A 57,671-nucleotide genomic window follows, 5' to 3' on the forward strand; every position below is an offset into this window, starting at 1 on the left:
GCCGCTGTAATCAGCGGCTTATTCGTAATAGGTGGCGGAGGGACAGGGATTCGAACCCTGGGTAGGTTATTCACCTACGCCGGTTTTCAAGACCGGTGCATTCAACCGCTCTGCCATCCCTCCGGCTTATGGGTGCGTATATTAACAGTATTCCCTTGGAAGTCAACACCTTCTAGCGAAATCAATACAATCGAAGGCCCACACGGGTAATCGTACCCTTCTCCATATCGCTGACGACCCAGTGAATGCCGTGCCAGTCGACATCATCACCGATGACCGGGTGCCCGCCTACGCGCAGGGCCACGAATTCGGCCAAGGTCATGTCATGCTCGCCGGGGCTTAACGTTAAGCCATAGGCTTGAGCGACATCCAGCATCTGTGCGCTACCTTCGAGCGTAAACGTGCCGAAGAAGGCGCGCTCCTGCTTGAGCTTGGCATCACCATTAAACAAGCGGTTTAGCGCGTGAAGATCTTCCGTGCGCCCAATGACACAAATGACATCTCCCATTTTTAACCGGGTGCTGCCTTTGGGGTGGAGCATGGCGTGATTACGAAACAGCGCTGAAATCAGCGCGCCCGAAGGAAAGCGCAGCAGTCGGATGGGGACATCTTCAAGATCCCGATTCTCGACCATATAGACAAACATTTCAAAATCGTTATCTGGCAAGATACCCAATGGCCCTCGGCGGTTGGGAGTCGTGCCCGCCGGCACTTCCACTTTTAGCCAGCGCGCCATAAGCGTCAGCGAGCCGCCCTGTATCAATAGCGACATCAACACAACGGCAAAGGCGACATTAAAATAAAGCGAGGCATTCTCAACCCCACCGATAACCGGGAAGATGGCCAAGACAATCGGCACTGCGCCCCTTAATCCCACCCAGGCAATAAAGAAGGTTTCCCGCCAGCGGAACTTGAAGAACGGCTTGATCGCGATAAGTACCGCCACTGGACGCGCGATAAAAATAAGCGCCAGCGCCACTAAGCCAGCGGGCAACGCCACATCCCACAGCTGGCTAGGCGTCACTAAAAGTCCTAACACAAGGAACAGACCGATTTGGCTTAACCAGGCCAAGCCATCGTGCACGGGAAGAATAAAGTTAAGGTGGCGGCCAGGCTGATTACCAATCATGAGGCCTGCTAGGTAGATCGCTAAAAACCCGCTGCCGCCCAGCACGCTGGTTAACCCAAAAACGCTAAAGCCCAAGGCCAGGGCCAGCATGGCATAAAGGCCCGGCGCCAAATCCAGCCAGCGCAGCAGTTTTGCGCTTAACCAGCCACCACCTAAGCCGACAATCAAACCGATACCAAACTGAGAAATAAAGAAAATGAGGGTTTCAACAGGCCCACCCATGTCGCCGACTAATAGTTCAACCAGCATCAAGGTAAGGAAGATGGCCATCGGGTCGTTGGTGCCGGACTCGATCTCAAGCGTGGCGCCTACCCGCTCGTTGAGATTCACCCCACGTCCACTCAACATTGAGAAAACGGCGGCGGCATCGGTTGAGCCCACAATCGCGCCTACCAATAGCCCTTGCACCAGGCTTAAATCGAACACCCACATCGCGATCAAGCCCACGATCGCACTGGTTATGAATACCCCGAAGGTGGCAAGCGACAGCGCTGGTTTAAAGCCTACCCGGAATGTTTTAAGCCGCGTGCGTAAGCCACCATCAAGCAGGATCATGGCCAGCGCCAAGTGTCCGATAGTGAAGGCCATCGCGTAATCATCGAAGACGACCCCCAGCACCCCCTCTTCGCCCGCCAGCATGCCCAGGCCCAGGAAGATAAGCAGCAACGGTACGCCTACCATTGATGATAGGCGGCTCGCTAATATGCTGAGCGCCATTAAAGAACCGCCGACTAAAAAGAACGTATAGATCGCGTCCATGTCTCTCCATCTCTACATCAATGCCACGCTATTATTACACGCCACTATTAAATTTACTGCGTCAACTCAGTAAGCTAAAGCGACAAGGGGCTGGTCATCCAAGGATTGACAGGGCTAAACTCCGCCGTCTAGATATCAGGAGTGACCGATTATGTTGTACTGCCTTTCACGTTATGGGCATTCACGTTTATTGATGGTGATGTTTTGTTTATTGTTTCTATTTTCATCAGCTTACGCAGAGGAAGCGGATATCCAAGAGGAGCAGCCAGCGCTTTCCTTGGAAAGTGATATCCTGTTCCTTGACACACTTTCGCCGCCTACTGACAGCGAAGTAGTCAATGAAGTGCCCGCCGCGGCTCTCTCGCTACCCCCCCCCCTTGAGCCACCACCGCTGAAAAGCGTCTCAGTGATGCTCGACTGGTACTTAAGCCCCCAGCATGTCGCTTTGGTGGCCGCTCAAGAGCGTGGCTTATTTACCGCACAGGGCATGGATGTGGAGTTACAGACCCCTGCAGACCCCACCATTGCTATCAAACTGCTGGCAGCGGGAGAAGTTGATTTAGCCCTCACGCGCCAGCCAATTCTGCATTTGCTGGTCCATGAGAATATGCCCATCACGCGCATTGCCACGCTGATTGAGACCCCGCTGAATGCCGTTATTGTAAAAGGTGAGACTCAGCCTGAAAATGCCACCCAGCTTTCAGGGCTTCATTATGGATACTCCACCCGAGAAGGTGCCGATATCCTAGTTCCCGAGCTGATTCCGCGTTCTGTTCGCCAGACGGATGCTTTCTTATCTCCACAGAGCGTGCATTTTAATCCAGTCAGCGCATTTGATGAGGGCAATATTGATGCGATTGCTGATGGCTTTTTTCATTTTTTACCTCAACAGCTAGCTGCCAATGGTATCACCACACATACCGTCCGTTATCGAGATTTAGGTATCCCGCGTCATGATGGTTTGATTGTCATCGCCAATAGTGACTCTTTGGCTAGACAAGCCAATACGTGGTCACGTTTTTTAATTGCCCTGGATGAGGCGAGCGATTGGATCGTGGAAAACCCAACCCAGGCATGGCAGCTATTAACAGATGCTCACCCAATACTTGATAACCCCATCAATGCCGACGCATGGCAGGATATTTTACGCAGAATCGCGTTAAGTCCTGCGGCACTGGATACCCGTCGCTATGCAGCGTTTGAAACTTATCTTCTAAAAGAAGGCCTAATCGACGCTGAACTGCCCATATCTCGTTTAGCCGTTGACCCTCATACCCTTTAATACAGGAGCGCTATGGCCAGTGCGCTGACAGAAACACCGCTAGTCTTTATTGACCTGGAAACCACCGGAACTAGCGCAACGCGGGACCGGATTACTGAAATTGCCGCTCTTAAAATCATTAACGGGCACCAGGTAGATAGCTGGTCTAGCTTGATCAATCCTGGTATTAGAGTGCCGCCAAATATCAGTCAGCTAACCGGCATCGACGATGACATGCTCGTCGATGCCCCCTGCTTTGAAGACATTGCCGAGTCGCTGCGCGTTTGGCTGGGTGAAGACCACCGCTTGGTTGCCCACAATGCACGCTTTGACTATAGCTTTCTGCGTAACGCCTTTAAGCGCGTAGGCATCGAATATCGAACGCCGATTATCTGCACGCTGCGCCTATCTCGCCGACTGGCTCCGCTGGAGCAACAGCATAATTTAAAAGCCTTGCTTGAACGCTATGGCATTATTAACTTGCGCGCGCATCGGGCAAGTAGTGATGTGAACGCGCTGTGGTCACTTTGGCAGGCTTGGCAAACGCACTATGCAGACGACACATGGCAAAGCGTACTGACTGAGGAGCAACGACACCGCACGTTGCCTGCCCATTTGGATAGCCGTCAGTTGGAAGGGTTGCCCGAATCGCCTGGGGTGTATTTCTTTTATGGACATAATCGACTCCCTCTGTACGTGGGCAAAAGTGTCAATTTGCGCCGCCGGGTATTGAGTCATTTTCAGCGTGACCATCAAGACAACAAAGCCATGCGCCTCGCGCAGCAAATTCATCACATTGAGTGGGAAGAAACTGCGGGCGATCTGGGCGCGCAACTGCGTGAAGCCCAGCTGGTAAAGTCGATGATGCCGATTATGAATCGCCAGTTACGCAAACAACGCAAGCTAACCACCTGGCACTGGCCGTCAGGGGAAAACTACCCCACTCTGGTTAACGGCGACGCACTGAGCCAACCCACCGACGGGGCGCTCTTCGGGCTTTTTCGCAGTGCCAGAGACGCCAAGGATACGCTACGTGCAACGGCCGAAGAACATAAGCTTTGCCTTCAGGTGCTGGGCATTACCAAAGGCAAAGGCCGCTGTTTTGCCCGCCAGTTAGGTAAATGTAATGGCGCCTGTGAAGGTGTGGAGACGTTGCAGGCGCATACCCAGCGAGCCCAGTACGCGTTGGCACAGCTGCAGATTAAGGCGTGGCCCTGGGAAGGACGAATTATTATTCAAGAAAAACCCGTGACGGGTGGGAAAAGCGCCTGGCATGCTATCGATCACTGGTGCTACCTGGGCAGTGCCGATACGTTTAAAAAAGCTCAACGTCTATCCGGCGCCATCCCGGCTTTTGATATCGACAGTTATCGTATTTTGAACCGTTTTTTACGTGCCCCGGAACAGCATGGGCTGACCGTTAAAACCTGTGACTAGCTGCCATGGTTAAGAGCGTTTAACGACAATCCCACTGGGCTTCAGTGTTCGTGATGTTCAATAAAAGCTTCAACCGCCTGCTGGAACGCTTCTGGCTGTTCTGCATGCAGCCAATGGCCAGCATTTTTTAGCGTTACAACCCGCGCCCCCGGCAGCACTTCACGCAAAGCAGGCAGCAAATCGTCGGTAACGTAGTGTGATTCAGCGCCACGCAGTACAAGCGTGGGTCCCTCAAAGGGGCCGTCGCCCGCAGGTAGGCCAATAATATCACCATAGCCGCGCTGGATTTCATCAAGCCCGATACGCAGCCCTAAAATGTCTTCCTCGTTCCGGGCTAAATTAGTAGCTAAAAAAAGCCGTGTGGAGCGCGAGTCCACATGTTCAGCCAACAGGTCATCCGCTTCACGGCGATTTTTAGGCTGCCCTTCTCTAACGCGTTTAAGCGCTGCAAAAACATCATCATGGCCATGCTGATAGACCACCGGTGCAATATCGCCGACCGTCAGCGTTACCACGCGCTCAGGTGCCAGTCTGGCCAAACTAATAGCAACTTTCCCGCCCATTGAATGGCCCAGCACATGTGCCTGAGTAATGGAAAGCTTGTCGAACAGAGCCAGCACGTCCTGGCTCATCGTGGCATAGCGCATATCGTCGCTATGCGGTGATCGGCCGTGATTACGTAAATCTACCGCAATGACACGCCGCGAACGCTGCCAGGCTTTCAAGTGGGAACGCCAGTTATCGGCGCTCCCCATTAAGCCATGAATCACCACCAGGGGCGTGGAATCGGGAGCGCCCTCACTGTCCATTTCCAGGTAATGAAGGTCAACCGTGGCAGCGTCAGTCATATAAACTCCCTAAATAGTGATTAAACAATAAACCCGCAGGCCATTATCTCATTACCTATAAGCGCTAAGCCACTCTACTACGCCATACGGGGGGAGAGATCAGTTTGCCCGGTCCAGACCACCAGACGGCGTGAAAGCCAGGCCAGCAGCAGACCGTATAGAGGTAGAAAGAACAGCAGGCTGATAGCGAGTTTTATCGCGTAATCAACGGCAGCAATCTCGATCCAGTTGGCCGCCATAAAGGCATCAGGGCTGTTATAAAACGCCGTCGAGAAGAAAGCGTAGGTATCAGCAAGGTTTCCCAGCACCGTTGAGCAAACAGGGGCTATCCACCAAGCCAACTGGCGCAACCGATCAAACACCTGCACATCTAACAGCTGCCCAATCACGTAGGCAAGAAAGCTTGCCAGCGCAATCCGGGCAACAAATAGATTCCATTCACCCAGTGCTTCAATCCCGGCAAAGCTTCCGCGTGGGAAGACCACGGAAACCACATAAGAAACCACCAGAGCAGGCAGCATCACCCTTAAAATAATCGCCCGGGCGGCGCTTTTACCGAAGAGCCGAACTGTTAAATCGGTGGCTAGAAAGATAAATGGAAAGCTAAACGCCCCCCATGTGGTATGAAAACCAAATAGAGTAAACGGAAGCTGAACAAGGTAATTACTGGCAGCAATAATACCGATATGGAAGGCAACCATTACCAAGAGGCAACGGCGGTACTGCGTATCACTTAAGGCAAACATGCAAGATGACCTTTTTTTACAAGCCAAGAGGGGTTAGGGAACCCTCATAAGAAAGCGCATAGCGCTGCTGGGCGCGCATTATACGCTTTCTTAACCGCAATAAAAGCCAGCTGCCCTGCTTGAAGCAGCTCACCGTAGCTCAATCGAGAGGCGTTGCCTTATTAGCCGTACCGATAGCACGCTCGCACATGGCAGTATGCACCTCATCAAGGCTTGAAGGATCATCAATGGTCGACGGAACCCCAAAAGCCTTACCGTCCGCGATATTGCGCAACAGCTTGCGTAATATTTTGCCCGAACGGGTTTTAGGCAGCCGGTTAACTACCAAAACCTGCTTAAAACAGGCAATAGGGCCGATATAGTCGCGCACGCGGGCAATAAGTTCGGCTTCAAGCGTTGCTTCATCGCCATTAAAGCCATCTTTAGGAATCACCAGACCAATCGGAATTTGCCCCTTGAGCACATCATGAATGCCGATAACCGCGCATTCAGCCACGGCAGAATGCGCGCCTACGACCTCCTCCAACTCGCCGGTCGATAGCCGATGCCCGGCAACGTTAATAACGTCATCGGTACGCCCCATGATAAACAGGTAGCCGTCGTTATCGAAGTAACCACCGTCGCCGGTCAGGTAATAACCCGGGAAAGCTGCCATGTAGGCGCTATGAAAACGCTGAGGGTCGCGCCAAATACCGCTTAAGCACCCAGGCGGCATGGGCTGCTTGATGACCACACTGCCCTGCTCCATCGGGGCTGCCGGTTCGCCATCACGCCCTAGTACGGCGACATTAAAACCCGGCACAGGGAAGGTTGCAGACCCAGGTTTGATAGGCATTGAATCAAGCCCCGGCTGGTTGGCGGCAATCGGCCAGCCGGTTTCGGTCTGCCACCAGTGGTCAATTACCGGCACATCCAGCAGATCATCCAACCAATGAAAGGTAGGAGGGTCAAGCCGCTCGCCCGCGACAAACAGGTGCTTCAAGCTACTGATGTCGTACCGGGCAAGCAGTTTGGCATCTGGGTCAGCTTTCTTGATCGCCCGGAAAGCCGTAGGCGCGGTAAAGAAGCTTTTAACCTGGTACTCCTCAATGACTCGCCAAAAGCTCCCCGCATCGGGCGTATTTACCGGCTTGCCTTCATAAACAACGCTGGTGCAGCCACGCAGCAGCGGTGCATACACAATATAGGAGTGGCCAACCACCCACCCCACATCAGACGCGGTAAAAAACACGTCGCCGGGGTCCAGGGCATAAATTGCCTGCATCGAGTACTCAAGCGCCACGGCGTACCCCCCCGTGTCACGCACTACCCCTTTGGGCTTACCCGTTGTGCCTGAGGTATACAGAATGTAAAGAGGATCCGTGCTAAGTAGCGGAACACATTCAGCAAAAACGGCTTTGGCAATGATAGCGTCCCAGCAGTGATCAAGTGCCGTCAGCGTTGCCGGGCATATGTCACGCTGATAGACCACGCAGGCATTAGGCTGATGGGCACTTAAGCCAAGCGCCTGATCAATAATCGGCTTGTAGGGAATTACCTTATCCACCTCAATACCACATGAAGCGGCAACCACCACTTTCGGCTCGGCATCATCGATCCTGACTGCCAGCTCATGCGGGGCGAAGCCACCAAACACTACTGAATGCACCGCACCTAAGCGTGCACAGGCATACATGGCCACCAGCGCTTCGGGAATCATGGGCATATAGATCACCACACGATCGCCCTTTTCGACGCCCAGCGCGGAAAGCGCCCCGGCGAAATAAGCCACCTGATCACGCAGCTGCTGATAGGTGAGGGTTCGTTTGGACTGGGTGACAGGAGAGTCCCAATAGATTGCAGGTTGGTCAGCTCGGCCATTTTCAACATGGTAATCAAGCGCGGCATAGCAAAGGTTTATTTCGCCATCGCTAAACCAGCGTGCGTGCTGCTGGTCGTCATACGTAAGAATTTGGGTTGGTGGGATAAACCACGGCAGACGTTTGGCTTGCTCGGCCCAGAACTGCTCGGGCTGTTCATTCGCTTGCAGGAAGGCTTCTTGGTAGCGGCTCATAACGACCCTATTTTTATTGTAGTAACGAACTTTACTGTAGTAACGCAGCGAGGCTCATGACTGACACTGTATAAAGTAAACGCAGACTCTTCCTTCATACTATGGGCTAGAAGCCCACCTAGGGGATTAAAAAGTGACTAAAGATGTAGAACGATTTTAAAGGCGGGCTCTTAGAATTATTTATAGCGGGTTCAAGAGCTGCTTTAGTCGTTGACAAAGAAGCCAAAATCTACCATTGATTAATCGTTAAACGAATGCTTGGACAAAACTCGCTAAATTACCGATGATTAAATTAACAATCTTCGCGCCGCGACGATGCCATAATAATTTATAAAAATGCCATTTATAAAACGCTGCAATGACCACACCCATTCAGTGTAGGCAAGGAGATCATCATGTCTGCGTCCTCAAGCGCTGCACGTCTGCTTGAAAATAACTGCCAGGCCCTTGAGGCAGGCACTAACCTTCTAAAGGCCTTGGCGAATGAAAAAAGGCTGCAAATTCTGTGTCTGCTGGCAGAGAAAGAGCTATCGGTCACGCAAATCAATCAGCAGCTTTCACTTAGCCAATCGGCACTCTCACAGCATTTAGCAATTTTACGACGCGATGAGCTGGTCAATACAAGGCGGGAGTCACAAACTATCTACTACTCGTTGAGTAGCGATAGCGCCAAAGCGATTTTAAACACCCTGGCGCATCACTATACGACATAAAAGCCAGACGGCTTCTTAGCGGCGCTGCCAGCCCGATGCTTCCAGCATGCTGAAAGCTTTTAGCATGGCACTTTCAATACCCGCCGATACCGCCAGACCAAATTTCCGGCTGATGGTTTTCGGCGGCTCAAGCCTGACCCGGTAGACCTTAGCGTCTGCCATACGCTCAACCAAGTAGGCCTCGCTGGTGCCCACGCTATCAATCAACCGGTTCGAGAGCGCTTCACTGCCGTACCATATCTCGCCTGTTGCCAGCGTCTCGATATCCATATCAGGCCGATGTTCGCTGACGTAATCCTTAAACAGGCGATGGGTGTTTTCCAAATCTTCCAAAAACTTTTCACGGCCCTCTTGGGTATTTTCCCCGATCACCGTTAGCGTGCGCTTATATTTACCCGCAGTGAGTAATTCAACATCAATATCGTGACGTTTAAGCAGGCGGTGAACGTTAGGTACCTGCGCCACCACGCCAATCGAGCCGATCACCGCAAAGGGCGCAGCCTTAATATGCTGAGCCGTACAGGCCATCATATAGCCCCCGCTCGCTGCCACCTTGTCGATGCAAACGGTAGTCGCAAGCCCCGCGCTTTGCAGCCGGTCCAGCTGAGCCGCGGCCAGCCCGTACGCGTGGACAAGCCCACCCGCTGATTCCAAACGTACCACGACCTCGTCACTGGGCTCGGCAACATCAATGATCGCCGACACTTCCTGGGCAAACTGCTCGGTTTGAGAGGCCTTAATATCGCCGTGAAAATCCAGTACCCACACTCTGGATTTTTGCTCAACGCTGTCTTTGCTCTTCGCCGTTTTTTGGCGATTTTTATCTTCCTGGCGAAACGCCTTGATCAGCTTTTTACGGGCGCCCTGCTCCGTTGCCGCAACGCGAAGGCGCCGCTTACGCGACCGGCGCTGGTCATTTAACGGCTCAATATGGAGGTTAAGGTCGCCTTCATGAGAACCTTTGCTACGTAAGACAAGTAAGGCTCCAAGACCTAACAGCACCACCACAATCGTGGTTTGCACCACGAAAGTGCCCATTTCTGCCATCCATTCACTCACGTACACTCTCCTATGACGAGGTTAAACTGTCGCTTGATATCAATTCATACGGCTTGATTAAAACAGTTGTTTAAAATACTCTCATTCACATTCATCGGGTCATTAGTCACCCATTTATACGTAATTTTTCTGCAAATGGAGATATTGTCATGTCAGTTAACACGCTTGAAAAGCTGCAAGCCCGCTTTAATCCTGAGGCCGCCGAAGGCATGGATGAAGTATTCCAGTTCCACTTTTCGGATGCTGGCGACCACTATTTAGTCATCAAGGATCGTACTCTGGATGTTCAAGAAGGCGAACACGACGATCCATCGGTCAGCCTGAGCATGAGCACTGACACCTTGAAAGGCATCATGAGCGGTGATATCAACGGCATGACTGCCTTTATGACTGGCAAACTTAAAGCCACCGGTAATGTTATGTTGGCCACCAAGTTAACCAGTCTGTTTCCAGGTTAATTCACAATAGCGTCGTGATGACTAGCTGATTAGCGCCAACGCGCTAAATGCGTTTCAATTAATTCACGTGAAATGGAATACGGCGGCGGCAGCGACGGAAGCTGCCGCGGTGAAAACCAAGCCGCGTCGCTAATTTCAACACCATCGATTTTTATACGCCGTGTAGTGGCCTCCGCAAAAAAACCAAACATCAGTGAGTGTGGAAATGGCCATGCTTGGCTTTGATAATAGCGCAACTGATCAACGTGCACGCCCACCTCCTCAAACACCTCACGATGAACGGCCTCCTCGGCTGATTCACCCGGCTCAATAAACCCCGCCAGCGTCGAATAGCGCCCGGGAGCAAAACGCGGGCTGCGAGCCAACAACATCGCCTCACCGCTGGTTACCAACGTAATAATGCACGGTGAAATACGCGGATAGTTGCGATGCCCACACGCATAGCAATGCATGGCAAATTCCGCAGCCAACTTGGTAGCCTGTGCGCCGCAGCGCCCGCAGAAGCGATGGTTTTCAAACCAGGCGCCCACCTGCAAAGCCGTAGAAAGCAGGCTAAACCAGGAAGCAGGTAGCTCTGCCATCCATTGCCGCCCATCAACCCAGTCATCACCGGGCTCTTTTTCAATCAACAGCGCCACCGGCTCATCATCCCAGTAGCACAGCGGCTGCATCTGCTCCGTCCACGGCTGAAAGGGCTGTAGCGGGGTCAGCGCCTGATCACCCGTTAATGGAGCGGGCGCCAAGTGGCTTCGCGAAACGTAAACGACTCGTCCTTCGCGTGCATCATGCGGAATTTCACGCCTAAGCATTGTGACCACTTTCCTCAAACCAATTGAGCTTATGAGCCTGGCATTTAGCCTGGTGGGCCGCATGCTCTTCAGCGGTAGGCCGCACCACGCGCAGTTGCCCTGGGCTAAGGCTCAAGCGTTGAACCGAAAGGCCCTCGCTTGACGAGTTAGCCTGCTGTTCTTTCGAAGAAGCTTCCGAGTCAAGCGTTAATGCCGTTTGACCACCGGTCATGGCCAGATAAACGTCGGCTAGAATCTCGGAGTCAAGCAAAGCTCCGTGAAGTACGCGGTGGCCGTTATCGATATCGTAGCGCTTACATAGCGCATCCAGGCTATTACGCTGGCCGGGGTGAAGCTCCCGCGCCATGGTGAGCGTATCCAGCACTCGACAATACTGACGAACGGGCCCTAACGGCGTGCCGCCGCGCTGCTGGTTAAGCCTGCCAAACTCGTGATCCATAAAGCCCACATCGAACGGCGCGTTATGAATTACCAGTTCCGCCCCTTCGATAAAAGCCCAGAACTCGTCGGCAATCTGGGCAAACACCGGCTCGTTGGCGACCTTTGCATCATCAATCCCGTGAATCGCGACGACTTCGGCGTCAATGTGGCGTTCAGGATTAATATATTGATGGTAAGTACGCCCGGTAAAACGCCGGTTGATCATCTCAACGGCGCCAATCTCTACAATACGATGGCCATCTTTTGGGTCGATACCGGTCGTTTCGGTATCCATGATTATTTGGCGCATCACGCTCTCCTCTGATGTTGCTCATCGATTGCTTCATTAGCGAGCTCGTCGGCTCGCTCATTACCTGGATGGCCACTGTGTCCTTTTACCCAGTGCCACTCAATCGTGTGGCGATGGGTCTCTTCATGCAGCTCTTTCCACAGCTCGGCGTTTTTAACGGGCTGCTTGGCAGCCGTTTTCCAACCCCGTTTGACCCAGTTATGTATCCACTGAGTAATCCCCTGCCGGACATATTGGGAATCCGTCCATAACGCTACTTCACACGGTTGGTTAAGCGTACGTAACGCCATGATCGCGGCCATTAATTCCATACGGTTATTGGTGGTGTCAGCTTCATAGCCCTTTAGGGTTTTCTCATGCTCGCCACTAAAAAGAATGACGCCCCACCCCCCCGGGCCTGGGTTACCTCGGCACGCACCATCGGTATATACCGTGACCTGTGGTAGGCGCTCGGCCGCTTGATTACTCACTCTGTCTATCCTTTATTGGCTGGCGTTGGCTCAATGTGTCTTGATGAGACTGGCAGTGCGACGGTTTGCCGCTGCGCGTAGCACCCAGGGACGAGGAGGAAACCGGGCTTGGCAGCGTAAATCTTACCCGCTTGACGTGAGCTGATTGCTGACGTCGCTGCGCCTTAATCATATAGCTCTCCCCCCACGGCAGGTTGTGTCGACGCCCCGTAGTCTCCCACCCTTCACGACAAGACGACTTCATCAAGCCTCTAAAACAGCAATAGTCTACGCGCTCGACCTCAAAATCGACAAACGCCAACCAATCGCGTAGCCGGCCAGGCTTATGCCGCTCACCGTTCCAGGGGAATGCCGGGCGACGCTTGCGCCATCGGCGCGTCAACCCATTGATCCCCATTGGGTTGAAGCCAAACAGCACTAGTATGCCGTTGTCGGCGGTTACCCGCGCCGCTTCCTGTAACGTGTGGTGGGCATCGTCCAGATGCTCTAGCCAATGATGGATGATCACCACATCCATGCAGCGATCAGGTAGCGCTAGATGGTCAGAGGGGCACACTAGCGTCGACGGGCTGGTTGCCAGTTCATAGGTTGGCGCCCAACGAATGGCATGCGGGATCGCTGACATGGTCATTAGGTCAGGTCCCATACTCATCTCTAAACTATGCCGCCCAGCCCGGCTTTCAACCACCGGCCCCAGGCAGGCGCGCTGCATGTCCCAAAGCGAGCGTCCGGCATCGGTTTGCCAGTAAGGCTGGCTACTTATCAAGCGCTTGGCGATTGTAGTGGCCCTTGTCGAATTTGACATGAACAGCGCTTACCTCCAAAGTAACGGCTTTTTAACGACATCTCTGCGTCTTTTCAACGTACTTAACAGCAGAATTGCAACCCTAAAAGGATCTCGCCCATGATGAGCGTGACACCGATTCCCGCCCTTAGCGACAACTATATTTGGCTATTAAGACAAGATACCAGTCAAAGTGTTTGCGTGGTGGATCCAGGTGACGCTGATCCTGTTATTGAACTTTTAGAGCGCGAATCACTGACGCTGGATACCATCCTTATTACTCACCACCACCACGATCATACCGGTGGACTGGCCAAGTTGATCAAACGTTACTCGCCCCATGTGATTGGCCCCGAGAACCCAACCATTAAGGGCATTAGCCAAGCCGTGGGTGAGGGCGACCAAATTCGCATTATGGGCCGCCTGTTTGAAGTCATGGCAACGCCGGGCCATACGCTTGACCACATAAGTTTCTATACGCCGGGTATACCGGCGCTGCTGTTTTGCGGCGACACCCTGTTTTGCGCGGGCTGCGGCCGCTTGTTTGAAGGCTCGCCTGAACAAATGCATACCTCGCTGAACAAACTAGCGGAACTACCTGACGATACGCTGGTCTTTGCTGCTCATGAGTATACGCAGGCAAATCTTGTGTTTGCCCAAGCAGCTGACCCAGAGAATGACGACGTGACATACGCCTTAAAGGAATGCGAAAAGGCCAGGGCGCTAGACCGCCCCACCTTACCCAGCACGATAGGACGCGAGCTGAAAATTAATCCCTACCTGCGTGTAAGCACACCGAGCGTGCGCAATGCGGCAGGTGAACAGGGTGCTAATGATAACGACATCGCGACGTTCACCACTCTGCGTGAGTGGAAGAACCGATTTTAAGAATGCTATCGAAACCAAACGAATGACACTATGACCTATCGAACGATTCGCCAGCGCTTACTGCTAAGCGCTGGCAGTACGCTAATTATGGGCCTGTTACTGGCCGCTGCAGCAAACTCACAAGCGTCAACCCCCGCGTATAATACGTCCTATACGCCCACGGCATCCGACGACGTCGGTACACCCGTAACAGTGCAACCCTCCTCGTTTCACAGCCATTTTTGGGAAGCCTTAACGCTGGAACCGCAGGATGCCTGGACAAAATTGCGCGCAAGCTTTCAATGGCAGGACTTGACCCTGCCCGCCGACGCCCAGGCCCGGGTTGATGAATGGATCGAGTACTATCGTTCAAGCCCACACAATATTGCCACCATTACCGAACGCGCCACCCCCTGGCTTGCCTGGATCACTCAGCAGGTAAGTGAACGCGGCCTGCCCGGTGAAATAGCGTTAATTCCTTTCGTGGAAAGCTCTTTTGATCCCAGCGCCAAAAGCCACCGCGGTGCCGCAGGGCTGTGGCAATTTATGCCGGGTACAGGCGATGCATTAGGGCTAGTGCGTAACGGTAACTACGATGGCCGATTAGACGTTATCACCTCCACCGCGGCCGCGCTGGACTACCTGGAAATGCAGGCCGATGAGTGGTATCACGGCGACATTATGCTTTCATTAGCCGCTTATAACGCCGGTGCCGGCACCGTTAATCGCGCACAGCGTAATGCACAAGCCCAGGGGTCGGTAGGCGATTACTGGGATCTTGCACTGCCGCATGAAACCATGCAGTACATCCCCAAGCTCAAAGCCATCGCCACTATCATCAATAACCCTGAGCAATTCAACGTCGCCTTGCCAGACATCACTCTGGATCCCGTGTTTGCTAAAGTTCAGCTTGAACAACCGCTTAGTATTGCTCAAGCTTCCCAGCTTTTAGACGTTAGTCAATCAGCGCTAGCCGAGCTAAACCCTGGTCTGCTAAATGGCAGTATCGACCCGCGCAACGTACAAACGCTGCTGGTCCCCGAAGAAGTCGATACTCAAGTGTTAGCTCAGCTTTCTCCGACCACATCTACTGAGCTTGCCTCTACCCAAACGCCGGATATTCATCGCGTTGAAAGTGGGGACAATCTGTCAGCCATTGCCAGCCGGTACAATGTCACTCAGAATGACTTAATACGCTGGAATGCCCTCGACCGCCCGGAGGCTTTACAACCAGGCCAGCTCCTGACCCTTTCAGGAAGTTGAGTTGAAAAACTCTGATCACTTGGGACGTAACCGATGCCGCGTGGTGTTCTGTTTGTAAAGACGTTTTTAATCGTCAACTGTTTGCTGTTGAGCCTTTCAGCCTTTGCTCTCGATACACAGGCTGACTCCCAGGCGGAGGCCATGACAGCAGACGGGGTAACGGCCGCCGATGTATTGCCGTCAAACACCGCGCCCATTGAAACCATGCATGGCTTATCGCTTTATGATAGCCCTGAGCTTCCATCAGATTTTGCCTATTTTCCTCACGTCAATCCGCAGGCGCCTAAAGGCGGTAGCATCACCCACACCGCCGTGGGCAGTAGCTTTGACTCAACCAATCCGTTCATTATTCGCGGTACGCCCGCCACCGGCATATCGCAGATCTACGATACATTAATGGTGAGCAACCCGGGCGAGCCCTTCAGCCTCTATGGCTTGCTAGCCGAAGGCGTGCGTCTGGACCCGAACCGTGAATGGATGGAGTTTGACCTTCGCCCTGAAGCGCGCTTTCAGGATGGCGAGCCCGTCACGGCTTATGATGTCGTATTTAGCTTTAACCTGCTGCGTGAGAAAGGCAATCCGTTTTACGCCAGTTATTATGCCGATGTTGAGCAAATCGTTGCGCTAAACGAGCACCAGGTTCGTTTTGAGTTTTCGAGCACAGAGTCTCGTGAATTACCGTTAATCGTTACTCAGCTCCCCATCCTGCCCCGCCACTATTGGGAATCGCACGATTTCACCGCGCCCACGCTAACTGCACATCCAGGCTCCGGCCCCTATCGTATTAGCGAGGTCGATCCCGGGCGGCGCATCGTTTATCAGCGTGATGAGGACTATTGGGGCAAGGATCTGCCGGTTAACGTTGGCCGCTACAATATTGATCGGGTGATTTACGATTACTATCGTGACAGGGATATCGCCTGGGAAGCCTTCAAGGCGGGCCTGACAGATTTTAGAATAGATGCACGAGCGGCCACTTGGGCGATTGGCTACGATTTTCCGGCGTATCGCGAAGGGTTGGTTGAACGCATTACGATACCTGATGTAAACCCCTCATTGATGCAGGCGTTTGTTTTCAACCTACGCAAAGAAAAGTTTCAAGACCCGCGAGTTCGCGAAGCGCTTAGCCTGACCTTCGACTTTCCCTGGCTGAATACCAATATTTTTTATAAAGCCTACCAGCGCACCGAAAGCTATTTCCAGAACTCAGAAATGGAAGCCGTTGGCCCTCCGTCAGAAGCGGAGCTTGCCCTGCTGGAACCTTTCCGCGAAGAGCTTTTAGCATCTCATCGCTCAGACAGGCTATTTACCGACTCACTGCCTATCGATCAACCGACTGAGATTCGTGACCGGCTGCGCCGGGCACTTGAACTACTTCATGAAGCGGGCTACCAAGTTGAAGACGGCGTATTGGTTAATGAGCAGACAGGAGAACCTCTACGTCTAGAGGTCATGCTTTACGACGCAAGCCTTGAGCGTGTAGTGCAACCAATGCTCCGCAACATGGCGCGCCTTGGGGTACAAACCTCCATGCGAATTGTGGATATCAACCAATACCTCAATCGTCAGCGTAATTACGATTTCGATATCGTGATCAGCCACTTCCCTCAGTCTAACAACCCCGGCAATGAACAGCGTGACTTCTGGAGCAGTGCTGCTGCTGAGGCGCCGCAAAGCCGTAACCGAATGGCGCTTGCTCACCCGGCAGTGGATGCATTAATTGAGGAGATTATTAGCGCGGAGAACCGGGAAGAACTGGATACTGCGACGCGTGCGCTTGACCGCGTGCTGCGCTGGGGATTTTACACGATTCCCCATTATCACTCCGGCGAAACGCGTATTGCGGTATGGGATAAGTTCGGCTACCAAGAGCCTTTCCCAGCGTACGCGATGGATTTAGATGCCTGGTGGGTCGACACCGACCGTGAAGCTGCCTTGCAGCGTCGTCGTTGAGTCTGACCAGGCCACAAAAAATACTAATCACAATATCCAAGTCACACGACTCACGGAGTGCACTGTGGCACGCTATACACTACGCCGACTGCTGTTAATGATCCCCACACTGGTGGGAATCATGCTGCTCAACTTTATGATTGTTCAGGCAGCCCCCGGTGGGCCGATTGATCAGATGTTGGCGCGCTTTGAAGGCGCCAATGCCATGGCCAGCACGCGCCTGGACATGGGGGGTGCCGATGTACAGGTAAATGATGACTCGCGGGGCGCACGCGGCATTGACCCCCGGTTTATCGAGCAGCTAGAACAGCAGTTTGGGTTCGACAAGCCTGCCCACGAGCGTTTTATTGGCATGATGGCGGATTATCTTACCTTCGACTTCGGAACAAGCTTTTTTCGTGATCGCCCGGTTATCGACCTAATGATTGAACGCCTACCGGTATCGGTTTCATTAGGGCTATGGACCACTCTGCTGGTCTACTTGATTTCCATCCCTCTAGGCATCCGCAAGGCGTTACGACACGGCTCACGGCTTGATGTGTGGACCTCAGGGCTAGTGATCGTCGGCTACGCCATACCCGGGTTTCTTTTCGCAATCCTGCTGATTGTGCTTTTCGCAGGCGGCACCTATCTAGACTGGTTCCCGCTGCGCGGATTAACCTCACCGGATTTTGCCGACCTGTCCACCTGGGGCAAGATAAAAGACTACTTCTGGCATATCACGCTGCCGGTGACGGCGGCGGCCATTGGCAGCTTTGCAACGCTAACCATGCTGACTAAAAACAGCTTTTTAGACGAGATTCATAAACAGTACGTACTGACGGCGCGTTCCAAAGGAGCCACCGAGCAGCGCATTCTGTATGGCCATGTGTTTCGCAACGCCATGCTGATCATCATTGCGGGTTTACCGGCCGCCATGATCGGTATTTTCTTTACCGGCGCGCTGCTGATTGAAGTCATTTTCTCACTCGATGGTTTGGGACTGCTGGGGTTTGAGGCCGTGATGCAGCGCGATTATCCGGTAATTTTTGGCACGCTTTTTTTATACACGGTGATTGGATTGCTGCTTAAGCTGATTTCCGACCTGACCTATATGTGGGTAGATCCGCGTATCGACTTCGCTTCAAGGGAGTCGTGAAGATGTCTATCAGTTCACGGCTTTCACCGATTACGCTGCGTAGGCTTGCGGCTTTCAAGGCCAATCGCCGGGCGCGCATTTCGCTCTGGTTATTTGGCGTACTGTTTATTTTAAGCTTATTTGCTGAACTCATCGCCAACGACAAGCCGCTCATTCTGCATTACGACGGCCAGTGGTACGCACCGCTGCTGGTTGACTATCCAGAAACCGAGTTCGGCGGTTTTTTACCCACTCGAACAGATTATCTGGACCCTTTTATTCAGCAGCAGATTAACGAGAATGGCTGGGCGCTATGGCCGCTTATCCCCTTCTCCTATCAAACGCTGGATATGCAGATGACAGAGCCTTCCCCCGCGCCGCCCGATACCCGCCACTGGCTGGGTACCGATGATCAAGGCCGCGATGTATTGGCCCGCGTCATTTATGGCTTTCGGCTTTCGGTCGCCTTTGCCCTGGTGTTAACGGCAGGTTCATTGGTAATGGGTGTACTGGCAGGCGGTGTGCAGGGTTATTTTGGTGGCAAGGTGGATCTTATTGGCCAGCGGATAACCGAAATATGGTCGGGTCTTCCCGTCCTGTTTCTGCTGATAATTCTGGCAAGCTTTGTGCAGCCGGGTTTTTGGTGGCTGCTGGGCATTATGCTGCTGTTTTCCTGGCTGGGCCTGGTCGATATTGTCCGCGCGGAATTTTTACGCGCCCGCAATCTGGAATATGTCCGCGCTGCAAAAGCCATGGGGCTGCCTTCACGCCTGATAATGTGGCGCCATGTCCTGCCGAATGCCATGGTCGCCACGCTTACGTTTATTCCTTTTCTGTTTACCGGGGCGATCGGTACGCTGACTGCGCTGGATTTCCTGGGCTTTGGTTTGCCACCAGGCTCTCCCTCGCTGGGTGAGCTTGCCGCCCAAGGTAAAAACAACCTTCATGCGCCGTGGCTTGGGATTACGGCGTTCATGACGCTGGCCATTATGCTCTCGTTACTCGTGTTTATTGGCGAGGGCCTGCGCGATGCCTTTGATCCACGCCACGTAAAACCGCGTCTTAAACCCGCGCAGGAAGCTAACCATGCTTAAACCACTGCTTCGCCTCGACAACCTGACCATTGCTTTTGATGGCGCAGTGGTAGTGGATGCCTTAACGCTTACCGTCAATGCCGGTGAAACCCTGGCTATCGTGGGTGAATCCGGGTCTGGCAAGTCAGTCTCAGCATTAGGCGCCATCAATTTATTGCCCAGTAATGCCGAAGTAAGCGGTGGGCGCTGGCTTGAGGAGACAGACCTTAATAAGCTTACCCGCCGAGATTGGAATGCGGTACGCGGTAATCGTGTTGGATTTGTCTTTCAAGAGCCCATGACCTCGCTTAACCCGCTGCATCGTATAGGCAAGCAGATTGGCGAAGCGCTACGCCTGCATCAGGGGCTTCGCGGGCAGGCAGCGCGTACCCGGTCGAAAGAGCTTCTAGAGCAGGTCAAACTGCCCCGCGCTGATGAGTTGCTTGAGGCATGGCCACACCAGCTTTCTGGCGGCCAGCGCCAGCGGGTGATGATTGCCATGGCCATCGCCAACAACCCGGCGCTGCTGATCGCCGATGAGCCCACGACAGCGCTGGATGTTACCGTTCAGCAAGACATACTCGCCCTTTTAAAAGAGCTTCGCGACCAGCACGGCATGGGTATGCTGTTTATTAGCCACGATCTTAACCTGGTACGCCGTTATGCCGAACGGGTTTGCGTCATGTATCGCGGTAAAATTCAGGAAATAGGGCCGGTTGAAGAGGTGTTTAACAACCCGCAAAGCGACTACACCAAAGCGCTTTTAGCGGCAGAACCTGAAGGCAGGCCTGCGGCACTTGCCGCCACCAAGCCACTACTCACCGCGCGCCAGCTAAAAGTCAGTTTTGAGCGCCCCAAAACGGGATTATTCAAGCGTCAGCCGCCCCCTTTCGAAGCCGTCAAGGCAATGGATTTGACGATTGCTCCAGGTGAAACGCTGGGCATCGTCGGTGAATCAGGCTCGGGCAAAACCACGCTCGCCTCCGCGATCATGCGCCTTGTGCAAAGCCGGGGAGAAATCAACCTGGGCGATGTTCCGTTAAGCCAGTTGACGGGCAATGCATTACGCCGCCAGCGCCATCGTTTGCAGATGGTCTTCCAGGACCCTTATGGCGCGCTTTCGCCGCGTATGCCGGTATTTGATATCGTCAGCGAAGGGCTGCGCTTTCATTACCCTGATTTGCCCCTCAGCGAAGTAACCCAACGCGTGCATCAAACTCTGCATGAAGTGGGCTTACCGGAAAGCTGTGCGGCGCGTTACCCGCACGAATTTTCCGGCGGGCAGCGCCAGCGTATTGCCGTGGCCAGGGCGATTATTCTGGAGCCTGAGCTATTAGTACTGGATGAGCCGACCTCGGCGCTGGACCGCACCGTGCAAAAGCAGCTAGTTACCCTGCTGCGCCAGCTACAGGAACGCCGCCAGCTGAGCTATCTGTTTATTAGCCACGACCTGGCCGTCATACGCGCCATGGCGCACCGTATTATGGTGTTAAAAGATGGTGAAGTGGTTGAACAAGGGTCCTGCCTTGACGTTCTCGCCTCGCCCCAGCACCCGTACACCCAAGCGTTAATTGCGGCCGCCCATTTGCGCCAACTACCTGCTTAACGATTTAAGTGTTTGAGGGAGAATGTTTTATTTCAAGGCAACAAACAAGATAACGGTATAAATTATAGGGGTTTGTTCCGGCGCTATTGCTTGGTGCAATAGCGCCGAGAACGCATGACGTGCTTTAGAAGCTGGCTATTTCTTCTGCGGTTAGCTCACGCCATTCCCCTGGTGCCAAATCATTGGGTAACGTTATATCGCCTATCGATTGGCGGTGCAGCGCATTCACATGATTCCCCAGGGCGACAAACATGCGTTTCACTTGGTGATAGCGCCCTTCGGTAATGGTCAGCTCGGCTTGGGTCGGCGTTAGAAAGCGTAGCAATGCGGGCTGAGTTGGCGTCTCCTCACCTTCAAGCATAATGCCTTCGGCTACCTGGTTAATGGCCCATTCAGCGGCGCTACCTTCTACCGGTTCAGCAAGTTCGGCAATATACACCTTCGCGCAGCGATGGCGTGGCGAGGTAACCCGGTGTGACCACTGGCCGTCGTCGGTGAGCAACAAAAGCCCCGTGGTATCGGCGTCCAACCGCCCTACTGGTTGCAGGCGCTCGACTTTAGGCAGGTCAATCAAGTCGATAACGCGCGGATAAAGGCCCCGCCTGGCGGTGCACTCCACATCCGTGGGTTTATGCATCATAAGGTAGCGAAGCCCGACCAGTTCGAGCTTTTCGCCATTAAACGTTACCTCATCTTGCTCGGTATCAATCTGGGTGGCCGCTTGCTTGATAGGTTTGCCATTTAAGGTAACGTCACCATCTTTAAGCGCCCGTTTGGCCAAGCTACGCGTTAGCGGGGTTGTTTCACTTAGAAAGCGGTCAAGGCGCATTATTGACCCACTCCTGGCAGTAGCGAAAAGCGGTCGGCATCTTGCCAGGCAGGAAATTTTTCACGAAAAGCATCTAATTCCATTTTATCTAGCGTTCCCGTTTCAATAAACGGTGTATTTGCAGGGTGGTCAATGAGCGGTTCGCCCTTAAAATCGACCAGCATGGAGTCACCACTGTAAGCCAGCCCTTTGGCATCTTCCCCTACCCGGTTGACCCCAACGACATAGGCAAGGTTTTCAACCGCTCGGGCTTGAAGCAGCGTTCGCCAGGGTTGGCGGCGCGGCGCTGGCCAGTTGGCAACACAAAGTAGCGCATCATACTCGAAGTGCTCATTGTCTGCTGGCTGCTGGCGCGACCAGACAGGGAAACGCAGGTCGTAGCACACGCTTAAGAGTAATTTAAACCCTTTAAGCTCGACTACTTGCCGGGTTTTGCCCATGCCATAGCGTTCGTGCTCACCCGCCATGCGAAACAGATGCCGCTTATCGTAGTAGCTAATCTCGCCTTCTGGGGTGGCCCATACCATCCGGTTGTAATACTGCCCGTCATCGACAATTGCGACACTGCCGGTCATCACGCAGTTACGTGCCTTCGCCTGGTCCTGCAACCAGTTAACGCTTTGGCTTTCCGCCATCGGCTGGGCCATTTCACGGGAATTCATGGTAAACCCCGTGGCAAACATTTCAGGCAAGACAATAAGGTCGGTGTCGCGGCTGTCCAAATCGCCTAGCAGCTGGGCTAGATGTGCATGGTTTGCCTGCGGATCTTCCCAGCGCAGGTCGCACTGAACAAGGCTCGTTTTAAGCTGACTCATGCCACTTCTCCTTTCGGCCAGTGTGTTTTTCAAATTATGTGCTAGATTAGCATTTTTAGTTAATGAGGCTGCTATGCTTTCCACGTCAACTCGCGATCCCCAGGCAGTCAAAGGCGTCACGTTTGGCTTAACTGCCTACATTATGTGGGGATGTTTTCCGCTATTTTTCGCGCTGTTTGACGGCATTCCAGCCTTTGAAATTCTTATTCATCGAATTTTATGGTCGTGCCTTTTTCTGGTTGGCTTGATTACGTTTTTAAAGCGTTGGGCTCCCGTGACCCAAGCATTAAGCCAGCCCAAGCGCCTGGGACGCGTCCTTATCTGTGCATTGCTAATTGCCTTTAACTGGGGCCTTTACATTTATGCCGTCGAAAGCAAGCAGGTGCTCCAGGCAAGCTTAGGCTATTTCTTGACACCTTTGGTCAATGTCGCCCTAGGCATGCTGGTGCTGCGTGAAGTGATGGCCCGCCTACAACTAGTCGCTCTGGGGCTAGCAAGCCTTGCCATCGCCATTCAGTTTGCGATGTTGGGTGAGCTGCCTTGGATCAGCCTGATGCTCGCGCTCAGTTTTGGTAGCTATGGGCTGTTTCGCAAGCAGGTGCCGCTTGATGGTTTGTCGGGGCTATTTGTGGAAACCCTGCTGCTCTTCCCCCTCGCGCTTATAGCGATTAGCTGGCTTAGTTGGCAGGGCGACTCGCACTTTCTTTATGATATGCCCATGAGCGGGCTGCTCATCATCAGTGGCGTATTAACCGCACTGCCGTTAATGGCGTTCGCGGGTGCTGCCCGACGCTTGAGGCTCTCGACGTTGGGCTTTTTGATGTACATCAACCCCAGCATTCAGTTTTTGATCGCGCTAACCATTTTTGGCGAGCCGCTGGGTATGATTCAGCTCGCCACCTTTATCATGATCTGGCTGGGGCTTGCGCTTTACTCATGGTCATCCTGGCAATCACGCCCGCGCCAAGCCGTTGTGAGCTAGCTGATTCTGGCCTGAATGTGATACCGCCAGAGAAACCTCGTCTCTGTCAGAAACACGCTCCGGCTGATAGCCCACGCGAAAACCGCCCCAATGCTTACCGTTAATAAAAATCGGTACGGAAAGGTCATGCATCACCTCACCCGTATCGCGTTTATAGGTTTGTAGTAGTAAGGGCTGGGTATGTGTGCCGCACCGACTGCCGGTAGGATCATCGAAGATGCGCTTACTCCGGCAGTATTTTAAGTCATGCGCACTATCCCCCGTTGGTGCGCGGCTTACCGCAGCATTATGGGTAGGCACGTAGCCGTTGCGGTCACAGGCAATCGCGTAGCTAAGTTCATACCCTGTAAGCAGCGGCTCCTGAAGGTCAGGTAGCACTTGATCGGTAAAATCATCAAACGCCGTACGATACAACGGCGGCTGGGTGCCCGGTATTTTTTGGTAGTCCGGCTGAAATAGCGCTGACTCTGAAAGCGCACCGCTTTTGAGAGCTTTTCAAATAGCCTGCCAATGTGATCAGCGGCTTGGCGTGCCACACTGAATACCTGCTGATGGCGCCCCTGCAGGCGCTGCTGGGCCAGCTCTCCGTCCACCCCTTCGGCTGCCTCCATCAAAGCCCGCGCCTGCGCCGCCAGGTCATGCATATTGCGATTACCTTCATCTACATCGCTTTCCAACTGACGTAGGCTGTCGGCCACGGTTTGACTATGGGCTTTGGTCGTTTCCATGGCGTCAGCGACGCTGGTGATTTCACGCTGAACATGATCGAACTCGTGGGTAATAGTACCCAGCCCCTCGCCTACTTGGCTCATACCCTGGGAGCGCTCGCGGATACGCATCATTAGTGCCCCCAGCGTAGTGGCAACATCCTGGCCGCTTTCGTGCATATCTTTAACCAGCGTCTCGACACTTTGGGTTGCGGTTGAGGTTTTTAATGCCAAGCTGCGTACTTCGCCTGCAACTACCGCAAAGCCCCGCCCATGCTCCCCGGCTCGGGCGGCTTCGATGGATGCGTTAAGTGACAGCAGATGCGTTTGCTCAGCGATACCCTCAATCATTGAGGTGACTTGACGTACTCGCTCAATTTTATCGTTGAGGAGCGTTAACATCTCAAGCGCCTGGTCCGAGCGTTCAGCTACGTCACTCATATCACTGACGATATCGGCAAGCTCAGCGTGATTATGGTGGCTGGATTGACGGGCTTTTTCGGCAAGTGCTGCCACTTGGCTGGCACTGGTACTCACCTGCAAGATAGCGGCATTGATCGCCGCCATGCTGGAGGACGCCTCCCGGGCCATTGTTTCCTGCTTGCCAAGGCGCTGATCCATCAGATCGGCATAGTGTGAAACCTCAGCCGATGCGATGGCCGTACTGCTAGCTCGCTGCATCAGCCGATACGCCATGGCCCGTAGCGAGCCATAATCCTTAAGCGGTTTGAATCCACGCATAGGCTGGGCCAGGCGCTTTTGACTGGCTAAATACACGCTTAGTTGAGTATTGGCGACCATTCCGGCGCCAGCTAACCCGGCACACACAAGCGCAAGATAGGTTAATAGACTGGCCTGCGCTACTAACCAGACCGATAGTCCCAGCAGCGCCAAAGGCGCCAGCAAACGAAGTAGCCGCATGTGGAGTACTCTTTTTTAATTAACGTTATTGAGTAGCGTTACAGATTTGGCGCTTGTAAGCATTTTTCATGAGCTTAACGGGTTACGCTTATGAAAGAAGTAGCACTTTGGGGGAAGAGATAAGTAATTTATCCGGCAACGCCGCAATGATGGCTTTAACGCGTTAATATAGTCATATAAAGAAAGAACTATCGGTTCTTAAAACTAGTCTTTAAAACCTAGTCTTTAAAACCTCGGTTTTTAAAAAATACAGCTTCCAAACGGTCCATAAGTTCATGCTGAAGCGTTACTTGCCTATTTTTACGTGGCTGCCTCACTATCATAAGCGCTTGCTGGGCGCTGATATGCTGGCGGGTGTCATTGTTACCGCCATGGTGATTCCACAGTCGCTGGCTTATGCATTGCTGGCGGGATTGCCTGCCGTTGTTGGTTTGTACGCCAGCATCCTGCCCCAACTGTTTTATACCCTGATGGGAACAAGCCGCACGCTTGCCGTAGGGCCAGTGGCCATTATTGCGCTAATGACCGGCGCGGCACTCTCACCTATTGCCCAGCCTGGCACAGAGGCGTATCTGCAGGCCGCGTTAGTCCTTTCGCTACTTTCAGGCCTGATATTGGTGACCATGGGCGCGCTTCGCATGGGCTTTTTTAGCAACTTTTTAAGCCACCCCGTTATTTCAGGCTTTTTAACCGCCTCGGGCATATTAATTGCGGCAAGCCAGCTAGGTAGCTTGCTGGGTGTGTCCAGCAGTGGTTTTACCCTGATTGAACGAGCCATCACGCTAATCCCCAATTTACCCGCGTTTAACCCCTACACACTTGGGATAGGCGCCGGTACGCTGACGTTTTTAATCGCCATGCGCCGTTATGGCAAGCAGACCCTTACCCGGTTTGGTATCCCCCCTGCCCTTGCTGATTTGCTCACCAAGGCAGGTCCGGTGTTTGCGGTAGTTGCTACCTCACTGATCACCTGGCATTGGCAGCTGGCAGCGTCAGGTGTCGCGGTGGTCGGCGACATTCCCAGCGGATTGCCCGCCCTTAGCTTTCCCTGGGCAGACGCCTCACTATGGCGAGCGTTATTAATCCCGGCGCTGCTGATCAGCTTGGTAGGTTTTGTTGAGTCGGTTTCCATGGGACAAATGCTCGCTGCTAAGCGGCGCCAACGTATTTCCCCCAATCAGGAGTTGATTGGTTTGGGAGCAGCCAATCTTGCGGCCGGTATCACTAGCGGCATGCCGGTCACTGGCGGCTTATCGCGCACCGTTATCAACTACGATGCTGGGGCACAAACGCCCGCTGCTGGCGCCTTTGCAGCCTTGGGTATTGCGCTGGTCACCATGTCGTTTACCGGTTGGCTTTACTACCTGCCCATTGCCACACTGGCTGCGACTATTTCGGTATCCATACTCACTTTGGTGGATATCCCCATGCTGCGCCAAACGTGGCGCTATTCGCGCAGTGATTTTGCCGCAATGGCAGTGACCATCCTGCTAACCTTGGTAGAAGGTATTGAAGCGGGCATTATCGGCGGCGTCACTCTGTCTATTGCGCTCTTTCTTTACCGTACCAGCCGCCCGCATAGCGCTATTGTGGGCCGGGTGCCCGATACCGAGCATTTTCGTAATACCGCCCGCCATGATGTGGAAACCGTCAGCAACGTGGCGTTACTGCGTATTGATGAAAGCCTCTATTTCGCCAACGCCCGCTATTTGGAAGATACCGTCTACAACCTGGTTGCAAGCCATCCTGAGCTTGAGCACGTTGTGCTGATTTGCTCCGCGGTTAACCTGATTGATGCTTCTGCTTTGGAAAGCCTGGATGCAATCAATGCCCGGCTTAAAGACTCCAACGTGAAGCTGCATCTATCTGAGGTGAAAGGCCCCGTCATGGACAAGCTGAAAAAGAGTGATTTTCTGGACGCTCTGACAGGCCGGGTTTTTTTGAGTACTTACGCAGCCTGGCGCGAATTTTCGTAATTGCCCTACTCTTCTAATCTTCTGAAAAGCCAGGTCTTTACCTGGCTTTTTGCATTTCTAAAGGGTGAGTTTTATATCTGGATTAATAACAGCATTGACATTTCCCCATTGGCTTACCTACTATCATCCGACCACTAAGCAAAACCAAATACCGCACAGCAAAACACTAAGCAACTAAATGTAACGACAAACATAATAATGGAGCCTGCCAATGCGCCCTTTCGCCCATCGCCTTCTCATTGCCGCCTTACCACTTTCGTTGTTAAGTGCCGCTGTCACCTATGCCAACGAGGTTGAATTGCCCTCCACCATGGCATGGACTGCCTACGGCACTAACTCGAGCGGTTACGCTCAAGCCGTGGCCATCGGCAATATGCTGCAAAACAAATACGACTCATCGGTGCGCATTCTGCCAGGAGACAACGATGTCTCGCGCATGACACCGCTAAAGCAAGGGCGTGTTGACCTTTGTGCGTGCGGTATCGCCAGTTACTACGGCGCTGAAGGCGTGATGATGTTTGCCGATCGCGACTGGGGCCCTCAGCCGCTACGCGTAATTACCACGTCGACTGCCTCTTTTGGCCTTTCTCTGGCGGTGGCGGGCGATCTGGAGGTTGAAACACCCGCAGATCTGGCGGGCAAACGCATTGCCTATATACGCGGCGATGATGCGCTCAATAAAGGCACTGAAGCGTACCTGGCGTTTGGCGGGCTTACCTGGGATGACGTTGAACGGGTCGATTACCCAGGCTATGGCCGTTCGTTTGATGGCATTATCGCCGGTGATGTAGACGCCTCATTTACGACCACTGTCACTCCTCCGGCCCAGCAGCTTGCCAGCAGCCCGCGCGGTATCAGCTGGCCGGTGCTAGATCCTAACGATGAAGCAGGCTGGGAGCGCATGGCCGCGGTGGCGCCTTATTTTCGCCCTCATGAAGCCACATCAGGCGCTGGCGGTATCAGCGCAGACAATCCGGTGCCCAGTGCCAGCTATCCGTATCCTATCGTAGTGGCCAATCAAGACCTGGAAGACAACGTCGCTTACGGCTTGATCAAAGCCATGCAGGAGAATTTTGACGACTACAAGGATAACGCTCCCGGTGCGCTTGGTTACGCCTTGGATCAGCAGGACCTTCAGTGGGTAGTGCCATTCCACGACGCCGTGGTGGAGTACTACAAAGAGATCGATGTATGGACCGATGAAATGCAGGCGCACCAGGATAAACTGGTCGAGCGTCAGAACGTGCTGTTAAGCGCCTGGGAAAGCTTTATGCAGGACGCACCCAGTGATGACGAGGCCTTTACTACCGCATGGATGGAAACCCGTGCCAGCGCATTGAGTGATGCCGGCTTCGAACCGATCTTCGAGTAATACTCAAGTCTTCGAGCAATACGTCAAAGGGCGGCGCTCGCCGCCCTCTGCTGATTGACGATCTTTCCATATCATAGTCGCCATAACCAAAGATACCTCGCCATGACTACAGATACTGCTCCTGCCAATAATCAGCAGGTTAAAGAAAAGATCAGCCAGATCCGTGAGCTGCCCCCGGCGCTGCGCTGGGTTCCCGCCACAGTGACCGTCATTTTGATGCTGATGACGCTGGATTTTCTTTTCAACCTGGGGTTGCTTACCTTTGTCACGGGCCTGGAAACACAATTTTATTACGCCGTGGTCGCGCTTCTGCTTCCCTTGGTTTTTCTGCTTTGGCCCATGCGTAGCAGCCAGCAGGAGCAGCCTATCCCGTGGTACGACTATCTGCTGAGTGCCACAACGCTCATCGTGGGTGGCTACTTTGTTGTTAACGCGGTGCCGATTCTGGAGCGCGGCTGGGCGTTCGACGCTCCGCAGCTTGCGATCTATGCAAGCTACGCCTACTGGCTATTAATCGTTGAGGCGGCCCGGCGAGCTGGCGGCTTGCCCATTGCGATTATTGCAGGTGTGTTCTCGCTTTATCCGCTGGTGGCTGACATTGTCCCTGGGCCAATCCAGGCGTTCCCATCCACCCTTGAACAAACCGCCATGTACCACACCATGAGTACCGAAAGCATCATGGGGGTACCGTTACAGGCATTCGCGGGCCTGGTAATCGGCTTTTTGGTATTTGGCGTTGTGCTGCAAAAAAGCGGTGGCGGCAAGTTTTTCATCAATCTGGCGTTTGCGTTGCTAGGCCATGTGCGCGGCGGCCCGGCCAAAGTTTCGATTTTCTCGAGTGGCCTGATGGGCTCCATGAGCGGTAGTGTCATCAGTAACGTGCTCACTACCGGCGTATTATCAATTCCGGCCATGCGGCGTATCGGCATGAGCCGCTCTTTTGCGGGCGGCGTTGAAGCCTGTGCCTCAACAGGCGGCGTGTTAATGCCCCCGGTGATGGGTGCCACAGCGTTTGTCATGGCGATGTTTCTGGACATTCCCTATTCGACTGTAGCGCTTGCCGCCGTTATTCCCTCGATCCTGTATTTTTTAGGCCTGTTTATTCAGATAGACGCCTACGCCGCGCGTCACGATATCAAAGGCCTGCCGGCCATTGAGCTGCCTTCGCTGAAGCAGACACTCAAAGAGGGCTGGTACTTTATTTTCGTTTTCGCCTTACTCGTCTGGATGCTGCTGATCATGCAGCGCGAAGCCGTGGCGCCGTTTTACGCCACCGCCCTTCTGCTGGTGCTCAATCAGTTCTCCAAGCACAACCGCTGGGGCTGGAAAGATGTGACCGATACGCTGTCATCGGCGGCTAAGCTGTTTGCCGAGCTAATTGCCATCTTGGCAGCCGTAGGCATGCTGGTCGGCGCGCTTTCTATGACCGGCCTTTCCGGTACCATCGCTAATGATTTCATTAATATCGCCGGGGGCAGCGTGCCCTTGCTGCTGATTATGGGCGCCGTTACCAGCTTCGTGCTTGGCATTGGCATGACCGTCACCGCGGCTTATATCTTCCTGGCAGTGGCTCTGGCACCAGCCTTGATTCAAGGCGGCGGCCTGGACCCCATGGCAGTACACATGTTCATCCTCTACTGGGGCATGCTGAGCTTTATCACACCGCCGGTAGCGCTGGGGGCGTTTGCTGCCGCTACCGTTGCCGGTGCCCGGCCGATGGAAACGGGCCTACAAGCGATGCGCCTGGGTAGCGTCATTTACTTTATTCCGTTTTTGTTCGTACTTAACCCCGCGCTAATTATGCAGGGCGCGCCGCTTATGATCGTTGCCGTGTTTATCCAGGCGGTTATCGGCATCATCTTGTTTGCCTCAGCCATGCAGGGTTATCTAATGGGCGTTGGCCGCCTGGGTTATGGCGCCCTGCAGGAGATCATCATTCGTAGCTTGATTCTTATCGCGGGGCTGTTGCTGGCATTACCCGGGGGTGGAATGGTGCCGCTGAGCCAATGGGAGCTAATTGGTCTGGCACTTGCCGCACTAGTGCCAGGCATTTTGTTGGCACGCTTAAGCCAACGCTATCATCAGCGCTCTCATACCCCGACGGCCATAGAACCTTGATGCAGCCTACGGCACGTTAATTAATGATTTATATAGTCAACTAACGATTTACCTAGATATTACCAATGCCACTAAACACAGCACGGGAGCAGGCCATGTCCGTTCATTATCAGCGCCACGGCGATATAGGCGTTATCCAAATTGCCAACCCACCGGTTAACGCCCTGGGTCAGGCAGTGCGCAGTGGCTTGATCAATGCGCTTGAAGAAGGCATTGCCGACTCTGACGCTAAAGCGCTGGTGCTATTAGCAGATGGGCGAACCTTTATCGCCGGCGCGGATATTCGTGAGTTTGGCAAGCCGCCTCAAGCGCCGCTTTTACCGGATGTGATTGCTCAACTCGAAGCCTGCCCGAAACCTTTAATTGCGGCACTACACGGTACGGCGCTTGGCGGCGGCTTGGAGGTAGCGCTGGGCTGTCACTACCGCACCGCACTGGAAGGCACCCGCGTAGGGCTGCCAGAAGTAAAGCTGGGCCTACTGCCCGGCGCGGGAGGCACCCAACGGCTGCCACGCCTGGTTGGCGTTGAGCGTGCGCTCGAAATGATTACTAGCGGGCGCTTCATTGAGGCTACAGAAGCGCTTGAGGCGGGGATCATTGATGACGTTAGCACCGCCAAGACACCGCTTGAAGCGGGCTTATCAGCGGCACACGCGGTGTTATCCGGCCAACAAGCATCGCGTATTACCGGCACCCTGCCTGCGCCTGAAAGCGACTCGCAAGCGATTACCGATACGCGTGAGCGCCTTACTCGGGAAACGCCGGAACTTTTTTCACCGTTTCGCATTGTTGAAGCAATCGAAGCAAGCGTAACGGCTGACTCGCTTCAAGACGGGTTGCGCCGCGAGCGGGAGCTTTTTGTCGCCTGTATGGATTCGCCTCAGCGTGCGGGGCTTATTCATCTGTTTTTCGCCGCGCGCAGCCCGCACATTGTCCCTGGGGTCGAGAATGCCAGCGCCTTTAACCAAGTGGCGTTAATCGGCGAGCATCCGCTATTTGAACGCTTGCAAAAAGCCGCCCAGCGGGCCGGCATTCAGTTAACCGACACTGCTAACGAAAACACCGAGCTGTGCCTTATTGCATCGACAAGCCATGCGGAGCATCCACTCCATATTACTACCATCGCCCTGACCAAAATTGGCAATCAAGGTGAGAGTGACACCGCGTTAAGCCTGGTCATTCCCCAAAGTGATGATTTGATTGAGCTGGTCAATCTAGGCGCTGAGCCGCTTACTCAGCAACGCGCCGCGCTTACGTTAAAAGCCCTTCGAGCAAACGTAGTGGTCAGCCAGAAGCGTAGCCTGCTCAATACACTGTACGAAGCGACTCAGCAGGCCCCAGCCAGCGAAAAACGCTCAGCCCTTGAACAGGCAAGCATCGGCATTGCACAGCAGGGCTTTTGCTACCGCGAAAGCGATATCGATTTACTCGCGGTAGAGGCGCTGGGCTACCCGCGCCACCTAGGTGGGCCGCACCGCCAGGCAGCGCTCTCAACGGCTAAGGACGTATAACGATGAATCTTACCTTTAGCCCCGAAGAGCAGGCATTTCGCGCCCAGGTTCGTCGTTTTCTAGCCGATGCGTTGCCCGGTGATATCCGTGAGCGCGTGCGCCTGGGGCGTCATCTGCGAGCCGATGATCATCTACGCTGGCAGAACATTCTTAGCGCGCAGGGCTGGCTAGCCGCTAATTGGCCAACGGAGCACGGCGGCCCCGGCTGGGGGCCTGTCGAGCGGCATATATTCGATGAGGAGTGTGCCGCAGCTCACGCGCCGACAGTCGTGCCCTTCGGGGTTAACATGGTGGCCCCGGTTATCATGAAATTCGGCAGTCCTGAGCAGCAACAGCACTATCTGCCGCGCATTTTGAGCAACCAGGATTGGTGGTGCCAGGGCTACTCAGAGCCAGGCGCAGGCTCTGACCTGGCGGGGCTGAATACACGCGCCGTACGCGAAGGCGATCACTACATCGTTAACGGCCAGAAGACCTGGACCACGCTGGGCCAGCACGCCAACATGCTGTTTTGTCTGGTGCGCACCAACCCGGATGCCAAGAAACAGGCGGGCATCAGTTTTTTACTGATTGATATGCAGAGCCCAGGCATTACGGTGCGCCCGATCATTACCCTCGATGGTGCCCACGAGGTAAATGAAGTGTTTTTAGACAATGTCCGGGTACCGGTTGAAAATCGCGTGGGTGAAGAGGGCCAGGGATGGACCTGCGCCAAGTTTCTACTTACCCATGAACGTACCGGTATTGCCGGTCTGGGCCACGCCAAGCAGGCACTGCGTCATTTGAAATCGCTGGCCAGCCGTATCGAACATCGTGGCAAGCCTTTGCTGGCGCTACCCAGCTTTCGTTTACGGGTGGTAAAGGCGGAGCTTGAGCTCATGGCTCTTGAAGTCACCAACCTGCGCGTAATTGCGGCCACCCGGGATGGCGGCGCCCCCGGCGCGGAAAGCTCGCTACTCAAGGTACGCGGGTCTGAGCTTCGCCAGGAGCTAAGCGAGCTGACTCGGCGTGCGCTTGGCCCGGCGGCGCTGCCCTTCTTTCCTGATTTTCTACACGGCGATGCACCGTTGGATGACGCCAACGCGCAAAGCGCGTCCGCCAGCGCGCAGTATTTTAATCGCCGCAAGCTATCGATTTATGGCGGCGCCAATGAAATACAAAAAAGTATCGTCGCCAAAACCATTCTAGAAATGTAAGGACGCCACCATGGATTTTGCTTTGACCGACGAGCAGCGCATGCTCGAAGAGACGCTCACCCGCTTGGTGGCTGATCAGGTTTCCCCCACCCAGCGTCGCGCCATGCTGGATGCACCCCGCCAAGCGCCCTCTACGCTTTGGCGTACCTTTGCCGAGCTGGGCTTGCTGCATATGCCCTTTAGCGAAGCGGTGGGCGGTTTAGGCGGTGATGGTACGGATCTTATGATTATCATGCAGGCGCTGGGCCGTGGGCTGGTACCCGAAGCCTATCTGGCAGGCCTGGTGCTGCCGGGCCAGCTCCTCGCCTTGACCGCCAACAGCGTGCAGCAAACCCGCTGGCTGGCCCCGCTCCTTGAGGGTGAGCATCAATTGGCGCTCGCCTGGCAAGAGCATGGTGCCCGCTACGATGCCTTTGCCGTCTCTACCCAAGCTATAAAGCACAACGCTCAATGGCGGTTAACCGGCAGAAAAGATGTCGTGCTGAACCTGGAAGCCGCTGCCGCCTACTTGGTCACCGCTCGGCTGGAAAGCGGTAAGCTAGGCTTATTTATCTTGCCTGCGGGCACGCCCGGCCTATCGCTGCACCTCTACCGCACCATGGATGACCAGGCCGCCGGCGACCTAACCCTTGATGACGTTACGCTGCCAGATGAAAACTGCCTAAGTGAAGATGTCAGTGAGGCGCTGGCCGACGTGCTTGCCTTGGGCCGCGCGGCGCTATGTGCTGACGCCATTGGGGCGATGGAGGAGGCCTGCGATCAAACCCTGGCCTATTTAAAGGATCGCAAGCAATTTGGTCTGCCGCTAGCGACGTTTCAAGCGCTTCAGCACCGCATGGTCGATATGCACCTACACCTTGAGCAATCGCGTTCCATGGCGATTTTAGCTTGCACCAGCCTGTCACTGCCCGCTGATGAGCGGGACTATAAAATTGCCGCGGCCAAGGCGTATTGTGGTGAGTCAGCACGCTTTATTGCCGAGCAGGCGATTCAGCTCCACGGCGGTATGGGCATGACAGAAGAGTGCCATGTGGCTCACTATGCCAAGCATCTGGTCATGTTTGATCATTACCTTGGCGATAGCGACTATCACCTTGAGACGGTCAGCGACCAGCTAAGCGTTGCTTAAGGAGCTTTGTATGCCGGATAACCCTAGTGAGTTGATTAGCCTCAGTGCGATTGAAAACGGTATCGTTGAAGTTGCCATCAACCGACCAGGCGTTCGCAATGCGCTAAATGAGCCTACCGCTCTGGCGCTTAACGAAGCACTCGCAAACGTGGCACAGGATGACCGGGTGCGCTGCGTGATTGTTTACGGTTCAGGTAGTGCATTCTGCGCTGGCGCCGACCTTGCCGAGTTTGAAAAGGCGGCCTCTGAACCGGCTAGTGAGCGGCTTGAGACACTCTTTTTACCCGCTTTGCGCACATTAATGACGATGGAAAAACCGGTGATTGCGGCGGTCAGTGGTGCGGCAGCAGGCATTGGTGTTTCCTATGTCCTCGCCAGCGATATGGTGGTGATGGGACGCTCGGCTTACCTTAAGCTTGCCTTTATCAATATTGGCTTGATTCCCGATGGCGGCGCCTGCTGGCACTTGGTGCGCCAGCTTGGTCATGCCCAGGCTTTTGAAATGGCCGCGCTGGCAACCCCGATTACTGCTGAACGCTGCATGGCACTTGGTCTGGCCAATCGCGTTGTGGAAGATGACCAGGTGCTGGTGCAAGCCCGCACGCTGGCGCAGGCATTGGTAGGTCAATCACCCCAAGCGTTGAGCGCAACCAAGCATGCATTGCGAGAAGCAGCGCAACTTTCGCTTGGCGATACCATGAAGCTGGAAGGGGAACTGCAGGATCAGTGCAAAGCATCCGATGATTTTCAAACGCGTGTGGCGGCCTTTCGTCAAAGCCGCCGCAAATGAGTCAGCGCCTGCTGATAATCGTTATGTAGCGTGGCCACTTCTTCGGCGACGCTATTAAGCGTAGTAATACTGCCCACGCCCTGCCCCGCGCCCCAAATATCACGCCACGCTTTGGATTTACTGCTGCCGCCTGAGCCATAGCGCATCGAGGCTTTGTCACCTTGCGGCAACGCCTCGGGGTCTAGCCCCGCTTGCTCAATACTGGCGCGCAGATAGTTACCGTGAACGCCCGTAAACAAGTTGGTATACACAATATCCACCGCCGCCGAATCCAGCACCATCTGCTTATAAGCCGATGAAGCATTTGCCTCCTGGGTGGCGATAAAGCGCGTGCCCATGTATACCAAGTCCACGCCTAGCGCCTGGGCAGCGGCAATCTGTTCACCTTGAGTAATGGCGCCTGCCAGCACCAGCGGGCCATCGTAAAAGCGGCGCACCTCGGCCACAAAGGCAAACGGATTGAGCCCGCCGGCATGCCCGCCTGCTCCATGGCAGACTAAAATCAGACCATCGACGCCGGCATCAATCGCTTTTTTGGCGTGTCGCAGCGTGGTCACATCATGAAATACCAGCCCGCCATAGGCATGCACCTGCTCTACCACCCGATTAGGAGCATGCAAGCTGGTAATCACCAGCGGCACCTTGAACTCGGCGCACAGCGCCACGTCATGCTCCAGACGATCATTCGTGGGGTGTACGATCTGATTAACCGCAAAAGGTGCAGAGGGGCATTCGGGATGGCGTTTATCATAGTCAGCCAGGGCTTGAGTGATCTGTTCTAGCCATTCCCTGAGCGTTTCAGCGGGCCGGGCGTTTAGGGCCGGAAAAGCCCCGATAATGCCAGCCTGACACTGGGCAATGACCAGCTCTGGCCCAGAGACAATAAACATTGGAGAGCCGATCACCGGCAGAGTTAACGAAGCGGTTAAGCGCGTTAGCATGGGCATCTCGCTAGTTATTTTTACGAGGCTGTTAGCGCAAAAAGGCCCCCGGGGCCTTTTTGCGCCTTATGACTTACAGCTTGCTTTCAAGCTCGGGCAGGATCTCGAACAGGTCGCCCACCAGGCCGTAGTCGGCCACCTGGAAGATCGGCGCTTCGTCGTCCTTATTGATCGCGACGATCACCTTAGAGTCTTTCATGCCCGCCAGGTGCTGAATGGCGCCGGAGATCCCCACCGCGATATACAGATCTGGAGCGACGATCTTGCCCGTCTGGCCGACCTGCATATCGTTGGGTACAAAACCGGCGTCCACCGCGGCGCGCGAGGCACCTACCGCCGCACCCAACTTGTCGGCAATCCCGTTAAGCAGCTTGAAGTTGTCGCCGTTGCCCATGCCGCGGCCACCAGAGATGACGACCTTGGCACCACCGAGTTCGGGGCGGTCGGACTGCGCCAGTTCCTGTTTCACAAAGCTTGACTGGGTGTTCTCGACGACCACGTCTACCGCTTCCACCGTGGCGCTACCGCTGTCACTGACGGCGTCAAACGCGGTGGTGCGTACGGTCATCACTTTAAGCGCATCGTCGCTTTTCACCGTGGCGATGGCGTTGCCCGCGTAGATCGAGCGCTTGAAGGTATCCGCGCTTTCCACCGCAATCACGTCAGACAGCTGGCTAACATCTTTCAACGCGGCCAAGCGCGGCAGGACGTTTTTGCCCGTGGTAGAGGCGCTGGCCAATACGTGGGTGTAGTCGCCGGCCAGCTCGACCAGCAAGGCGCCCATGGGCTCGGCGAGCTGGTGGGCGTAGACGACATTATCCGCCACGCGCACTTTGTTGACGCCGTCCAGCTTGACGGCCGCGTCGGCGGCGGCTTGAACGCCTTCCCCGGCGATCAGCACGTCAATATCGCCACCGATCGCGTGTGCCGCGGCCACCACGTGGGCGGTTGCGCCCGCCAACTGGCCTTCATGAAGGTCGGCAAGTACCAGAATGCTCATGCGTTCGACTCCTCTTAAAGCACCTTGGCTTCGTTTTTAAGTTTATCGATCAGTTCGTCCACGGAGGCGACCTTGATGCCGCCTTTGCGCTCGGCCGGAGATTCCACCTTGAGCAGGCTGACCTTGGACGCCACCTCGACGCCATAATCGGCGGGGGTCTTGACGTCCATGGGCTTTTTCTTGGCCTTCATGATGTCCGGAAGCTTGGCGTAGCGCGGCTCGTTCAGGCGCAGGTCGGTGGTCACAATCGCCGGAAGCGTCAGCGCAATCGTCTGCAGACCGCCGTCGATTTCACGGGTGACGTTGACCTTGTCACCGTCGACAGCCACTTCCGAGGCAAACGTGCCCTGAGGCAGATTGGTCAGCGCAGCGAGCATCTGGCCGGTTTGGTTATTGTCGGTATCGATCGCCTGTTTACCCAGAATCACCAAACCGGGCTGCTCTTCATCGACGACTTTGGCCAACAGTTTGGCGACCGCCAGCGACTCGGCCCGTTCGTCGGTTTCGATATGCAGCGCACGGTCGGCGCCCAGCGCCAGTGCGGTACGCAGCTGCTCCTGCGCGGCCTTGGGCCCAATGCTGACGGCGACGACTTCCGTGGCCACGCCCTTCTCTTTGAGACGCACAGCCTCTTCCACGGCAATTTCGCAGAAGGGGTTCATGGCCATTTTGACGTTGGTAAGATCCACGTCGGAGTGATCCGCTTTAACGCGGATCTTGACGTTGTAATCGATGACGCGTTTAACCGCGACGAGAATTTTCATATGACATGCTCTCTTTGATCAGCCCTGATACGTTGAGTTAGCGGCTTGTTCAACGTTTAAAGCGCGGATGATTTATTTTGCACAGCAAAACATTATTTCACTTTATTAAAACACCTTAAAAAAACGCTCGCGATAAATCAAGCGTTCCTGCCTTTAGTGTCTGATTAAAACGGCGACCATAAAAACCAGGCCGCCAATAGAGGGATACACGCTGCCAGGAACTTTCCATTCCAACGATAGCCGATGAGCGTGGCGGGCACGCCGGTAAATCTTGATAAAATCAGCATGGAAGCGGTCATTGGTGAAGACATCAGTGCCAGTGCCCAGCCCACCATTAATGAGGCACCGATCAGAATAGGCGAAAGACCTTCAATCATTAACGGCGGCAGCAGGCCCAGCAATAGTGTAACCGTTACGATGGGATTGACGCCGATCTGGGCTAACCCGACGACCATGAGCATGGCTAAGACGGCGTTAAATGCTCCCCACTGGTCGAGTACGCCCAATAGAGGGGTAAGTTGCTGAACATCGACCAGGCCGACGCACAAATGCCCTAAGTAGCCTGCCGCACCCAGTACCACAATTTCATTAGCACTGGGCGAAAGTAACCAGGGCAGCTGTCGATGCAGCGTACTCAACGCACCAGGTACTCCCGCATAACCAAGCCGACGACGCTGCCATGCAAGCCAGATAATCGCCGCTAGGGGCGCACCTAGTAGCGCCGCAATGGGTAAACGCAATTCACCCAGCCAGGCAATCGAGAAGACCAGCGTTACAATGGCCATCAATAGCCCACTGAACTGGACCATTGGCCGCAACGATGGTGATACAGGCTTAGCGTTATTGGCAGGTGGATGGGGGCCGGTAAAAAAATCGACGGCCCAGCCGACAAAAAATATCAGCGCGGCGGCCCCCAAAATATATGGCGCAAGCTCAAGCCAGGTAATTTGCGGCAGACTTGAGAGCACAACGGCAACGCCAATGCCCATTGGCGAAATCAGCGGCGCCAAAGCAAATCCACGTAACAACCCGAGCATCATGCGCCGCTGGCGTGCCTGCTGCACCCATACGCGCCTTTGCGCCGCTTCCAAGGTGTTACTCTTTTCAATCATCGATGCAAACAGATTCAGCACGCCAATATTCAGAATAATGCCGAAGAGTGCCGAACCTAACGATAGGATGGGGTAACGCCGACTGGGTGGCTGCAGCAGCATACTCTGCCCACAACGGCGCACTAACCGTGAACGGTAAGCAGGTAGCCTGAGCATACTAAGCGCCACCACAAAGGTCGCAAAAAACGCAAAGCGTCCTCCGGCGTCAAAAAGCAGCTGAGCGGGTGCAGGCGAGCGCCAAAGCGCCAATAGGCTTACCCCACCGGCTACCCCGAGCAACCCTTTGGCCATCGTTGTAAGCTGACCGCCAAGGGTCAGTAGATATAGCAGTAGCGCGCCAATTCCCAATGCTTCGAACAGACGACTACCCAGTACCAGATGGATAAGCGTTGCTGAGGTTACGACTAGCAGAAAAGATACCCGCAGGCGGGCTGGGCTCACTTGTGGCCCTCCCCAGCCAGCGGGTCTGGCATCCCTTCAGGCGACTCGCTACCGCTGCGCCGACGAAATGCGCCCTCCCCGATGGCCACCAGGTTTCCCTGCAAATCCTTGATTTCACCGCTCGACATATACGTCTTTTGCCCGCCGCCGCGTACCGTGCCTATCGCTTGGATCACTCCTTCGCGGGCAGGCCCTACAAAGCTGGTGGTTAGCGAGAGCGTCATGCCGCGGCGAATATTGCCGGGTACGCTGCAGTGCAGGCCCGCAAGGCTCAAGGCGCTATCCAGCATCGAGGCCAATACGCCACCGTGAACATTGCCGCTGCGATTAAGGTGCTGGGGCTTGATGGCAAGTTCGACCACGGCGCGCCCTTCCTGCCACTCCACTACCTGCATTCCCAGCAGTTCGTGATACCCCATAAGCGCCTGCTGCGGCGCGTTATCGGTTGACGACTCAGCGCTGGATGAATGACTCATGAGCGACTCTCCTGCTGGGCTAAATCACGTTGTTGGTCTAAATCGCGTTGTTGGGCTAAATCACGCAGCCGCCCTTTAAGAATTTTGCCGCTTGCCGTAGAAGGCAGCGCATCCATTAGTACAATTTGAGTCGGTCGCTTGTAGGGCGCCAGCCGCTCGGCAATAAATGCCTTGAGTTCAGCCATATCAACCTCAATGCCCGCCTCGCACTGCACAAAAGCAACAACTTCTTCATTACCCGCGATTTGGCGTCCTACTACGGCGGTTAGCGTGACTGCCGGATGCTCGTTGATGACCGCTTCGACATCCGGAGGGTAAATATTAAATCCAGAGCGAATGATCAGCTCTTTACTGCGCCCCACAATATACAGCTGGTTCTCGGCGCCAAGCCGGGCAATGTCTCCCGTATTAAGCCAGCCGTCTTCAGTTAACGTCGCGCGGGTAGCTTCCGGCTGACGAAAATAGCCTTTCATGATATTGGGGCCCCGCACCCAAAGCTCGCCGACCTCATCGCCAGACGGCTCGTCGTTGCCGCTGTCACTTAAAGGCTCCAGACGATATTCCAGAAGCGGTAATACACGGCCGACCGTACTGCTGGTATAGCGGTCATCGATGCGCGTTTGACTAATGGTGGGGCTGGCTTCGGTCAAGCCGTAACCGTTATGCAGCGTCAGACCAAAAGCTGCTTCTACACGCACTTTGGTGTCGCTATCCAGCGGCGACCCTCCAGCAGAGATATAGATTAGCTCAGGGGCTTCCAGGGAGCGCTGTTCGCGCTTTAAAAACTCCAGTGCACGGGCGTACATAGCGGGTACGCCCTGAAGAACGGTAATCCGCTCCTGCTTTAACGCAGCCAGCAGTTGGGCGGCGTCAAACCGGGGCACGGTATAAAGACAGGCCCCGTTATAAAGAGAGCCCATGCATACCGATGAAAGCCCAAATACATGCGACATGGGCAGCACGCCATACACACGCTGGCCTTGACTTAAATGGCGCATGCCGCCTGAAATCGAAGCGATATACAGGATGCCCCGGTGGGTCAGCATGACGCCCTTGGGCGTGCCCGTTGTTCCCGAGGTGTAAATCATCGCCGCGACTTGGTCAGCCCCACTGGTGCTTAACGGCTCGGGGTCGCTCTCGTACAAGGGCGAGATAGCCAATTCGCCCCATTGCGGATGCTGATAGCGCTCAGCCATGTGGCGCTCTGCATGCTGAGCGGCCTCAGGAGACGCTTCACAGGTATAAAACACTCGCCGTGGCAGGCAGTTAGCCTGAATCAGGTCAATCTCTTGAGCAGAAAGGCGTGAATTGACGATGGCTAACCACACATCCATTTCGCTGGCCGCGAGAAGCAATACCACCAGGGCACGACAGTTCTCACTCACCGTCATGATACGGTCGCCAGGACGAATGCCCAGCGTTTTTAGCCAGTGGCAGGCGGCATGTATTTCCTGACCCAGCTCGGCGTAACTCCAGCGCACCTGGTCATCTACAATGGCAGGCTGGTCACCAAGACGCTGCGCGTTGTCAAGCACGCGCGTACTGAGCCGTTCAGGAAGCTCAGCCACTAGCTCGCTTGCCCAGCGTCCAAAAATCTCCTCATCCTGGGCCTGGTAGGCAACCGACAAAGTCATTAGGACGCCTCCCGCACCATATTGCGCGCAATGACGATTTGCTGAATCTGCGTGGTGCCTTCGTAGATACGAAACAGCCGCACGTCACGATAAAAGCGCTCTACCGCATACTCCGACATGTAGCCTGCACCGCCATGAACCTGCACCGCGCGATCAGCTACCCGGCCAACCATTTCAGCGCAGAACAGCTTGCAGCATGAGGCAAGCGTGGAGACGTTTTCACCATCGTCCTTGCGGCGCGCAGCGTCCATCACCATGGTTCTTCCCGCGTAGGCTTCGGTTTTACTATCGGCCAGCATCGCCTGGATCAGCTGGTGCTCGGCAAGCGCGGCGCCAAACTGCTTGCGCTCCATCGTATAGCGTAACGACTCTTCCACTAAGCGCTCTGCCACGCCAACACATACCGCTGAAATATGTAGCCGCCCTCTATCCAGCACTTTCATGGCGGTTTTAAACCCTTGGCCCTCTTTGCCGCCGATAATGTTCTCGGCGGGCACTCGGCAGTTATCAAAAATGATATCGCAGGTATGCGCGCCCTTTTGACCCATCTTGTTATCGGCCGGGCCGCGGATTAAACCAGGCGTGTCACCTTCAACGATGAACGCAGAAATACCCCCGGCTCCTTTATTAGCGGGGTCTGTACGCGCCATTACGGTAAACAGGTCGGCTTCAGGGCCATTGGTGATATAGCGCTTGGTGCCATTTAAAATGTAGTGGTCGCCATCGCGTACCGCCGTGGTGCGCAGGCTGGCCGCATCGGAGCCGGAATCGGGTTCGGTAAGACAAAACGAACTCAGGATTTCACCGGTAGCCAAGCGCGGTACATATTTGGCTTTTTGCTCCTCAGTGCCATCTATCAAAATGCCCTGGGCACCAATGCCGTTATTGGTCCCGAATACCGAGCGGAAGGCAGGCGAGGTTTTACCAATTTCCATGGCCACCAACGCCTCTTCTTCCATGGTAAGCCCCAGGCCGCCGTACTCTTCAGGAATGGATAAACCAAACAATCCCATTTCTTTCATTTCCGCCAGAAGCTCAGCAGGCACCGCATCCTCTTCAGCTAAGCGCGTTTCATTAGGAATTAACCGTTCGCGAACAAAACGAGAAATGGTATCAACGAGTTGATTGAGCAATTCAGTATCACGAATCATGATGGCTCCTGGCGTGAATAATCGGTTTTAATCTTTTTAGAGTGAGATAAAGTGAATCAACCCACTAGATTCTGCCTAGCGGAATTAACGTTCACTTTTCTTGTCAGGCACTTTTGCATAGCCTAGGATGGCAGTCAATAAACGAAACGCCATTCTGCAATGCAGAACAAAATAAATTCAAAGCAAGGATTTAATACATGGCTAACGACTCAACATCGCTCCCCTTCACCACGCTTGGCATTGTTGGCACTGGCGCCATGGGGCGCGGCATTGCCCAATTAGCCGCTCAGGCAGGCCTTGACGTCATGCTTTTTGACCTCAAAGAAGGTGCCGTACAAGAAGCGCAAACCTTCATTAATGGCCTGTGGCAGAGAAGCGCTGGCAAGCAGCGCATTACTGCCGAGCAAGCACAGCAATATAGCCAGCGCCTGCGCGAGGCAACCGAGCTGGCCGCCCTCGCCCCCTGCGATATTGTGGTCGAAGCGATCGTTGAGAAGCTGGAGGCCAAGCAGGGGCTGTTTAGCGATCTAGAAGAAATTGTTAGCCAGCAGGCGGTGCTGGCAACAAACACTTCATCGCTATCAGTAACAGCTATTGCAGCGGCGTGTCAGTACCCAGAACGGGTCATCGGCTTTCACTTCTTTAACCCTGTTCCGCTGATGAAAATCGTTGAGGTTATTCCTGGCCTGCGCACGGCCAGTGATGTTACCCAGCGAGTAAACGCGCTGGGCGACGCCATGGGCCACTTTACTGCCCAGACAACCGATACGCCTGGATTTCTGGTCAACCATGCCGGACGCGCCTTCGGCACTGAAGCGCTTAAAATTCTGGGTGAACGCGTCACCGAGGCGGCGACGATCGACCGTATCATGGTCGACCAGGGCGGTTTTCGGATGGGGCCTTTCACACTGCTTGATTTAACGGGTCTGGATGTTTCTCATGCGGTGATGGAATCGATCTATCACCAATATTATGAAGAAGCGCGTTTTCGCCCTTCACCGTTAACGCGTCAACGCCTGAGCGCGGGTCTATTGGGCCGTAAAACCGGCGAAGGCTTTTACCGCTATGTTGAAGGCCAGCAGCAGATGTCGGATGAGCCGGCCATAGCCTCAATATCCCCTTGCCCGGTATGGATCAGCCAAGACGCCCCCGATCATGCTGCCGCGCTTAGAGAACTGGTGGAAGCGGCTGGCTGGCCTTTAGAAACCGCTACACAGCCCACCGAAAAAGCGCTCTGCCTGCTGACCCCACTGGGCGAAGATGCCACCAGCTGCGCGCTTCGCCAAGGTCTAGATGCCAAACAGTGCGTTGCGATAGATATGCTGGCAGGCCTTGAAAAGCGCCGCAGCTTGATGACGACACCTCTGACCGATACTAACTTCGCTCAAGCAGCGGCCAGCCTACTCAGCCATGACGGCACCCCTGTGAGCACGCTGCAGGACAGCAATGGCTTTGTGCTTCAGCGCATTATTGCCTGTATCGTCAATGTAGGTGCCGACATTGCCCAGCAGGGCGTTGCCGACCCAGCCACTATCGACCGGGCGGTGGAGCTTGGCTTGGGCTACCCCTTCGGCCCGCTACGCATGGGCGACCATTACGGGCCAGCACGCATTATGACGATACTCACCAACCTGCTGGATGCGACCGGCGACCCCCGTTACCGCCCTAGCCCTTGGTTGCGCCGCCGCGCCGCCCTGCAGATGTCGCTTACCAAAGCCTAATGCGTACCAGCACCCTCGTTCAGAACAACCGTTTTCATGACAGCTATCGGCCATAAGAATAATCGGGAGAATCATTATGCAAGACGCCTATATTTATGATGGTTTACGTACGCCTTTTGGGCGCCATGGCGGTAGCCTAGCGGCTATTCGCCCGGATGAACTGCTGGGGTTGACGCTGAAAGCCCTGGTCGCCCGAAATCCTTTCGCCCTTGAAAGCTATGAAGAGGTACTCGCAGGCTGCACTAACCAGGCAGGCGAGGATTCCCGTAATGTCGCTCGTCATGGTGCGCTGCTGGCGGGCCTGCCTATCGAAGTGGCGGGGCAAACGGTCAATCGCCTTTGCGGCAGTGGTTTGGCGGCGATGATGGATGCTGCTCGTGCAGCCCGGCTAAACGAGGGCGAGCTATTTCTGGCCGGTGGCGTGGAATCCATGTCCCGTGCGCCCTATGTGCTCGGCAAGGCAGACGCCGCGTTTGCCCGTAACCAGCCAATGTACGATACGGTGATTGGCTCACGCTTTCCCAACCCGTGGATCGCCAACGAGTACGGCAGCCACAGCATGCCTGAAACGGCGGACAATATTGCCCATGATCTGAATATTAGCCGTGACGCAAGCGACGCCTTTGCGGCCCGCTCCCAGGCGCGCTACGCCCAAGCGCTGGCCGCCGGTTTTTACGATGCTGAGATGTTTGGCGTTGAGGTCCCTCAAGGGCGTAAACAGCCGCCGCTAATAGTTGATAAAGATGAACACCCGCGTCCGCAAAGCACTGAAGACAAGCTTGCCAAACTAAATGCCCTGTTTGAGGGCGGCGTGGTGACAGCCGGGAATGCATCTGGGCTTAACGATGGCGCTGCGGCGTTAATTGTTGGCACATTGGGGGCCGGCGAACGGGTTGGGTTGCGCCCGCGCGCGCGTATTGTGGCGAGTGCCGTCGCTGGCGTTGAGCCACGTGTAATGGGTCTGGGCCCGGTGCCTGCTTCACAAAAAGCCTTAAGCCGAGCAGGGCTTACCCTTGAGCAAATGGATGTTATTGAAATTAATGAGGCGTTCGCCGTTCAAGTGCTGGGCTGCGTACAGCAGTTAGGGCTATCCGCCGACGACCCGCGCCTAAACGCTAACGGAGGCGCCATCGCGATCGGCCACCCGTTAGGTGCCTCAGGCGCGCGCCTGGCTCTGACGGCATTGCGCCAGCTGGAGGCAACGGGGGGACGTTACGCCCTGGTGACCATGTGTATTGGAGTTGGCCAAGGTATTGCGACGATTATCGAGCGGCTCAACCCTTAACCCCACTTGGCGAGTCCAATATCGCTAGCGCCTGGGTCGTTTCGTTGATAGCGCTTTGTATGGTTATTAAGCACTTATGCGATACTTGCCGCTATAAGACATTCTCTGCTGGAATTATTAATGACCGCTATCGACAATACTGCTGATGATCCGCAGATGCCGGGAAAAGATCGCAATTTCGTTACTGCACTGGCACGCGGATTAGAGCTGATGCGTGCCTTCGGCAATGGCGAGGAATACCTGGGTAATGCGGAGCTTTCCAACCGGACCGGGATTCCACGTCCCACGGTTTCGCGCTTGACCTATACCTTAACCCAGCTAGGTTATTTACAGCACAACACCCATCTGGAGAAATACCGCTTAGGCCCCGGCGTACTGGCGCTGGGGTATCGGTTTCTGGCCAATATGGGCATTCGTGAAGTCGCGCGTCCGCATTTGCAAAAGTTTGCCGATGCCACGGATTGTAACGTGAGCCTGGGCGGCGCTGACCGTAGCGATATGGTTTATCTGGAGACGTGTCACGGTAGCGGCCCTCTGATCATTCGCTTGGACGTTGGTTCACGCTTGCCAATAGCCACCTCGGCAATAGGCCGAGCCTGGCTATGCGGCCTGCCTGAAACCCGTCGCCAACAGATTCTTAAAGAATTAGCAGAATTCCATGGAAAAGAGTGGCCTGCTCTGGAAGCATCCATTAAGCAAAGCATGGAAGATTATGCCCATTACGGCTTTTGCTTATCCGAGCAGGACTGGCAACGCGATATTAGCGCCGTTGCCATGCCGCTGATTCTAGAGGATGGCGCTGAAGTGCTGGCGATCAACTGTGGGGGATCCAGCTTGCGTTTGGATCATGATCGTCTGGTCAATAATCTTGGCCCGAGGCTTAAAGAAGTGGCAGCTCAAATTAAGCAGGAACTCGCTCCAAAGCATAAACTGATGCGCTGAGTTTATGCTTCTTGGCCTTTCCCTAACGCTCGTTTGAATGCATCATAGAAACTTAACGATAGGCGGGTGTAGAGGAGCAGGGATGCCAAGTGAATGGATAACGCGCCAGGATGGAAAGTTAGTTTTACAAGGGGAATGGACGCTTAACCATTACCAAGAGCTTAAGGAAGCCTCCACGTCTTATGCGGAGACCCAAGCAGACGAGACGGTATCGCTGACCGATATACAGCGTCTGGATACCGCTGGGGCTGTGCTGGTTATCGGCATTATCGGGGTTGAAAGAGCCAAGCAGGTGCCCGATTGGGCAGGTGATCTGCCCAAGGAACAGCAGGCTCTGCTGGTTCGCATCGCCGAGGCCATGGATGCACCGCTCGATGTATCTCGTCACAATACCCATCGTATTACCGATGCGCTAGCCAGCGTCGGCGAGCAAATGATGGGGTTGTGGTCCCAGCAGCGCCAGCTGCTGGCGTTTATAGGTTTGGTACTGGCCACCTTTGCCCAAACGCTGTTGCGGCCACGCCACTGGCGCTTTACCGCGACCATCGCGCATATTCAGCAAACCGGCCTGAATGCCGTCCCCATTGTTGCCCTGCTCACCTTCATGGTGGGCGCGGTGGTCGCTTTTCTGGGGGCTACCGTTCTTGCCGATTTTGGCGCTACCGTTTATACCATCGACCTGGTCGCCTTCTCGTTTCTTCGCGAGTTCGGTGTTCTTTTGGCTGCCATCCTATTAGCTGGCCGAACGGCGAGCGCCTTTACGGCCCAGCTGGGGGCAATGAAATCCAATGAAGAGATTGATGCCTTGCAGGCTCAGGGGCTTGATCCGATAGAGCTTTTGGTCTTACCCCGCGTCATGGCACTGCTGGTAAGCCTTCCCCTTCTCGCTTTTATAGGCATGCTTAGCGGCTTATTAGGCGGGGCGCTGGTTGCAGTTCTGTCGCTGGATATTTCATTCCACCAGTTTATGACCACGCTACAAAAAGATGTCTCGGTGGTGCACTTTCTGGTCGGGCTGAGCAAGGCGCCAGTTTTTGCCTTTGTTATTGCCGTTATTGGCTGCCTGGAAGGTTTTAAAGTCAGCGGCAGTGCCCAGTCGGTTGGCGCCCACACTACGTCCAGCGTGGTGCAATCCATTTTTATGGTGATCCTGATTGACGCTTTGGCGGCACTCTTTTTTATGGAGATGGGCTGGTGAGCAAGCAATCTTCATCCAAGGATGTATCCGCGGAGGCATCATCCAGCGATGCATCAAAGCATGCATCAAATGCTGCACCCAGCCAAGAGCCGGTTATCAAAGTCCGCGACCTGGAAAACCGCTTTGGTGATCATGTCGTGCATGAGTCGCTGGATCTTGACCTTCTAGACGGTGAAATACTCGGCGTGGTGGGTGGTTCAGGTACCGGAAAATCCGTTTTGTTACGCAGCATCGTAGGTTTAAAACGCCCTAATGCTGGAACCATTGACGTATTAGGCACTAACCTTAATGAGCTTAGTGAAAAAGAGCGTAGCCAGATAGAGCGGCGTTTCGGGGTTCTGTTTCAGCAAGGCGCACTGTTTAGCTCGCTTAATTTGCAGGAAAACGTAGCGCTTCCACTGATTGAGCATGCCAAGCTGGCCAGAGAAGACGCGGAGCACCTGGCCCGGGTAAAGCTTTCTCTAGTAGGGCTTGAGCCTGAAGCCGCTTTGCAATATCCCGAATCGCTCTCCGGCGGGATGATAAAACGCGCCGCATTGGCCCGCGCATTGGCACTGGACCCGGATATTTTGTTTCTTGATGAGCCAACGGCAGGACTCGACCCCATTGGCGCTGCCGCGTTTGATCAACTACTGGTCACGTTGCGCGATGCGCTGGGTTTTAGCGTTTTTCTGGTCACCCACGACCTGGATACGCTTTACGCCGCCTGCGACAGAGTCGCGGTTTTATCTCAAAAACGGGTTTTGGTGGTGGACACGCTGCAAAACGTTGCCGAAACCGATGATGAATGGATTCAAAATTATTTCCACGGACCTCGCGGCCGGGCTGCAGAGCAGTCATCATCCTCTTCAACGGCTCAGCCTAAGGAGTGAGTAGCACATGGAAACGCGCGCTCATCACGTTTTAATTGGATTATTTACCTTACTCACCGCGGCTGCGGCGCTGCTATTTGCACTATGGATGAGCCAAGTGGCTGGCCAGCAGGACTATCAGCCTTATCGCATTCTGTTTGAGCGAAACGTTAGCGGCTTATCCGTGGGCAGTACCGTGCAATATAACGGCATCGAAGTGGGGGATGTGACCGAGCTGACGCTAGACCCCACTGATCCTCGCCAGGTGGTTGCCAGCATTCGCGTTGAGGAAGATACGCCAATCAAAACCGACACCCGGGCCAAACTCGCGTTTGCCAGCATTACCGGCAGCATGTCGGTACAGCTTCATGGCGGCACGCCGGAAAGCCCACGCCTTATTGACCAGACCGACGATGATGCGCCGTTTATTCGTTCCGATCCTTCTCCCATCGCCACGCTGTTTGAAGAAGGCGAGGAAATGATCGATAACATCAATGCGATTTTACAGAACGTTAATGAGCTGTTTGACGATAATAACCGGGAACAGGCAGGCAATATTTTAACCAATGTTGCCCAGATCACCCAGATGATAGCCTCTCAGCAAGATGCGCTGGATGAGAACATGGCGCTTTTCGCGGACGCTTCACGCGAGGCGACTACCACGCTTGAAAGTATCAACACGCTTAGCCAAGAGGCCACTCAGCTCCTCAGGCAAGACGGGCAACAGGTCATACAAAGCGCTGCCGATGCAAGTAACGATGTGGCACGCGCGGCGCAGCGCCTGGAGCAGCTTATCGATCAAAACGCCGGTGCCGTAGAGAGTACCCTTCAAGGCACGCGGGATATAGCGCCCGCCCTTTCCGCGCTGCGCTCCACGCTCAATACGTTAGACCGCATTACCCGCCAGCTAGAAGAGAGCCCGAGAGACTTTTTACTGGGCCGCGATCAGGTAGAGGAGTTTCGACCATGAGCTTACGCCCTTGGGCTATTGCCGTAACCGCGACGGTGCTTTTATTGAGCGCAGGCTGCTCTATATTGCCGGAAAGCGATCCTGCAACGCTTTACCGCCTGCCATCTTCTGACCCAGCGCGCAGTAGCGTAGCGCCAACGGCCATGAGTGGTCAGAAACGCTTGGGCATTGCAGCACCCGAGGCGGGGTATCTGTTAAGCAGCAACCGCATCGTGGTGTATCCCGAGCACAACGTCGTGAATGTTTACGAAGGCGCCCGCTGGCACGAAGATACGCCGGAGCTTGTCCAGGCCAGGTTAATAGACGCCTTACAGCAAAGCCGCCTGTTTGCCAGCGTAGGCAGCGATCACATGCCGTCTGATTTACTGCTGCTCAGTGAGCTGCGCCATTTTCAAAGCGAATATGACAATGGCCGCCCCAAGGCGGTTATTCAGCTGGATGTGCAGCTTGTCGAAGCCAGTGCGCGAACGCCCATTGCTTCGCAAAGCTTTAGTGCCACAAGCCAAGCCGCAGACGTTGAAATTCCCTCGGTCGTAAACGCCTTTGGACGCGCCAGCGATACGCTTACCGAGCAGCTCACCACATGGCTTTCAGATAATGCTCACGCGATCACTGAATCTGCCAGCCCGTAAGTGCCGTGTTTATTGTTTAGCTCACTGCGCTAGCTGCTTTATATACCCCCGCGGATCGCGGGGGTAATAGTATTCTGGTTGACGTTCCAAGTGGGTAAAAAATCGTGTGTCTTTATAGGGCATCTTCATAAATCCTGAAACCCCCAGGCCTTCAATCTGGTCGACACAGGCGAGAATACTCGCCAACAGCACGCGAAACTCATCCTCCTTGGCCGGGTCCAGCAAACGGTAGTAGCTGTGAATTTTTAGATGCTGGGGTAGCGCTTCAAAGATGATCATGCCGGTATGGTGGATATCGTTAAGCCTTTGCAGGATATCCATGATCGATTGGGGAAGCGCTAACAGCTCCTCCGGGTCCGGCCCATCCTCAAAATAACTGTGCTGGCGCGTTCGATCCTCAAGCTCGGGTACCGCGCTTAACTCGTAGTTAATCGCCATCTTCGCTTCAGGATAAAAGGGCTCATCGAGCGCCAAACGCTCCAGGTGTAGCGTTTGTCGGGCGTTAAACAGGCAGCTTTTAAACACCCCCTGGCGATGAATCGCCCGAGCCAGGTGCACCATGTTATTGACGGCCTCGATGAACGCAGGCTTCAGAGCTGGGTCGTGAAGGTTTAACGACGAATCGATATACACGCCATCGCGCTCCCAGCGCACAGCCAAGCCACCCACCACCGGGTATTTGCCCAAGCGACTTACGGCGGCCAGGAAGGCTTTTTCAGTCTCCCCCATCCCCTGCATAAACTGCTTATAGTAGCGGTCAAGCTGTACGTCATTGACGTCGTTTAAGGTTTCCTGAACGTTGGCTTCGCGCAGAAACGCCTTGCGAGAGCTATAAACCACAGTGTCGATTTCTTGTTTGGAGGAGCGCGCCCAGACCGGCACCAGTGGCGTTTTTAAACTAACCGGCAGGTCAATCATGACCATCTTGGAAAGCCTGGGCATCGCGCTTAAAAAATAGTCACCGGCTTTACGACGCACCTGCGGGTTGGGGTCCAGCATGCCGTCTAGAGTTTTTGCAAACTCCATGGGCAGACCTAACGAGCTTGCCGGTATTGCCCGATGACCAAATCGACATGACTGGGCTGACGCCAGAGCATAAAGCGTTCCGGCAGCGCCCTGCTCATCAAAGCGTGGCGAAGACAGCGCGCCGTTGAGCTGCTCCTCACCGATAAAGTAGACATCTCCCAGGCGGGCATTGGTCTGCTGCAGGTTATCGGACATCAGCTCCATCACGTTAGCGCCAACGAACTGCAGCTCGCTATCCAGCTGAGCAAATACCGAAGAGCCCCAATCGATAAGCCCAATCGACTCATCCAGCGGATCAAACACAATATTGGAGGGCTTAATATCACCATGCACCACAGGCCGACACTGTGGCCCGGCTTCGCGGCGCAGCGCTTTTAAAATATCCGCCAGCTGCTGCGCGATACGCATAATCAGACGCGGTGACAAGCGCCCTTCTCTCAGGGATATTTGCTCTAGATTCCATCCTGGGGCGCGCTCCATCACCAGGATCGACTGGCCTCTGGCGCGCTGGTAGGTAATCAGTTTAGGAATGCGGGAGTGAGAGACTTGTTCCAGCATGAACGCCTCTTCTTCCAGACGTTCTTGCAAGTGAGTGGGTAGCGTAATACGGGAAAACTTGAACACATAGTGAACTGAGTCGCTGCCCTGGGGCACGCTTCCCGCAAAGACAAAGCCATAGGCGCCCTTACCGATCAGCTCGATATCCCGATAACCCAACTGGGTAAGCTGTGCCTGGCACAGCGCTACCCAGTCTTTAAGCTTTTGGGCATCGTGATGGTTCAGCAGATAAACCGACTGCTCTTCGGGTATATAGAACTGCTGTAACGGCGCCTGCGGCATTCATTAGCCCCTGCGATGACGTTTTAGCCCAAATAAAGCAGCATCGTTTCAGGCGCTTCCAGAAAGCCTTTCCACGTATTACAGAAACGAGCAATAGTACCGCCATCAATAAACCGGTGATCGCCCGCCCAGGTAATCGTCATGATGGCACGGCGCTGAACGACGCCCTGTTCATCAAAGCGCGGTAGCCACTGGGTTTTACCTATCGCCACAATCGCCGCTTCCGGAGCGTTGATGATGGGGGCGGCATACGTGCCCCCCAAGGCACCAATATTGGAAATACTAATCGTGCCTCCTTTAAGGTCGGCCTGGTCAACGCGCCCTTCACGCGCCGAGGCGGTCAAACGGCCTACTTCACGGGCAATCTCGAATAGCGTTAAGCGCTCAACGCCCTTGACGTTGGGTACTAGCAAACCGGCCTTGCTGTCTACCGCCATGCCGATATTGCACTGGGGATAGTAATGCAACGCGTCGCCAGCCTCGTTTAGCTGAGCATTGAGTATCGGAGTTTCGGCAACGGCCAACGCCATTGCTTTCATAAAGAAGGGCATTAAGGTGAGGCGTTGGCCCTGAGCGTCGACCTGGGGTTTTAACCGTTCGCGCAGGGCTAATAGCTCGGTGACATCGATCTCTTCGCCATAATGAAAATGTGGAATCGTGGTGGCCGAAACCACCATGCGCTTGGCCATTACAGCACGCACGCCCCGCAAAGGCTCGATTCTGGGTGGCTCCTGGCCCTGGGCGCGGACTTCAGACTGATCGGATACCGGCTTATCGGGCGCTTCTACTGTCTTGCCTTGATCAAGATACGCCAGCACATCTTCTTTAAGCACCCGGCCATCTTTACCGCTACCTACCATATCGGTCAGCTTGACGCCGTGTTCACGCACCAGCCGCCTCACGGCGGGGCTGGCAGGCACCTTGCCCTTATCGCTATAGACACCTTCGCCAGACGCTTTGGGCGGTGCAGCACCGGGCAGCTCCGCGGCGTCCTCTACTGCGTTATTAAAGGCTTGAGACGGCGCCTGGGACGGGTGAGTCGCCGAATGATCATCCTCTTGGGCCTCTTGAGGCTGGGTGGTGGACTCTCCCTCGCTCTCGCCCTGATAGGCATATAACGGAGCATGCACTTTGGCAATCTGCCCCTGGGCCACGTAAAGCTTGGTCACGACGCCAGCTTCCGGCGCAGTGATTTCTACCAGCGCTTTATCGGTCATTACTTCGACAATGGGCTGGTCTTCCTCGATCTGGTCGCCTTCCGCGACCCGCCATTCCACCACTTCACACTCGACGATGCCTTCACCGATATCGGGCAGCTTAAAATCGCTCATTGTGTTTCTCTCCATGCGTTCTTAGGCGCTTTAAACCGCTAAAAATTAACGCTTTCGCGAATCGCTTCAAAAATTTTCAGGTGGTCCGGGAAATACTCTTTTTCCAGTACTAGTGGAAAAGGCGTATCAAGCCCGGTTACCCGTCTAATCGGCGATTCCAGGTAGAGAAAACAACGCTCTTGTATGGTCGCCGCTATTTCACCGGCAAACCCGCCGGTTAACGGCGCTTCATGACTGACCACTAACCGGCCCGTTTTCAGCACTGACTCGGCAACGGTATCGGCATCCCAGGGAAGCAACGATCGAAGATCAATGACTTCGCAGGCAATGCCCTGCTCTTCAGCAAGCTCTACCGCTTTACCAATCACTTCCATCTGCGCGCCCCATCCCACCAGGGTAATATCGCTGCCCTCCTTGATGATTTCCGCCTCGCCGATGGGCAGCTGATAATCCTCTTCAGGCACTTCACCAACCGATGCGCGATAAAGGCGTTTGGGCTCCATAAACAGCACCGGGTCTGGATCGCGTATCGCCGCCAGCAGTAATCCCTTGGCTTGGTAAGGGTTGCGCGGTACCACTACTTTCAGACCTGGCGTATGCGTAAAGTAGGCTTCGGGTGACTGAGAGTGATAAAGGCCCCCGGCAATACCGCCGCCATAAGGCGTACGAATGGTAAGCCCGCCGACGTTAAATAAATCGCCGGAACGATAGCGATATTTGGCGGTTTCATTAACGATCTGATCAAAGGCGGGAAAGATATAATCAGCAAACTGAATTTCTGCTACGGGAACGGAACCTTGCGCGGCTAAACCGTTGGCAAAGCCAATAATCCCCTGCTCGACCAAGGGCGTATTGAAACAGCGTGCCTTGCCGTATTTTTCCTGAAGATGGCTGGTGGCTCGGAATACACCGCCAAAAATGCCCACGTCCTCACCAAAGCAGATGACTTTTTCATCCTCCGCCATGGCAATATCCAGCGCATTATTAATGGCCTGTAGCATATTCATCGTAGGCATATTACGCGTCCTCCTGCGGGCTGGTGGCGGTATCCACGTCTAGATCCAGCGATTGCATTCCGCGCGGGTATGCCTCCGGATAACGACGAATATGACTTTTCAGGTGATCGAACTGGCGCTGCAGCGCTGGGGTAACGTCGGCATAGACATCGCTAACCAGGCTGTCCAGGGGTGGAGACGGGCGTTTCTCAGCGCGCTTCATGGTTTCAAGCACTTCACGACGCAGGGTTTCCTGCAGGTGGGTCTCTTCCTCCTCACTCCACCAGCCCTTTTTAAGCATCCACTTTTGCATACGCAGCACAGGATCTTTGAGCCGCCACGTTTCTTCTTCACTTTTCAGCCGGTAACCCGACGGGTCATCAGACGATGAATGCGCCGCAAGGCGATAAGTCATGGCCTCAATTAACACGGGCTGATTTTGCTCAACGGCGATTTTTCGCGCCCGTTGCGTGGCCTCAAAAACCGCCAGCACATCGTTACCATCCACGCGAATAACGTGCATATGGTAGCCAAACGCGCGCGGTGCGATGCCGTCGGCGGCAAACTGCTCAACCGCCGGGGTGGAAATGGCGTAGCCATTATTACGGCAGAAAAAGATGACCGGCACTTTATGCACCGAGGCCATATTCAGCGCCGCATGAAAATCGCCTTCTGAGGCGGCGCCTTCGCCAAAAAAGGTCAGCGTGCAGTTACCGTCTCCGGCAAGCTTCTGGCCGTATGCGTAGCCTGTCGCCTGAGGAATTTGCGTCGCCAGCGGTGAGGAAATAGTCATGTAGTGGAGCTTGCGCGAGCCGTAGTGAACCGGCATCTGGCGGCCTTTGCCATAATCCAGCTCATTACCAAATAGCTGGTTCATAAATTCATCAATGGAAAAGCCGCGATACATCAGAGCGCCCTGTTCACGGTACTGGGCCATGATCATGTCGGTGTCGCTCAGGGCAGCGGTAGAGCCGATAACGGCGGCTTCTTCACCGACACACTGCATATAGAAGCTAAGCCGCCCTTGGCGCTGAGCGGCCATCATGCGCTCGTCAAGAATCCGGGTGGAAAGCATGGCGTGATAAAGCCTGCGAGCATGGTCACGTTCAAGCGCAGGCTCTTCGGCGCCGCTATACAGCTCGCCTTCAGGATCAAGCACGCTGAAGGTGTCAATGGACAGCTCATCACCGGTCATGAATGTCGGCTGGTGTACGTAGTGCGTCATCATTATTGTCCTTGTTTTGCCCCTTTTGAAGGCAGTGTTGTTGGTGATGACCTTTTATGCCAGTGGATTTATCTGGTTTAAGTCAACGCAACTACTGCGACAGTAACGCAGCACAAGACAATAAGGGATACAACTTAAGACGAAGAGACACGCGACAGCGCGCTTTGAGATGAGGCGACTTAGGCAAGGCGCCGCTTAACGTGTCGAATGACGGGCCAAATCCCCTGGGGAGGACGACAAATGCAGGCGTATCTTGCTTTGTAAGGCATCAAACAGGCTATCGATCGTCAGTGCCAGCAGCGCAATCAGTAGCGCGCCCTGAATAACATACGCCATATTGCCATTGATGATGCCAGCAATAATCGGGTCGCCCAAATTGCTGGCCCCAACTGTTGCCCCTAAGGCAGCGGTGGCAATATTGATCGTCACCGATGTACGAATCCCGGCCAGGATAACCGGCGCGGCAAGCGGAAGTTCTACCTGATAAAGCGTTTGTAACGGCGTCATGCCCATGGCATGAGCAGCGGTTTTCATATCGGCGTCCACATCCTGAAGACCAGTGAGCGTATTGCGGACAATCGGCAGCAGGCCATACAGCATTAACGCCATGATAATGGGCAGCGTACCAAAACCCAGCACCGGCACCGCCAGCGCCAGTACCGCCACCGGTGGAAACGTTTGTCCAAGCGATGCAAGCTGCGACACTAAGGGTAAAAAGTCTTGGCCTTTTTTGCGCGTCACCGCAATCCCCGCGCCAACGCCAAGGCTAATAGTGACAATCGCCGCCACTCCAACCACCAGCAGATGACGGCCAAGCAGATCGTAGAAATGCGCGCGCTGATAAATCACCTGCCGGGCATCAGGTTCAAACCACCGAAAGAGCCCTTCTGCATACGGGATACCCAGCACACAGATCGCCAGCAATAAGCCCCAAAGTAGCGGCTGCCCCCATAAGCGATTACTGGGGGATTGCGCTGACGGGCGAGCAGGCTGTTTTACGTTAGGCTTCACGCATACTTCCTTTTTCCAGCTGGGCCTCTTTAACGATTTTGCGCAGCGACAGTTCGCCAATGGGCACATCGTGCTGGTCGACAACGGCAAGGCGGTCGGTATGATCGCGCAGCATCATCGATAGCGCCTGGCGCAGAGAGAAGTCCGCGGGAATACGATACTGTGAAGGCAAGGTGGGTCCCATAGACGACATATGATCTTTGACGCGCGTCAATGCCGCCTGTTTCAAACCGCGCTCCAGTCCACCCAAAAGCGATTCGACAAAGGGGTCCTTCGGGTGCTGCAAAAGCGCCAGCGGTGTGCCCTGCTGCACAATCAAACCGTCACGCATCACCACTAGATGATCGGCAAGTTTTAATGCTTCATCCATATCGTGGGTAACAAATACCACCGTTTTATGCAGGCGAGCTTGAAGGCTTGCCAGCTCATCCTGGAGCTTGATGCGGGTAATCGGGTCCAGCGCACCGAAGGGCTCATCCATCAATAGAATATCCGGATCCGCCGCCAGAGCCCGTGCTACACCTACGCGCTGCGCCTGTCCGCCGGAAAGCTGATGCGGATACTTGTGGGCAAACTCCTCAACGGGCAGGCCGAGCAACTCCATCAGCTCTTTTACACGCGCCTGAATATCCTCAGCCGACCAT

The 57,671-nt window shown here is 54.6% G+C and carries 49 protein-coding genes, 1 tRNA gene and 1 pseudogene (1 of these 51 running past the window's edge); 25 read left to right on the forward strand and 26 right to left on the reverse strand.

The genetic code is table 11. The annotated features are described in order from the left end of the window. Positions 1-32: 32 nt before the first annotated feature. Both ACT3XD_RS08115 and ACT3XD_RS08120 read right to left on the reverse strand, forming a co-directional pair. A tRNA-Ser gene (locus tag ACT3XD_RS08115) sits at positions 33-123 on the reverse strand. Between the two features lie 58 nt (positions 124-181). Then, positions 182-1,888 (reverse strand): potassium/proton antiporter, encoded by a 1,707-nt coding sequence (locus ACT3XD_RS08120; RefSeq protein ID WP_192539055.1) that lies wholly within the window; start codon positions 1,886-1,888, stop codon positions 182-184. Positions 1,889-2,039: 151 nt separating this feature from the next. On the opposite strand from ACT3XD_RS08120, the gene ACT3XD_RS08125 reads away from it, so the two are divergent. Next, the gene (locus ACT3XD_RS08125) at positions 2,040-3,170 is read left to right on the forward strand and encodes an ABC transporter substrate-binding protein (protein WP_192539056.1); all 1,131 of its coding nucleotides are present in this window, start codon (positions 2,040-2,042) and stop codon (positions 3,168-3,170) included. 12 nt (positions 3,171-3,182) lie between these two features. Beyond that, entirely contained in the window at positions 3,183-4,586 is a 1,404-nt protein-coding gene (locus ACT3XD_RS08130; RefSeq protein WP_192539057.1) for a 3'-5' exonuclease family protein, read from the forward strand. Positions 4,587-4,627: 41 nt separating this feature from the next. Here ACT3XD_RS08130 and ACT3XD_RS08135 read toward each other — a convergent pair whose 3' ends face one another. The 3 genes from ACT3XD_RS08135 to ACT3XD_RS08145 form a co-directional block, all read right to left on the reverse strand. Next, entirely contained in the window at positions 4,628-5,434 is an 807-nt protein-coding gene (locus ACT3XD_RS08135; RefSeq protein ID WP_192539058.1) for an alpha/beta fold hydrolase, read from the reverse strand. Positions 5,435-5,511: 77 nt separating this feature from the next. Further along, positions 5,512-6,180, reverse strand: coding sequence for a 7-cyano-7-deazaguanine/7-aminomethyl-7-deazaguanine transporter (locus ACT3XD_RS08140; protein WP_192539059.1), 669 nt, complete (start codon positions 6,178-6,180; stop codon positions 5,512-5,514). Positions 6,181-6,319: 139 nt separating this feature from the next. Then, on the reverse strand, positions 6,320-8,233 hold the full coding sequence (locus ACT3XD_RS08145) for a propionyl-CoA synthetase (protein ID WP_192539060.1): 1,914 nt from the start codon (positions 8,231-8,233) through the stop codon (positions 6,320-6,322). 395 nt (positions 8,234-8,628) lie between these two features. Between ACT3XD_RS08145 and ACT3XD_RS08150 the strand changes: the two genes are divergently transcribed. Next, on the forward strand, positions 8,629-8,946 hold the full coding sequence (locus ACT3XD_RS08150; protein WP_192539061.1) for an ArsR/SmtB family transcription factor: 318 nt from the start codon (positions 8,629-8,631) through the stop codon (positions 8,944-8,946). A 15-nt stretch (positions 8,947-8,961) separates the two neighbouring features. Here ACT3XD_RS08150 and sohB read toward each other — a convergent pair whose 3' ends face one another. Continuing rightward, positions 8,962-10,005: a protease SohB gene (sohB, locus tag ACT3XD_RS08155; protein ID WP_192539062.1), complete on the reverse strand. Its 1,044-nt coding sequence runs from the start codon at positions 10,003-10,005 to the stop codon at positions 8,962-8,964. 149 nt (positions 10,006-10,154) lie between these two features. Between sohB and ACT3XD_RS08160 the strand changes: the two genes are divergently transcribed. Further along, complete coding sequence (locus tag ACT3XD_RS08160; protein ID WP_192539063.1) at positions 10,155-10,463, forward strand: SCP2 sterol-binding domain-containing protein; 309 nt, start codon at positions 10,155-10,157, stop codon at positions 10,461-10,463. Positions 10,464-10,492: 29 nt separating this feature from the next. On the opposite strand, the gene nudC is transcribed toward ACT3XD_RS08160, so the two are convergent. Genes nudC through ACT3XD_RS08180 form a run of 4 tightly spaced genes read right to left on the reverse strand, consistent with a single transcriptional unit; the run spans position 10,493 to position 13,277 of the window. Continuing rightward, positions 10,493-11,272: an NAD(+) diphosphatase gene (gene nudC / locus ACT3XD_RS08165; RefSeq protein WP_192539064.1), complete on the reverse strand. Its 780-nt coding sequence runs from the start codon at positions 11,270-11,272 to the stop codon at positions 10,493-10,495. Beyond that, complete coding sequence (gene dnaQ, locus ACT3XD_RS08170; protein WP_192539065.1) at positions 11,265-12,002, reverse strand: DNA polymerase III subunit epsilon; 738 nt, start codon at positions 12,000-12,002, stop codon at positions 11,265-11,267. Before dnaQ ends, nudC begins: the two co-directional genes overlap by 8 nt. Continuing rightward, the gene (gene rnhA, locus ACT3XD_RS08175; protein ID WP_018916204.1) at positions 12,002-12,472 is read right to left on the reverse strand and encodes a ribonuclease HI; all 471 of its coding nucleotides are present in this window, start codon (positions 12,470-12,472) and stop codon (positions 12,002-12,004) included. Before rnhA ends, dnaQ begins: the two co-directional genes overlap by 1 nt. Next, positions 12,465-13,277 (reverse strand): class I SAM-dependent methyltransferase, encoded by an 813-nt coding sequence (locus ACT3XD_RS08180; RefSeq protein ID WP_192539066.1) that lies wholly within the window; start codon positions 13,275-13,277, stop codon positions 12,465-12,467. The genes rnhA and ACT3XD_RS08180 overlap by 8 nt, the downstream gene beginning before the upstream one ends. Positions 13,278-13,376: 99 nt before the next feature. Between ACT3XD_RS08180 and gloB the strand changes: the two genes are divergently transcribed. The 6 genes from gloB (at position 13,377) to ACT3XD_RS08210 (ending at position 21,135) form a co-directional block, all read left to right on the forward strand. Next, a complete protein-coding gene (gene gloB, locus ACT3XD_RS08185) occupies positions 13,377-14,144 on the forward strand; it encodes a hydroxyacylglutathione hydrolase (protein ID WP_192539067.1) in 768 nt (255 codons plus the stop codon). 30 nt (positions 14,145-14,174) lie between these two features. Beyond that, positions 14,175-15,386 (forward strand): transglycosylase SLT domain-containing protein, encoded by a 1,212-nt coding sequence (locus tag ACT3XD_RS08190; protein WP_192539068.1) that lies wholly within the window; start codon positions 14,175-14,177, stop codon positions 15,384-15,386. Between the two features lie 141 nt (positions 15,387-15,527). Then, complete coding sequence (locus tag ACT3XD_RS08195; protein WP_412767950.1) at positions 15,528-17,339, forward strand: extracellular solute-binding protein; 1,812 nt, start codon at positions 15,528-15,530, stop codon at positions 17,337-17,339. 64 nt (positions 17,340-17,403) lie between these two features. Then, the gene (locus ACT3XD_RS08200; protein WP_192539070.1) at positions 17,404-18,477 is read left to right on the forward strand and encodes a microcin C ABC transporter permease YejB; all 1,074 of its coding nucleotides are present in this window, start codon (positions 17,404-17,406) and stop codon (positions 18,475-18,477) included. 2 nt (positions 18,478-18,479) lie between these two features. Next, complete coding sequence (locus tag ACT3XD_RS08205) at positions 18,480-19,550, forward strand: ABC transporter permease (protein WP_192539071.1); 1,071 nt, start codon at positions 18,480-18,482, stop codon at positions 19,548-19,550. Beyond that, on the forward strand, positions 19,543-21,135 hold the full coding sequence (locus tag ACT3XD_RS08210) for an ABC transporter ATP-binding protein (RefSeq protein WP_192539072.1): 1,593 nt from the start codon (positions 19,543-19,545) through the stop codon (positions 21,133-21,135). Before ACT3XD_RS08205 ends, ACT3XD_RS08210 begins: the two co-directional genes overlap by 8 nt. A 124-nt stretch (positions 21,136-21,259) precedes the next feature. Here ACT3XD_RS08210 and ACT3XD_RS08215 read toward each other — a convergent pair whose 3' ends face one another. Both ACT3XD_RS08215 and ACT3XD_RS08220 read right to left on the reverse strand, forming a co-directional pair. Beyond that, a complete protein-coding gene (locus tag ACT3XD_RS08215) occupies positions 21,260-21,964 on the reverse strand; it encodes a pseudouridine synthase (protein ID WP_192539073.1) in 705 nt (234 codons plus the stop codon). Continuing rightward, positions 21,964-22,779 carry an amidohydrolase gene (locus tag ACT3XD_RS08220; RefSeq protein ID WP_192539074.1) on the reverse strand — a complete coding sequence of 272 codons (816 nt, stop codon included), beginning with the start codon at positions 22,777-22,779 and terminating at the stop codon, positions 21,964-21,966. Before ACT3XD_RS08220 ends, ACT3XD_RS08215 begins: the two co-directional genes overlap by 1 nt. Positions 22,780-22,852: 73 nt before the next feature. On the opposite strand from ACT3XD_RS08220, the gene rarD reads away from it, so the two are divergent. Next, positions 22,853-23,761 carry an EamA family transporter RarD gene (gene rarD / locus ACT3XD_RS08225; RefSeq protein WP_018916214.1) on the forward strand — a complete coding sequence of 303 codons (909 nt, stop codon included), beginning with the start codon at positions 22,853-22,855 and terminating at the stop codon, positions 23,759-23,761. Here rarD and ACT3XD_RS08230 read toward each other — a convergent pair. Continuing rightward, positions 23,732-25,389 (reverse strand): annotated as a pseudogene (locus ACT3XD_RS08230) (methyl-accepting chemotaxis protein). The gene rarD and the pseudogene ACT3XD_RS08230 sit on opposite strands and share 30 nt — an antisense overlap. A gap of 275 nt (positions 25,390-25,664) precedes the next feature. On the opposite strand from ACT3XD_RS08230, the gene ACT3XD_RS08235 reads away from it, so the two are divergent. The 7 genes from ACT3XD_RS08235 to ACT3XD_RS08265 all read left to right on the forward strand — a co-directional run bounded on the left by ACT3XD_RS08235 (position 25,665) and on the right by ACT3XD_RS08265 (position 35,481). After that, entirely contained in the window at positions 25,665-27,365 is a 1,701-nt protein-coding gene (locus ACT3XD_RS08235; RefSeq protein ID WP_192539075.1) for a SulP family inorganic anion transporter, read from the forward strand. A gap of 211 nt (positions 27,366-27,576) precedes the next feature. Then, positions 27,577-28,737 carry a TAXI family TRAP transporter solute-binding subunit gene (locus tag ACT3XD_RS08240; RefSeq protein WP_192539076.1) on the forward strand — a complete coding sequence of 387 codons (1,161 nt, stop codon included), beginning with the start codon at positions 27,577-27,579 and terminating at the stop codon, positions 28,735-28,737. Positions 28,738-28,839: 102 nt separating this feature from the next. Further along, a complete protein-coding gene (locus ACT3XD_RS08245) occupies positions 28,840-30,855 on the forward strand; it encodes a TRAP transporter permease (RefSeq protein ID WP_192539077.1) in 2,016 nt (671 codons plus the stop codon). A 95-nt stretch (positions 30,856-30,950) separates the two neighbouring features. Continuing rightward, positions 30,951-32,366: an enoyl-CoA hydratase/isomerase family protein gene (locus tag ACT3XD_RS08250; RefSeq protein WP_192539078.1), complete on the forward strand. Its 1,416-nt coding sequence runs from the start codon at positions 30,951-30,953 to the stop codon at positions 32,364-32,366. 2 nt (positions 32,367-32,368) lie between these two features. Then, on the forward strand, positions 32,369-33,562 hold the full coding sequence (locus tag ACT3XD_RS08255) for an acyl-CoA dehydrogenase family protein (protein WP_018916220.1): 1,194 nt from the start codon (positions 32,369-32,371) through the stop codon (positions 33,560-33,562). A 10-nt stretch (positions 33,563-33,572) separates the two neighbouring features. Further along, positions 33,573-34,691, forward strand: coding sequence for an acyl-CoA dehydrogenase family protein (locus tag ACT3XD_RS08260; protein ID WP_192539079.1), 1,119 nt, complete (start codon positions 33,573-33,575; stop codon positions 34,689-34,691). Positions 34,692-34,701: 10 nt separating this feature from the next. Continuing rightward, the gene (locus tag ACT3XD_RS08265) at positions 34,702-35,481 is read left to right on the forward strand and encodes an enoyl-CoA hydratase/isomerase family protein (RefSeq protein ID WP_192539080.1); all 780 of its coding nucleotides are present in this window, start codon (positions 34,702-34,704) and stop codon (positions 35,479-35,481) included. Here the strand turns inward: ACT3XD_RS08265 and ACT3XD_RS08270 are convergent. The 7 genes from ACT3XD_RS08270 to ACT3XD_RS08300 all read right to left on the reverse strand — a co-directional run bounded on the left by ACT3XD_RS08270 (position 35,463) and on the right by ACT3XD_RS08300 (position 43,000). Then, complete coding sequence (locus tag ACT3XD_RS08270) at positions 35,463-36,422, reverse strand: NAD(P)H-dependent flavin oxidoreductase (RefSeq protein WP_192539081.1); 960 nt, start codon at positions 36,420-36,422, stop codon at positions 35,463-35,465. The genes ACT3XD_RS08265 and ACT3XD_RS08270 overlap by 19 nt on opposite strands. Positions 36,423-36,495: 73 nt before the next feature. Beyond that, entirely contained in the window at positions 36,496-37,422 is a 927-nt protein-coding gene (locus ACT3XD_RS08275; protein ID WP_441675209.1) for an electron transfer flavoprotein subunit alpha/FixB family protein, read from the reverse strand. 14 nt (positions 37,423-37,436) lie between these two features. After that, entirely contained in the window at positions 37,437-38,186 is a 750-nt protein-coding gene (locus tag ACT3XD_RS08280; protein ID WP_444280552.1) for an electron transfer flavoprotein subunit beta/FixA family protein, read from the reverse strand. 164 nt (positions 38,187-38,350) lie between these two features. After that, a complete protein-coding gene (locus tag ACT3XD_RS08285; RefSeq protein WP_192538581.1) occupies positions 38,351-39,739 on the reverse strand; it encodes a hypothetical protein in 1,389 nt (462 codons plus the stop codon). Next, positions 39,736-40,215, reverse strand: coding sequence for a PaaI family thioesterase (locus ACT3XD_RS08290; protein ID WP_192538580.1), 480 nt, complete (start codon positions 40,213-40,215; stop codon positions 39,736-39,738). Before ACT3XD_RS08290 ends, ACT3XD_RS08285 begins: the two co-directional genes overlap by 4 nt. Then, the gene (locus tag ACT3XD_RS08295; RefSeq protein WP_192538579.1) at positions 40,212-41,849 is read right to left on the reverse strand and encodes a class I adenylate-forming enzyme family protein; all 1,638 of its coding nucleotides are present in this window, start codon (positions 41,847-41,849) and stop codon (positions 40,212-40,214) included. Before ACT3XD_RS08295 ends, ACT3XD_RS08290 begins: the two co-directional genes overlap by 4 nt. Beyond that, positions 41,849-43,000, reverse strand: coding sequence for an acyl-CoA dehydrogenase family protein (locus ACT3XD_RS08300; RefSeq protein ID WP_018916229.1), 1,152 nt, complete (start codon positions 42,998-43,000; stop codon positions 41,849-41,851). Before ACT3XD_RS08300 ends, ACT3XD_RS08295 begins: the two co-directional genes overlap by 1 nt. 197 nt (positions 43,001-43,197) lie before the next feature. Between ACT3XD_RS08300 and ACT3XD_RS08305 the strand changes: the two genes are divergently transcribed. The 7 genes from ACT3XD_RS08305 (at position 43,198) to ACT3XD_RS08335 (ending at position 50,599) form a co-directional block, all read left to right on the forward strand. After that, positions 43,198-44,721 (forward strand): 3-hydroxyacyl-CoA dehydrogenase, encoded by a 1,524-nt coding sequence (locus tag ACT3XD_RS08305; protein ID WP_192538578.1) that lies wholly within the window; start codon positions 43,198-43,200, stop codon positions 44,719-44,721. Between the two features lie 76 nt (positions 44,722-44,797). Next, positions 44,798-46,006 (forward strand): 3-oxoadipyl-CoA thiolase, encoded by a 1,209-nt coding sequence (locus ACT3XD_RS08310; RefSeq protein ID WP_192538577.1) that lies wholly within the window; start codon positions 44,798-44,800, stop codon positions 46,004-46,006. A gap of 120 nt (positions 46,007-46,126) precedes the next feature. Further along, positions 46,127-46,948, forward strand: coding sequence for an IclR family transcriptional regulator (locus ACT3XD_RS08315; RefSeq protein WP_192538576.1), 822 nt, complete (start codon positions 46,127-46,129; stop codon positions 46,946-46,948). 82 nt (positions 46,949-47,030) lie between these two features. After that, positions 47,031-48,146, forward strand: coding sequence for an MlaE family ABC transporter permease (locus tag ACT3XD_RS08320; RefSeq protein WP_192538575.1), 1,116 nt, complete (start codon positions 47,031-47,033; stop codon positions 48,144-48,146). Positions 48,147-48,241: 95 nt separating this feature from the next. Next, positions 48,242-49,018, forward strand: a complete 777-nt coding sequence (locus tag ACT3XD_RS08325) for an ABC transporter ATP-binding protein (RefSeq protein WP_040460104.1) — start codon at positions 48,242-48,244, stop codon at positions 49,016-49,018. A 7-nt stretch (positions 49,019-49,025) separates the two neighbouring features. After that, positions 49,026-49,967: an MlaD family protein gene (locus ACT3XD_RS08330; protein ID WP_192538574.1), complete on the forward strand. Its 942-nt coding sequence runs from the start codon at positions 49,026-49,028 to the stop codon at positions 49,965-49,967. Then, positions 49,964-50,599, forward strand: coding sequence for an ABC-type transport auxiliary lipoprotein family protein (locus ACT3XD_RS08335; RefSeq protein WP_192538573.1), 636 nt, complete (start codon positions 49,964-49,966; stop codon positions 50,597-50,599). Before ACT3XD_RS08330 ends, ACT3XD_RS08335 begins: the two co-directional genes overlap by 4 nt. 21 nt (positions 50,600-50,620) lie before the next feature. Here ACT3XD_RS08335 and ACT3XD_RS08340 read toward each other — a convergent pair whose 3' ends face one another. From ACT3XD_RS08340 to ACT3XD_RS08365, 6 genes are all read right to left on the reverse strand, one after another. Continuing rightward, positions 50,621-52,465, reverse strand: a complete 1,845-nt coding sequence (locus tag ACT3XD_RS08340; protein ID WP_192538572.1) for a protein kinase domain-containing protein — start codon at positions 52,463-52,465, stop codon at positions 50,621-50,623. A gap of 23 nt (positions 52,466-52,488) precedes the next feature. Then, a complete protein-coding gene (locus ACT3XD_RS08345; RefSeq protein ID WP_192538571.1) occupies positions 52,489-53,796 on the reverse strand; it encodes a 2-oxo acid dehydrogenase subunit E2 in 1,308 nt (435 codons plus the stop codon). 38 nt (positions 53,797-53,834) lie between these two features. Beyond that, complete coding sequence (locus ACT3XD_RS08350) at positions 53,835-54,812, reverse strand: alpha-ketoacid dehydrogenase subunit beta (RefSeq protein WP_192538570.1); 978 nt, start codon at positions 54,810-54,812, stop codon at positions 53,835-53,837. 1 nt (position 54,813) lies between these two features. Beyond that, entirely contained in the window at positions 54,814-56,016 is a 1,203-nt protein-coding gene (locus ACT3XD_RS08355; protein ID WP_192538569.1) for a thiamine pyrophosphate-dependent dehydrogenase E1 component subunit alpha, read from the reverse strand. 195 nt (positions 56,017-56,211) lie between these two features. Beyond that, positions 56,212-57,027, reverse strand: coding sequence for an ABC transporter permease (locus ACT3XD_RS08360; protein ID WP_192538568.1), 816 nt, complete (start codon positions 57,025-57,027; stop codon positions 56,212-56,214). Continuing rightward, positions 57,017-57,671, reverse strand: the 3' portion of a protein-coding gene (locus ACT3XD_RS08365; RefSeq protein WP_018916242.1) for an ABC transporter ATP-binding protein. Its footprint extends 311 nt past the window's final position; the window shows 655 of its 966 coding nt (coding positions 312-966); the start codon falls outside the window, past its right edge; it ends in the stop codon at positions 57,017-57,019. Before ACT3XD_RS08365 ends, ACT3XD_RS08360 begins: the two co-directional genes overlap by 11 nt.

The sequence above is a fragment of the Halomonas sp. AOP7-B1-5 genome (assembly GCF_052353045.1).
GTDB classification, from domain to species: Bacteria; Pseudomonadota; Gammaproteobacteria; order Pseudomonadales; family Halomonadaceae; genus Vreelandella; species Vreelandella colorata.

Coding starts and splice junctions, on each gene's coding strand:
- ACT3XD_RS08205 (WP_192539071.1), top strand. CDS start 18,480: ATGTCTATCAGTTCACGGCTTTCACCGATTACGCTGCGTAGGCTTGCG.
- ACT3XD_RS08355 (WP_192538569.1), bottom strand. CDS start 56,016: ATGACGCACTACGTACACCAGCCGACATTCATGACCGGTGATGAGCTG.
- dnaQ (WP_192539065.1), bottom strand. CDS start 12,002: ATGCGCCAAATAATCATGGATACCGAAACGACCGGTATCGACCCAAAA.
- ACT3XD_RS08180 (WP_192539066.1), bottom strand. CDS start 13,277: ATGTCAAATTCGACAAGGGCCACTACAATCGCCAAGCGCTTGATAAGT.
- ACT3XD_RS08345 (WP_192538571.1), bottom strand. CDS start 53,796: ATGAGCGATTTTAAGCTGCCCGATATCGGTGAAGGCATCGTCGAGTGT.
- ACT3XD_RS08330 (WP_192538574.1), top strand. CDS start 49,026: ATGGAAACGCGCGCTCATCACGTTTTAATTGGATTATTTACCTTACTC.
- ACT3XD_RS08255 (WP_018916220.1), top strand. CDS start 32,369: ATGAATCTTACCTTTAGCCCCGAAGAGCAGGCATTTCGCGCCCAGGTT.
- ACT3XD_RS08220 (WP_192539074.1), bottom strand. CDS start 22,779: ATGAGTCAGCTTAAAACGAGCCTTGTTCAGTGCGACCTGCGCTGGGAA.
- ACT3XD_RS08310 (WP_192538577.1), top strand. CDS start 44,798: ATGCAAGACGCCTATATTTATGATGGTTTACGTACGCCTTTTGGGCGC.
- ACT3XD_RS08140 (WP_192539059.1), bottom strand. CDS start 6,180: ATGTTTGCCTTAAGTGATACGCAGTACCGCCGTTGCCTCTTGGTAATG.
- ACT3XD_RS08300 (WP_018916229.1), bottom strand. CDS start 43,000: ATGATTCGTGATACTGAATTGCTCAATCAACTCGTTGATACCATTTCT.
- ACT3XD_RS08335 (WP_192538573.1), top strand. CDS start 49,964: ATGAGCTTACGCCCTTGGGCTATTGCCGTAACCGCGACGGTGCTTTTA.
- gloB (WP_192539067.1), top strand. CDS start 13,377: ATGATGAGCGTGACACCGATTCCCGCCCTTAGCGACAACTATATTTGG.
- ACT3XD_RS08160 (WP_192539063.1), top strand. CDS start 10,155: ATGTCAGTTAACACGCTTGAAAAGCTGCAAGCCCGCTTTAATCCTGAG.
- ACT3XD_RS08350 (WP_192538570.1), bottom strand. CDS start 54,812: ATGCCTACGATGAATATGCTACAGGCCATTAATAATGCGCTGGATATT.
- ACT3XD_RS08195 (WP_412767950.1), top strand. CDS start 15,528: ATGACAGCAGACGGGGTAACGGCCGCCGATGTATTGCCGTCAAACACC.
- nudC (WP_192539064.1), bottom strand. CDS start 11,272: ATGCTTAGGCGTGAAATTCCGCATGATGCACGCGAAGGACGAGTCGTT.
- ACT3XD_RS08270 (WP_192539081.1), bottom strand. CDS start 36,422: ATGCTAACGCGCTTAACCGCTTCGTTAACTCTGCCGGTGATCGGCTCT.
- rarD (WP_018916214.1), top strand. CDS start 22,853: ATGCTTTCCACGTCAACTCGCGATCCCCAGGCAGTCAAAGGCGTCACG.
- ACT3XD_RS08305 (WP_192538578.1), top strand. CDS start 43,198: ATGGCTAACGACTCAACATCGCTCCCCTTCACCACGCTTGGCATTGTT.
- ACT3XD_RS08250 (WP_192539078.1), top strand. CDS start 30,951: ATGTCCGTTCATTATCAGCGCCACGGCGATATAGGCGTTATCCAAATT.
- ACT3XD_RS08145 (WP_192539060.1), bottom strand. CDS start 8,233: ATGAGCCGCTACCAAGAAGCCTTCCTGCAAGCGAATGAACAGCCCGAG.
- ACT3XD_RS08135 (WP_192539058.1), bottom strand. CDS start 5,434: ATGACTGACGCTGCCACGGTTGACCTTCATTACCTGGAAATGGACAGT.
- ACT3XD_RS08275 (WP_441675209.1), bottom strand. CDS start 37,422: ATGAGCATTCTGGTACTTGCCGACCTTCATGAAGGCCAGTTGGCGGGC.
- ACT3XD_RS08210 (WP_192539072.1), top strand. CDS start 19,543: ATGCTTAAACCACTGCTTCGCCTCGACAACCTGACCATTGCTTTTGAT.
- ACT3XD_RS08120 (WP_192539055.1), bottom strand. CDS start 1,888: ATGGACGCGATCTATACGTTCTTTTTAGTCGGCGGTTCTTTAATGGCG.
- ACT3XD_RS08215 (WP_192539073.1), bottom strand. CDS start 21,964: ATGCGCCTTGACCGCTTTCTAAGTGAAACAACCCCGCTAACGCGTAGC.
- ACT3XD_RS08150 (WP_192539061.1), top strand. CDS start 8,629: ATGTCTGCGTCCTCAAGCGCTGCACGTCTGCTTGAAAATAACTGCCAG.
- ACT3XD_RS08125 (WP_192539056.1), top strand. CDS start 2,040: ATGTTGTACTGCCTTTCACGTTATGGGCATTCACGTTTATTGATGGTG.
- ACT3XD_RS08315 (WP_192538576.1), top strand. CDS start 46,127: ATGACCGCTATCGACAATACTGCTGATGATCCGCAGATGCCGGGAAAA.
- ACT3XD_RS08240 (WP_192539076.1), top strand. CDS start 27,577: ATGCGCCCTTTCGCCCATCGCCTTCTCATTGCCGCCTTACCACTTTCG.
- ACT3XD_RS08190 (WP_192539068.1), top strand. CDS start 14,175: ATGACCTATCGAACGATTCGCCAGCGCTTACTGCTAAGCGCTGGCAGT.
- ACT3XD_RS08295 (WP_192538579.1), bottom strand. CDS start 41,849: ATGACTTTGTCGGTTGCCTACCAGGCCCAGGATGAGGAGATTTTTGGA.
- ACT3XD_RS08265 (WP_192539080.1), top strand. CDS start 34,702: ATGCCGGATAACCCTAGTGAGTTGATTAGCCTCAGTGCGATTGAAAAC.
- ACT3XD_RS08280 (WP_444280552.1), bottom strand. CDS start 38,186: ATGAAAATTCTCGTCGCGGTTAAACGCGTCATCGATTACAACGTCAAG.
- ACT3XD_RS08260 (WP_192539079.1), top strand. CDS start 33,573: ATGGATTTTGCTTTGACCGACGAGCAGCGCATGCTCGAAGAGACGCTC.
- ACT3XD_RS08235 (WP_192539075.1), top strand. CDS start 25,665: ATGCTGAAGCGTTACTTGCCTATTTTTACGTGGCTGCCTCACTATCAT.
- ACT3XD_RS08340 (WP_192538572.1), bottom strand. CDS start 52,465: ATGCCGCAGGCGCCGTTACAGCAGTTCTATATACCCGAAGAGCAGTCG.
- ACT3XD_RS08130 (WP_192539057.1), top strand. CDS start 3,183: ATGGCCAGTGCGCTGACAGAAACACCGCTAGTCTTTATTGACCTGGAA.
- ACT3XD_RS08245 (WP_192539077.1), top strand. CDS start 28,840: ATGACTACAGATACTGCTCCTGCCAATAATCAGCAGGTTAAAGAAAAG.
- ACT3XD_RS08290 (WP_192538580.1), bottom strand. CDS start 40,215: ATGAGTCATTCATCCAGCGCTGAGTCGTCAACCGATAACGCGCCGCAG.
- ACT3XD_RS08320 (WP_192538575.1), top strand. CDS start 47,031: ATGCCAAGTGAATGGATAACGCGCCAGGATGGAAAGTTAGTTTTACAA.